This is a genomic window from Micrococcus sp. CS26, assembly GCF_055522295.1.
In genome coordinates this window covers 1-53,700 of sequence record NZ_JBVFVY010000016.1, presented here as the reverse complement: position 1 = coordinate 53,700, position 53,700 = coordinate 1, and the positions used below count along the sequence as shown (strand labels likewise).

Annotated in this window: 51 protein-coding genes, 1 tRNA gene and 1 pseudogene; 11 read left to right on the top strand and 42 right to left on the bottom strand. The window is 73.9% G+C overall.

Features of this window, described 5'->3' with window-relative positions; all coding sequences use genetic code 11:
- Positions 1-914 (bottom strand): AAA family ATPase (locus ACZ1IK_RS08330; RefSeq protein WP_465098459.1); only part of this gene is annotated, 914 nt, incomplete at its 3' end.
- Positions 911-2,134 (bottom strand): exonuclease SbcCD subunit D, encoded by a 1,224-nt coding sequence (locus ACZ1IK_RS08325; RefSeq protein ID WP_069941941.1) that lies wholly within the window; start codon positions 2,132-2,134, stop codon positions 911-913. The genes ACZ1IK_RS08325 and ACZ1IK_RS08330, both read right to left, overlap by 4 nt.
- A 66-nt stretch (positions 2,135-2,200) precedes the next feature.
- Here ACZ1IK_RS08325 and ACZ1IK_RS08320 point away from each other — a divergent pair, with 66 nt between their 5' ends.
- The gene (locus ACZ1IK_RS08320) at positions 2,201-3,355 is read left to right on the top strand and encodes an ADP-ribosylglycohydrolase family protein (RefSeq protein WP_134416605.1); all 1,155 of its coding nucleotides are present in this window, start codon (positions 2,201-2,203) and stop codon (positions 3,353-3,355) included.
- A 5-nt stretch (positions 3,356-3,360) separates the two neighbouring features.
- On the opposite strand, the gene ACZ1IK_RS08315 is transcribed toward ACZ1IK_RS08320, so the two are convergent.
- From ACZ1IK_RS08315 to clpS, 7 genes are read right to left on the bottom strand one after another with little or no spacing between them, the layout of a single operon-like run.
- The gene (locus ACZ1IK_RS08315; protein ID WP_069941943.1) at positions 3,361-4,506 is read right to left on the bottom strand and encodes a 3'-5' exonuclease; all 1,146 of its coding nucleotides are present in this window, start codon (positions 4,504-4,506) and stop codon (positions 3,361-3,363) included.
- Positions 4,503-5,192 carry a non-canonical purine NTP pyrophosphatase gene (locus ACZ1IK_RS08310; RefSeq protein ID WP_044659188.1) on the bottom strand — a complete coding sequence of 230 codons (690 nt, stop codon included), beginning with the start codon at positions 5,190-5,192 and terminating at the stop codon, positions 4,503-4,505. The genes ACZ1IK_RS08315 and ACZ1IK_RS08310 overlap by 4 nt, the downstream gene beginning before the upstream one ends.
- Positions 5,189-5,953, bottom strand: a complete 765-nt coding sequence (gene rph / locus ACZ1IK_RS08305; RefSeq protein WP_036382145.1) for a ribonuclease PH — start codon at positions 5,951-5,953, stop codon at positions 5,189-5,191. Before rph ends, ACZ1IK_RS08310 begins: the two co-directional genes overlap by 4 nt.
- 22 nt (positions 5,954-5,975) lie before the next feature.
- Complete coding sequence (locus tag ACZ1IK_RS08300) at positions 5,976-6,791, bottom strand: MBL fold metallo-hydrolase (protein ID WP_119217400.1); 816 nt, start codon at positions 6,789-6,791, stop codon at positions 5,976-5,978.
- Positions 6,788-7,720, bottom strand: coding sequence for a glutamate racemase (gene murI, locus ACZ1IK_RS08295; protein ID WP_041103213.1), 933 nt, complete (start codon positions 7,718-7,720; stop codon positions 6,788-6,790). Before murI ends, ACZ1IK_RS08300 begins: the two co-directional genes overlap by 4 nt.
- The gene (locus ACZ1IK_RS08290; protein ID WP_044659192.1) at positions 7,717-8,484 is read right to left on the bottom strand and encodes a DUF2017 family protein; all 768 of its coding nucleotides are present in this window, start codon (positions 8,482-8,484) and stop codon (positions 7,717-7,719) included. Before ACZ1IK_RS08290 ends, murI begins: the two co-directional genes overlap by 4 nt.
- Before the next feature lie 8 nt (positions 8,485-8,492).
- Positions 8,493-8,855, bottom strand: a complete 363-nt coding sequence (gene clpS / locus ACZ1IK_RS08285) for an ATP-dependent Clp protease adapter ClpS (protein WP_002857236.1) — start codon at positions 8,853-8,855, stop codon at positions 8,493-8,495.
- A gap of 64 nt (positions 8,856-8,919) precedes the next feature.
- Here clpS and ACZ1IK_RS08280 point away from each other — a divergent pair, with 64 nt between their 5' ends.
- The 3 genes from ACZ1IK_RS08280 (at position 8,920) to ACZ1IK_RS08270 (ending at position 11,570) form a co-directional block, all read left to right on the top strand.
- Positions 8,920-10,272, top strand: a complete 1,353-nt coding sequence (locus ACZ1IK_RS08280) for a nicotinate phosphoribosyltransferase (RefSeq protein WP_036313014.1) — start codon at positions 8,920-8,922, stop codon at positions 10,270-10,272.
- 3 nt (positions 10,273-10,275) lie between these two features.
- Complete coding sequence (locus ACZ1IK_RS08275; RefSeq protein ID WP_036313018.1) at positions 10,276-10,959, top strand: isochorismatase family protein; 684 nt, start codon at positions 10,276-10,278, stop codon at positions 10,957-10,959.
- A gap of 149 nt (positions 10,960-11,108) precedes the next feature.
- Positions 11,109-11,570 (top strand): GNAT family N-acetyltransferase, encoded by a 462-nt coding sequence (locus ACZ1IK_RS08270; RefSeq protein ID WP_134416601.1) that lies wholly within the window; start codon positions 11,109-11,111, stop codon positions 11,568-11,570.
- A 9-nt stretch (positions 11,571-11,579) separates the two neighbouring features.
- Here the strand turns inward: ACZ1IK_RS08270 and ACZ1IK_RS08265 are convergent, their stop codons facing one another.
- The 7 genes from ACZ1IK_RS08265 to ACZ1IK_RS08235 form a co-directional block, all read right to left on the bottom strand.
- Positions 11,580-13,523: a heavy metal translocating P-type ATPase gene (locus ACZ1IK_RS08265; protein WP_134416599.1), complete on the bottom strand. Its 1,944-nt coding sequence runs from the start codon at positions 13,521-13,523 to the stop codon at positions 11,580-11,582.
- Between the two features lie 134 nt (positions 13,524-13,657).
- The gene (locus ACZ1IK_RS08260; protein WP_134416597.1) at positions 13,658-14,098 is read right to left on the bottom strand and encodes a hypothetical protein; all 441 of its coding nucleotides are present in this window, start codon (positions 14,096-14,098) and stop codon (positions 13,658-13,660) included.
- 543 nt (positions 14,099-14,641) lie between these two features.
- Positions 14,642-16,372 carry a DEAD/DEAH box helicase gene (locus ACZ1IK_RS08255; protein ID WP_242821230.1) on the bottom strand — a complete coding sequence of 577 codons (1,731 nt, stop codon included), beginning with the start codon at positions 16,370-16,372 and terminating at the stop codon, positions 14,642-14,644.
- A gap of 82 nt (positions 16,373-16,454) precedes the next feature.
- Positions 16,455-16,793: a DUF3039 domain-containing protein gene (locus tag ACZ1IK_RS08250; RefSeq protein ID WP_044659196.1), complete on the bottom strand. Its 339-nt coding sequence runs from the start codon at positions 16,791-16,793 to the stop codon at positions 16,455-16,457.
- Positions 16,794-16,816: 23 nt separating this feature from the next.
- Positions 16,817-18,418: a Tat (twin-arginine translocation) pathway signal sequence gene (locus ACZ1IK_RS08245; protein WP_036313027.1), complete on the bottom strand. Its 1,602-nt coding sequence runs from the start codon at positions 18,416-18,418 to the stop codon at positions 16,817-16,819.
- The gene (locus ACZ1IK_RS08240; protein ID WP_044659201.1) at positions 18,409-19,233 is read right to left on the bottom strand and encodes an ABC transporter ATP-binding protein; all 825 of its coding nucleotides are present in this window, start codon (positions 19,231-19,233) and stop codon (positions 18,409-18,411) included. Before ACZ1IK_RS08240 ends, ACZ1IK_RS08245 begins: the two co-directional genes overlap by 10 nt.
- Before the next feature lie 64 nt (positions 19,234-19,297).
- Positions 19,298-20,254: a co-chaperone YbbN gene (locus ACZ1IK_RS08235; protein WP_225348405.1), complete on the bottom strand. Its 957-nt coding sequence runs from the start codon at positions 20,252-20,254 to the stop codon at positions 19,298-19,300.
- A gap of 125 nt (positions 20,255-20,379) precedes the next feature.
- Between ACZ1IK_RS08235 and ACZ1IK_RS08230 the strand changes: the two genes are divergently transcribed.
- Entirely contained in the window at positions 20,380-21,702 is a 1,323-nt protein-coding gene (locus ACZ1IK_RS08230; RefSeq protein WP_036382174.1) for an AI-2E family transporter, read from the top strand.
- 34 nt (positions 21,703-21,736) lie between these two features.
- On the opposite strand, the gene ACZ1IK_RS08225 is transcribed toward ACZ1IK_RS08230, so the two are convergent.
- Positions 21,737-22,096: a hypothetical protein gene (locus ACZ1IK_RS08225; RefSeq protein ID WP_036382177.1), complete on the bottom strand. Its 360-nt coding sequence runs from the start codon at positions 22,094-22,096 to the stop codon at positions 21,737-21,739.
- A 52-nt stretch (positions 22,097-22,148) separates the two neighbouring features.
- Between ACZ1IK_RS08225 and nucS the strand changes: the two genes are divergently transcribed.
- Positions 22,149-22,844, top strand: coding sequence for an endonuclease NucS (nucS, locus tag ACZ1IK_RS08220; protein ID WP_002857250.1), 696 nt, complete (start codon positions 22,149-22,151; stop codon positions 22,842-22,844).
- A 14-nt stretch (positions 22,845-22,858) separates the two neighbouring features.
- On the opposite strand, the gene ACZ1IK_RS08215 is transcribed toward nucS, so the two are convergent.
- The 24 genes from ACZ1IK_RS08215 to ACZ1IK_RS08100 all read right to left on the bottom strand — a co-directional run bounded on the left by ACZ1IK_RS08215 (position 22,859) and on the right by ACZ1IK_RS08100 (position 47,704).
- Positions 22,859-23,248 (bottom strand): DUF2550 family protein, encoded by a 390-nt coding sequence (locus ACZ1IK_RS08215; protein ID WP_230259842.1) that lies wholly within the window; start codon positions 23,246-23,248, stop codon positions 22,859-22,861.
- A gap of 34 nt (positions 23,249-23,282) precedes the next feature.
- Complete coding sequence (locus ACZ1IK_RS08210) at positions 23,283-23,558, bottom strand: F0F1 ATP synthase subunit epsilon (RefSeq protein WP_036313044.1); 276 nt, start codon at positions 23,556-23,558, stop codon at positions 23,283-23,285.
- Positions 23,559-23,564: 6 nt separating this feature from the next.
- On the bottom strand, positions 23,565-25,022 hold the full coding sequence (atpD, locus tag ACZ1IK_RS08205) for a F0F1 ATP synthase subunit beta (protein WP_044659202.1): 1,458 nt from the start codon (positions 25,020-25,022) through the stop codon (positions 23,565-23,567).
- A 53-nt stretch (positions 25,023-25,075) separates the two neighbouring features.
- The gene (locus ACZ1IK_RS08200; protein WP_044659203.1) at positions 25,076-25,969 is read right to left on the bottom strand and encodes a F0F1 ATP synthase subunit gamma; all 894 of its coding nucleotides are present in this window, start codon (positions 25,967-25,969) and stop codon (positions 25,076-25,078) included.
- A gap of 83 nt (positions 25,970-26,052) precedes the next feature.
- Positions 26,053-27,687, bottom strand: a complete 1,635-nt coding sequence (gene atpA, locus ACZ1IK_RS08195; protein WP_354403125.1) for a F0F1 ATP synthase subunit alpha — start codon at positions 27,685-27,687, stop codon at positions 26,053-26,055.
- 90 nt (positions 27,688-27,777) lie between these two features.
- Positions 27,778-28,590 carry a F0F1 ATP synthase subunit delta gene (locus ACZ1IK_RS08190; RefSeq protein ID WP_465098458.1) on the bottom strand — a complete coding sequence of 271 codons (813 nt, stop codon included), beginning with the start codon at positions 28,588-28,590 and terminating at the stop codon, positions 27,778-27,780.
- Complete coding sequence (locus tag ACZ1IK_RS08185) at positions 28,590-29,144, bottom strand: F0F1 ATP synthase subunit B (protein ID WP_044659204.1); 555 nt, start codon at positions 29,142-29,144, stop codon at positions 28,590-28,592. The genes ACZ1IK_RS08190 and ACZ1IK_RS08185 overlap by 1 nt, the downstream gene beginning before the upstream one ends.
- An 84-nt stretch (positions 29,145-29,228) precedes the next feature.
- Complete coding sequence (locus ACZ1IK_RS08180) at positions 29,229-29,444, bottom strand: ATP synthase subunit C (protein WP_002857264.1); 216 nt, start codon at positions 29,442-29,444, stop codon at positions 29,229-29,231.
- A gap of 150 nt (positions 29,445-29,594) precedes the next feature.
- The gene (gene atpB, locus ACZ1IK_RS08175; RefSeq protein ID WP_036382182.1) at positions 29,595-30,395 is read right to left on the bottom strand and encodes a F0F1 ATP synthase subunit A; all 801 of its coding nucleotides are present in this window, start codon (positions 30,393-30,395) and stop codon (positions 29,595-29,597) included.
- Positions 30,396-30,626: 231 nt separating this feature from the next.
- On the bottom strand, positions 30,627-31,061 hold the full coding sequence (locus ACZ1IK_RS08170; RefSeq protein ID WP_036341344.1) for a hypothetical protein: 435 nt from the start codon (positions 31,059-31,061) through the stop codon (positions 30,627-30,629).
- A complete protein-coding gene (locus tag ACZ1IK_RS08165) occupies positions 31,058-32,197 on the bottom strand; it encodes an MraY family glycosyltransferase (protein ID WP_203552478.1) in 1,140 nt (379 codons plus the stop codon). The genes ACZ1IK_RS08170 and ACZ1IK_RS08165 overlap by 4 nt, the downstream gene beginning before the upstream one ends.
- A 9-nt stretch (positions 32,198-32,206) precedes the next feature.
- Positions 32,207-32,941, bottom strand: coding sequence for an L-threonylcarbamoyladenylate synthase (locus tag ACZ1IK_RS08160; RefSeq protein ID WP_044659206.1), 735 nt, complete (start codon positions 32,939-32,941; stop codon positions 32,207-32,209).
- Positions 32,938-33,840: a peptide chain release factor N(5)-glutamine methyltransferase gene (prmC, locus tag ACZ1IK_RS08155; RefSeq protein WP_044659207.1), complete on the bottom strand. Its 903-nt coding sequence runs from the start codon at positions 33,838-33,840 to the stop codon at positions 32,938-32,940. The genes ACZ1IK_RS08160 and prmC overlap by 4 nt, the downstream gene beginning before the upstream one ends.
- Positions 33,837-34,946: a peptide chain release factor 1 gene (gene prfA, locus ACZ1IK_RS08150; protein WP_044659208.1), complete on the bottom strand. Its 1,110-nt coding sequence runs from the start codon at positions 34,944-34,946 to the stop codon at positions 33,837-33,839. The genes prmC and prfA overlap by 4 nt, the downstream gene beginning before the upstream one ends.
- Positions 34,947-35,061: 115 nt before the next feature.
- Positions 35,062-37,143 (bottom strand): transcription termination factor Rho, encoded by a 2,082-nt coding sequence (rho, locus tag ACZ1IK_RS08145; RefSeq protein ID WP_206481347.1) that lies wholly within the window; start codon positions 37,141-37,143, stop codon positions 35,062-35,064.
- Between the two features lie 320 nt (positions 37,144-37,463).
- A complete protein-coding gene (gene thrB, locus ACZ1IK_RS08140; protein WP_041103240.1) occupies positions 37,464-38,417 on the bottom strand; it encodes a homoserine kinase in 954 nt (317 codons plus the stop codon).
- Positions 38,418-38,420: 3 nt separating this feature from the next.
- Complete coding sequence (gene thrC, locus ACZ1IK_RS08135; RefSeq protein ID WP_036313078.1) at positions 38,421-39,533, bottom strand: threonine synthase; 1,113 nt, start codon at positions 39,531-39,533, stop codon at positions 38,421-38,423.
- 3 nt (positions 39,534-39,536) lie between these two features.
- On the bottom strand, positions 39,537-40,859 hold the full coding sequence (locus ACZ1IK_RS08130; RefSeq protein WP_049147165.1) for a homoserine dehydrogenase: 1,323 nt from the start codon (positions 40,857-40,859) through the stop codon (positions 39,537-39,539).
- 170 nt (positions 40,860-41,029) lie between these two features.
- Positions 41,030-42,502 carry a diaminopimelate decarboxylase gene (lysA, locus tag ACZ1IK_RS08125; RefSeq protein ID WP_134416587.1) on the bottom strand — a complete coding sequence of 491 codons (1,473 nt, stop codon included), beginning with the start codon at positions 42,500-42,502 and terminating at the stop codon, positions 41,030-41,032.
- A gap of 8 nt (positions 42,503-42,510) precedes the next feature.
- A complete protein-coding gene (gene argS, locus ACZ1IK_RS08120) occupies positions 42,511-44,181 on the bottom strand; it encodes an arginine--tRNA ligase (protein WP_134416585.1) in 1,671 nt (556 codons plus the stop codon).
- Between the two features lie 114 nt (positions 44,182-44,295).
- Positions 44,296-45,477: a molybdopterin-synthase adenylyltransferase MoeB gene (moeB, locus tag ACZ1IK_RS08115; protein WP_134416582.1), complete on the bottom strand. Its 1,182-nt coding sequence runs from the start codon at positions 45,475-45,477 to the stop codon at positions 44,296-44,298.
- Entirely contained in the window at positions 45,474-46,292 is an 819-nt protein-coding gene (locus tag ACZ1IK_RS08110) for a thiazole synthase (RefSeq protein WP_036316581.1), read from the bottom strand. Before ACZ1IK_RS08110 ends, moeB begins: the two co-directional genes overlap by 4 nt.
- Positions 46,293-46,295: 3 nt before the next feature.
- The gene (gene thiS / locus ACZ1IK_RS08105; RefSeq protein ID WP_041105270.1) at positions 46,296-46,538 is read right to left on the bottom strand and encodes a sulfur carrier protein ThiS; all 243 of its coding nucleotides are present in this window, start codon (positions 46,536-46,538) and stop codon (positions 46,296-46,298) included.
- A complete protein-coding gene (locus ACZ1IK_RS08100) occupies positions 46,535-47,704 on the bottom strand; it encodes an FAD-dependent oxidoreductase (RefSeq protein WP_036316589.1) in 1,170 nt (389 codons plus the stop codon). Before ACZ1IK_RS08100 ends, thiS begins: the two co-directional genes overlap by 4 nt.
- A 145-nt stretch (positions 47,705-47,849) precedes the next feature.
- Between ACZ1IK_RS08100 and thiE the strand changes: the two genes are divergently transcribed.
- Both thiE and ACZ1IK_RS08090 read left to right on the top strand, forming a co-directional pair.
- A complete protein-coding gene (thiE, locus tag ACZ1IK_RS08095) occupies positions 47,850-48,593 on the top strand; it encodes a thiamine phosphate synthase (RefSeq protein WP_135019787.1) in 744 nt (247 codons plus the stop codon).
- 86 nt (positions 48,594-48,679) lie between these two features.
- Positions 48,680-48,752 (top strand) — tRNA-Arg (locus tag ACZ1IK_RS08090).
- 196 nt (positions 48,753-48,948) lie between these two features.
- On the opposite strand, the gene thiD is transcribed toward ACZ1IK_RS08090, so the two are convergent.
- Positions 48,949-49,806, bottom strand: a complete 858-nt coding sequence (thiD, locus tag ACZ1IK_RS08085) for a bifunctional hydroxymethylpyrimidine kinase/phosphomethylpyrimidine kinase (protein WP_036341380.1) — start codon at positions 49,804-49,806, stop codon at positions 48,949-48,951.
- A gap of 73 nt (positions 49,807-49,879) precedes the next feature.
- Here thiD and ACZ1IK_RS08080 point away from each other — a divergent pair, with 73 nt between their 5' ends.
- The 3 genes and pseudogenes from ACZ1IK_RS08080 to ACZ1IK_RS08070 all read left to right on the top strand — a co-directional run.
- Positions 49,880-51,037 carry a YkvI family membrane protein gene (locus ACZ1IK_RS08080; RefSeq protein WP_144786182.1) on the top strand — a complete coding sequence of 386 codons (1,158 nt, stop codon included), beginning with the start codon at positions 49,880-49,882 and terminating at the stop codon, positions 51,035-51,037.
- 173 nt (positions 51,038-51,210) lie between these two features.
- Positions 51,211-53,016, top strand: coding sequence for a phosphomethylpyrimidine synthase ThiC (gene thiC, locus ACZ1IK_RS08075; RefSeq protein ID WP_036341386.1), 1,806 nt, complete (start codon positions 51,211-51,213; stop codon positions 53,014-53,016).
- 372 nt (positions 53,017-53,388) lie between these two features.
- A pseudogene (locus tag ACZ1IK_RS08070) lies at positions 53,389-53,700 on the top strand (hypothetical protein); the annotation flags it as partial.

Genomic DNA, 53,700 nt, shown 5'->3' with positions numbered 1-53,700 from the left:
TCGGCGTCGTGGTCGCGTCGACGGCTCGCCCACGCCTCGGCCGCGGCCAGGTCCCGCCCGCGGGTCTCCAGCTCACGCGCCGTCACCCGGGCCCGCTGCTCCGCGGCGCGGGCCGTGGCGAGGTCGGCCCGCGCGTCCTCGTGGGCGCGACCTGCGCGCTCGGCGGCGAGGCCGAGCAGCCGGTCGTCCGTGTCCGGTGACGGCTCCGGCGCATGCCAGTCCGGGCCGAGCGCCTCGTGGAGCGCCTCGGCCAGCTGTGCCCGCGCGGTCCGGGCCACGTCCGCGTCCACGGCCACCGCGGTGTCCAGCCGGGCCGTCTCGACGCGCAGGTGCTCCTCGACGCCGTCGAAGCGCTGCGTGCCGAAGAGCCGCCGCAGCAGGACGCGGCGCTCATCCGACTTCGCGGTGAGGAACTGGGCGAACTGTCCCTGAGGCAGCAGGACCACCTGCATGAACTGCTCGGCGTCCAGGTGCAGGACGGCCGCGATCTGCTGGCCGACCTCGTCCGCCCGGGTGAGCGGCGCCGTCCATTCCCCGTCCACGCGTTCCCGCAGGGAGACCGTGGCCTGCGTGGTGACGGTGGCGCCGCCCGCCGCGCTGCGTCTCCGGCGGGGCCGCTCGTGCTTGGGCGAGCGGACCACCTCGAAGCGCCGGCCCTGCACGGTGAACTCGACCTGCACCTCGGGGATCACCGCGCCGGGCTCGCGCAGCGTGGTCACGAGCGACTCGGCCGACCGTCCGCCCGGCACGGTCCCGTAGAGGGCGAAGCACAGCGCGGCCAGCACCGTGGACTTGCCCGCGCCGGTGGGCCCGTCCAGCAGGAACAGGCCGCCCGCGTTGAGCCGGTCGAAGTCGACGTCCTGCGCCTGGGCGTAGGGCCCGAGCCCCTCCAGGCGCATCCGATGGATCCTCATGCGCGCACCTCCCCCGCGCGAGCGGCCTCGAGGGCGTCCCGCAGCAGGTCCTGCTCGGCCCCGCTGGCCGGCCGCTGCCGGACGTGGTCCACGAAACCGACCGCGAGCGCGTGGTCCGAGGGTGCCTGCCGCAGGACCTGGGCGTAGGTCCGCTCCCGGGCCCGCCTCCCGCCGGCCGGTTCGTGGCGGAAGACGAGCACGGAGGGGAACCGGGTCTTCAGGCGCTCCAGGGCCCGCTCGGGGCGTTCGTCGTCGGTGACGGTGACCTGCACCCAGCACTGCTCCGCCCACGCGAACTCCGGGGACTCCAGCAGGTCCTCGATCGGCCCGGACAGCACCGCCAGGCGCCGTCCGGCGTCCCAGTCCACGGCCTCGACGTCGGTGACGGCCCCGCCCGTGACGTGGACGAGCCAGCCGCCCTTGCGGTGGCCCGCCTCGGAGAAGGAGTACGGCAGCGGTGAGCCGGAGTACCGCACGTGCTCTGCCAGCCGCTGGCGGCCGTGCAGGTGGCCCAGGGCCGCGTAGTCGAGCCCGTCGAACACGGAGACCGGCACCTGCCCCAGCGTGCCCACCAGCATCTCGGGCGGGGCGTCCGGCTCGACGTGCTCGCCCTCGCCGATGTCCCGTTCGGACTCGGAGCCGTGGCCCCCGGCCGCGAACAGGTGGGCCAGCACGACGGCGGCCACCGGCTCCGGCGTCTCGGCGCGGCGGGCGGCCAGATCGGCGTGGACGCGGCGGACCGCCTCCGTCAGCACGGCCGTGTGGTGGGGCTCCACGCCCCAGGCCGGTCCCTGGTGGCGCGGTTCGAGGTAGGGGATGCCGTAGACGGCCACGGTCTGGCCCGCGCCGCCGTCGACCCCGGGCTCGGTGAGCAGCACGGGGCGGTCCAGCTCCGCCGCGTCCGCGCGCACGTGCACGCCCGCGGCCGCCAGGAGTCCGCCGCCGAAGCCGAGGCGCACCGCCGAGTCGTGGTTGCCGCTCGTGAGCACCACCTGGGCGCCGGCCGCGTGCAGCCGGGTGAGCGTCCGGTCCAGCAGCCGGACGGCGTCCGCCGGCGGCAGCGCGCGGTCGTACACGTCCCCGGCCAGCAGGACGGCGTCCACGCCGCGCTCCGTCACGGTCGCGACGAGGGCGTCCAGGACCTCCTCCTGGGCCTCGAGCAGCCCGGTGCCGTGGAACGACCGGCCCAGATGCCAGTCCGAGGTGTGCAGCAGGATCATGCGGCCCACTCTAGGGAGGGTGTGGACGGGATAAGCACGACGCGGTGCAGCTCGTACGATGGCGGCATGTCCGCCACCGCGCCCGAGCCCACCGCCTCCTCGTCCACGCCCCTGCCCGGCCCCGAGCACGCCGACCGGGTCCTGGCCCTCCTCGCGGCCGGTGCCGCCGGGGACGCGCTGGGCGGCGTCGTCGAGTTCACCCCCGCGTCGGGGATCGCGGCGGTGCACGGCCCCGCCGGCGTCACCGACGCCGCGGACCTGCTCGCCCAGGAGGGCGCCCACGCCCTGCCGATCACCGACGACACGCAGCTGACGCTGTACGTGCTCGACGGCCTGCTCGAGTGGATCGAGTGGCAGAACGACGGCGTCCCGGCCGATCCTGCGGCGTGCGTGTGGCTCGCGTGCCTGCGCTGGTTCGCCACGCAGGACGGCGCGCTGCCCGAGGGCGCTCCCCCGGCCCCGCCCCGCTGGATCGACGCGCACGCGGAGCTGAAGGTGCGCCGCGCGCCGGGCACCGCGTGCCTGACCGGGCTCGCCGAACCGGGGATGGGCCTGCCGGGCGACCCGCACAACCCGGGTTCGAAGGGCTGCGGGACGGTCATGCGCTCGGCCCCGTACGGGATGGTGCCGGGGCTCGAGGACCCGCACGTCGTGTCCCTCGCCCGCCAGGGGGCCGTCCTCACGCACGGCCACCCCACCGCGTGGGTCGCGGCGGGCGCGTACGCCCTCGTCATCGCGGCCCTGCTGCGCGGCCTGGACCTGGCCGCCGCGGTCGCGCACGCCCGCGCGTGGCTCGACGGCCTGGGCGAGGAGGCCGCGGAGACCCGCGCCGCCGTGACCGCGGCGGTCGACCTGGCCGGCACCGTCGACGCCGACCCCGGCGCCCCCGGCGCCCTCCCCACCGCGCTCGGCGAGGGCTGGGTCGCGGAGGAGGCCCTGGCGATCGCGCTGTATGCCGCGCTCACCGCGCAGGCGGTGCACCCGGCCGATCCGGCGGCGGCGCTCGCCCTGGCGCTGCGGATCGGCGTGAACCACGACGGCGACTCCGACTCCACGGCCTCGCTGGCCGGGCAGGTGCTCGGCGTGGCGCACGGCACCGCCGTGTTCGGTGCGCACGACCCCGCGGACCGCGCCGCGGCCGAGGCCTCCGTCCCGGGGTGGGTCGCCGAGCGCGAGGTCGTCCTGGAGGCCGCCCGGCGCTGGAGCGCCGCGACCACCTGAGTGGTTCAGCGCGCGGCGTCCGGCCAGTTCCCGTCGAGCATCTGCAGGAACTCCCCCTCGGAGACCAGGGCGATGGCCTGCCCACGGTCCCGCCGGCGCAGGGCGTCCCGCGTCTTGCGGTGCGCCAGCGCCGTGGTCACGGCCTGCGGTGCCCCGTCCTCGGCGCGCGGGCGGTGCAGGTCCGCGGCCTCGAAGCCGTCCCCCACGACGAGCATCGTGGTGGCCGCGCCCACCCGGTTCGCGGTCTGCGCGCCGTGCGCGGCCGCGCGCGTCTTGGCACTCTGACGCGACATGCCGATGCCGCCCGTGAACACCACGGTCTGGCCGAACAGGGGGTGGCCCGGGTCGGCGGCCGGGTTCGGGAGCGGATTGACGCCCTCGTCCGGCCAGCGCATGAAGTCGGGCATGGCGCGTTCGTCCCGCAGCGGGACCCGCGCGTCGAAGACGCCCTCGGTACGCCGGGCCTGGCGGGTGGCCTTCGACTCGGCGCCCGATCCCGCCGCCCGGGGGGCGAGGACGCTGACGCTCAGCCCCTGGGCCCGCATCAGGCGGTCGACGCCGCGGCCGGCCGGCGCGTCGGTCAGCCCGGGCAGAATCTCCGCGTCGGCCGGCGGCGCCCCCAGCACGCGCCGGCCGATGTCCACGAGGATGGCCGCGCAGGCCTCGGCGTCGGCCAGTGCGTCGTGGTGGCGCCCCGGGGTGAACCCGGCCTCGCGCGCCGCGGAGGGCAGGGCGTACGAGGGCAGGTCGTAGACGCGGCGCGCCAGCACCAGGGTGCACACGAACTCCAGGCCCGGCACGTCCCGGCCGGAGACCTCGAGGCCGGACTCGATGACGCCGACGTCGAAGCCCGCGTTGTGCGCCGCGAGCACGTCCGTCCCCACGAAGTCCGCGAGCTCGTCGTACACCTGCGCGAACCGGGGGGCGTCCAGGACGCGGTCCTCGGTGATGCCGTGGATGCGCACGTTGCGGGGATCGAACCGGTCGAAGCCGACGGGCGGACGGATCAGCCACTCGGCACGGTCCACCATGACCCCGTCCCGCACCCGGACGGCGCCCACGGCGCACGGGGAGCCGCGGAAGCCGTTGGCGGTCTCGAAGTCGATCGCGGTGAAGTCCAGCCCCGGCACGGGGACGCGCCCGCCGCTCACGGGCGCGCGTCGAGCGCGTCCACCAGGTAGGGCAGCAGGGCGCGGAAGGCGTGCCCCCGGTGGCTGATCGCGTTCTTGTCCTCGGGGCTCAGCTGCGCGGTGGACACGTCCCGGCCCTCGGGCCGCAGGATCGGGTCGTAGCCGAAGCCGCCGTCCCCCACGGGCTCGCGCAGCAGCGTGCCGGGCAGGCGGCCGTGCTCGACGTGCTCGACGTGGATGGCCCGGGCGCCCGCGGCGTCCGGGCCGCTGGGGACCGCGAGCGCGGCGGCGCACACGAACTGGGCACCCCGATGCTCGTCCGGCACGTCGGCCAGCTGGGCCAGCAGCAGCTCGAGGTTGGCACGGTCGTCCCCGTGGCGCCCGGCCCAGCGGGCCGAGAAGATCCCGGGGGCGCCGTGCAGCACGTCCACGGCCAGACCGGAGTCGTCCGCGACGGCGATCAGCCCGGTGTGCGCGGCCACGGCGCGGGCCTTCTTCAGCGCGTTCTGGGCGAACGTGACGCCGTCCTCGACGACGTCCGGGGCGCCCACGGCGCCCGCGTCCACCACCGCGGCCTCCACGTCGAGGCCGGGCACGGCGCCGGCGAGCAGCTGCCGCAGCTCGCGCACCTTGCCCGCGTTGTGCGTGGCGAGCACGATGCGGGCGCCCTCCGGCAGGCCCGCCGACGAGGAGGCGGGCGCGCTCACGCCCGGTCCTCCGTGGCGGCGGCCAGGGTCTCGGCCTGGATGCGGGCCAGCTCACCCGTGCCGATCAGGGCCAGGTCCAGCAGGGTGTCCAGCTCGGCGCGGGTGAACGGCGCGCCCTCGGCGGTGCCCTGCACCTCCACGAACTCCCCGGCCCCGGTGACGACCACGTTCATGTCCGTCTCCGCCTTCACGTCCTCCACGTACGGCAGGTCGAGGACGGGCACCCCGTCCACGATGCCCACGGACACCGCGGCGACGGAGTCCTTGAGGACGGCAGCGCCCTTGGCGAGGATCCCCTCGCGCCGCGCCCAGGCCACCGCCTCGGCGAGGGCGACGTAGGCGCCCGTGATGGCGGCGGTGCGGGTGCCGCCGTCGGCGTCGAGGACGTCGCAGTCCAGGACGATGGTGTTCTCCCCCAGGGCGGACAGGTCGATGACGGCGCGCAGGGACCGGCCGATCAGGCGGGAGATCTCGTGGGTGCGCCCGCCGATCCGGCCCTTGACGGACTCGCGCTGGCTGCGCTCGTTGGTGGCCCGCGGGAGCATCGCGTACTCGGCGGTGACCCAGCCGGTCCCCTCGCCCTTGAGCCAGCGCGGCACGCCCTCGGTGAAGGAGGCGGTGCACAGCACGCGGGTGTTCCCGAACTCGATCAGGGCCGAGCCCTCCGCCTGCCGGGACCAGCCCCGGGTGATGGTGATGGGGCGCAGCTCGTCGACGGCGCGGCCGTCCGGGCGGGGGGCGGTGGGGGCGGGAGAGCTCATGGCCTCCAGTCTAGGCACGCCCTCAGACGCCGTAGCTCAGCCCCGAGACGGCGACGGCCAGCGGGCCGTCGTACACCTCGCGGGCCTCCTGGACGGCGCGCTGCGGATCGTTCCACACCGGCAGGTGTGTGAGCAGCAGCTTCCGGGCCCCGGCCTGCGCCGCCGTCTCGCCGGCCCGTCGGCCGGTCAGGTGGACGCCGTCGATGCCGTCGTCCCGGCCCTCGTGGAAGGCGGCCTCGCACAGGAACACGTCCGCGTCCCGCGCGGCCTCGACGAGCCCCTCACACGCGTCGGTGTCCCCGGAGTAGGTGAGCACGCGGGTGGTGACGTCGCCGTCGTCGTCGACGCGGTCCACCTCGACCCGGATCGCGTAGGCCTCGTCGATGGGATGGCGCACGGGGACCGGGGTGAACCGGAACGGACCGAGCCGCTCGGGGCGGCCGGCGGCCCAGCACCGGAACTCGAAGTCCTGGTGCATCCCCGGCTCGGGGTCCATCCCGTACGCCTCGGCGATGCGGTCGGCGGTGCCGGCGGGTCCGTAGACGGGCAGCCGGCCGCGTCCCCAGCCGGCCGGGTTCCAGCGGATGGCCACGTGCATCCCGCACAGGTCCATGAAGTGGTCCGGGTGCAGGTGGGAGAGCAGGATGCCGTCCAGGTCCTCGAGCTCGACGTAGCGCTGCAGCACGCCGAGGGCGCCGTTGCCGAGGTCGAGCAGGATCCGCCACGTGCGCGGGGTGACGCCGTCCTCGGCCACGCCCTCGGCGGTGAGGAGGTAGCACGAGGCGGGCGAGCCCGGGCCGGGGAAGGACCCGGAGGCCCCGATGATGGTCAGCTTCACGTCACACCCTCCTGCTCGGGGCCCGGCCGGACGGAGGCCGCCGAGCGCGTCGGGACCGGCGCGGCCGCGGGGCGGGGCGCGCCGATCGTCTCCAGGCGTCGCACGGACTCGACCTCGGGTCCGAGGAAGCGGCGCGCGAGGGCCTGGAAGTGGTCGGGGTCGCCGGTGGCGGCGAAGCGGTGGCGGGTGGCCTGGCCGGAGCCCGCGGCCGAGTGGGGGTGCTCGAGGCCGAGGCGGACCAGCTCCCGGTAGAGGTCCTTGGCGGTCTCCTCCGCGGAGGAGACGAGCGTGACGTCCTCCCCCATCACGAGGGAGAGCGCGCCGGTCAGCAGCGGGTAGTGGGTGCATCCCAGCACGAGGGTGTCCACGCCCGCCGCACGCAGCGGGGCCGTGTACTCCCGGGCGGTCTCCAGCAGTTCGGGGCCGGTGGTGATGCCGGCCTCCACGAACTCCACGAACCGCGGGCACGCGACCGAGGTGATCTCGAGGTGCGGGGCGGCCGAGAACGAGTCCTCGTAGGCGCGGGACCCGACGGTCGCCTCGGTGCCGATCACACCGATCCGGCCCGTGCGGGTGGCTGCCACGGCGCGGCGCACGGCGGGCTGGATCACCTCGATCACGGGGATGCCGTGGCCTCCCGTGTAGCGCTCGCGGGCGTCGCGCAGCACGGCGGCCGACGCGGAGTTGCACGCGATCACGAGCGCCTTGACGCCGCGCGCGACGAGCTCGTCCATGATCGCCAGGGCGAGGGCCCGTACCTCGGCGATGGGCCGCGGGCCGTACGGCGAGTGCTCCGTGTCGCCCACGTAGAGGATGGACTCGTGGGGCAGCTGGTCCATGATCGCCCGGGCCACGGTCAGCCCGCCCACGCCCGAGTCGAACACGCCGATCGGCGCGGCGGCGTCCACGGCGGCGCGCTGGCCGCTCACTGCTCGCCCTCCGCGTCCCCGGCGCCCGGCGCGGACTCGTCCGCGCCCTCGGGCAGCTCGCTGAGCATCTCCGTCATGAGCGTCTCCAGCAGCCACGAGGTGAAGTTGTAGAGCAGGGCCATGGTGGACTCGACGTCCTCCGCGCTGCGCCAGTCGTCCACGGCGTGCACGCGGGCGGCGTCCTCCTCGGTCTCGACGCCCAGGCGGGCCGCGAGGACGAGGCGCACGTCGTTGAGCGCGCGGCCGAAGGCCGGCGCCTGGTCGTGCGGGACCTCCACGCGCGTCGAGCGCAGCAGCTCGAGTGCCAGGCGCGCGTCCGCGAGCTTCCCCTCCGACAGGGCGTCCTCGGTCAGGGCCCGGTGGGCGCCCTGTTCGGCGGCGCCGGCCTGGGGCATCGCATCCGGCAGGAGGCGTGCGACGGCCGGGTCGGTGGGGGCCGAACGCTGCGGCTCCGGGTCCTGGCTCAGGTGCAGCCCGGAGACCAGCCCCCAGAACGCGGCGTCGGACGCGTCCAGCCCGGCCACGGGGCCCGCGTCCTGCGCGGCGGACACGGACGGCGGCGCCGCCGGGGGATCTTCGGGCGTGTCGACGCCGTCCTCGGCGGCCGGGGCCTCGGCGGGGTCCGCCTCGGCGGGGCGCACGTCCGCGCGTCGGCCCTCGAGCAGGGCGACGACGTCCCTGACCAGCCCGCGCAGCAGGCGCACCTCCGGCAGCTCCAGCTGCGCCGTGTACCCCCGCCGCGTCCAGCGGAACCGTTCTGCCATGCCCCTCCTCAGTCCTCCGCCTGCTCCAGCGTGGCCCACAGCCCGTAGCCGTGCATCGCGCCCACGTGCAGCTCGGCCTTCTCCTTGGTGCCCGTCGCCACCACGGACCGGCCCCGCTCGTGGACCTCGAGCATGAGCCGCTGCGCCTTGGCCGCGGAGTAGCCGAAGTGGGTGCGGAACACGTAGGCCACGTAGCTCATCAGGTTCACCGGGTCGTTCCACACCACCACGTTCCACGGCCGGTCCCGGGCTGTGTCCTCGTGAGGCCGCTCCAGCAGGGCGGTGTCGGTGGCGCCGGCGGGGACGGACTCACCCGGCGCCGGACGCACGGCGCGCGGCGCGGACGGATCGTGGCGGGTCAGCACGGACATGCGCCCCAGTGTACGAGGCGGGCGGGCCAGGACCGGCCCCGCCACGGTCCACTAGGGTGGGGGCGTGAGCCAGAACCCCGTGCCCAGCGCCCCGCGGACCGCCGACGACTGGCAGATCCCCACGGCGCTGATGACCGACCACTACGAGCTGACCATGCTCCAGGCCGCGCTGAAGGCCGGCACCGCGCACCGCCGCTCCCGCTTCGAGCTGTTCACCCGACGCCTGCCCAGCGGCCGCCGCTACGGCGTGGTGGCCGGCGTGGGCCGCGCGCTGGAGGGCCTGTCCCGCTTCCGGTTCGACACGCCCGAGCTCGACTTCCTCGCGGACACCACCGCCCTCGACGACGCCACGCTGGCCTGGCTGGCCGACTACGAGTTCACGGGTGACATCGTGGGCTACGCCGAGGGCGAGGCCTACTTCCCGCACTCCCCCCTCCTGCAGGTGGAGTCGACGTTCGCCGAGGCGTGCATCCTGGAGACCTACCTGCTCTCCATCTACAACTACGACTCCGCCGTGGCCTCCGCAGCCTCCCGCATGACGGCCGTCGCGGACGGCCGCCCGTGCGCCGAGATGGGCTCGCGCCGCACGCACGAGGAGTCTGCCGTGGCCGCCGCCCGCGCCGCGGCCATCGCGGGCTTCACCGCCACCTCGAACCTCGAGGCGGGCCGCCGGTACGGCATCCCGACCGTCGGCACCGCCGCCCACTCCTTCACCCTGCTGCACGACTCGGAGCGCGCCGCCTTCGAGGCCCAGGTCGCCGCGCTCGGGGCGGACACCACCCTCCTCGTGGACACGTATGACGTGGAGCAGGGCGTGCGCACCGCGGTCGAGGTTGCCGGCCCGGCCCTGCGGAACGTCCGGGTCGACTCCGGCGACCTCGTGATCCAGGCTCACCGCGTGCGCGAGCTGCTCGACGAGCTGGGCAACACCGAGACCGGGATCATGGTCACCTCGGACCTGGACGAGTACGCGATCGCCGCCCTGCGCTCCGCCCCCGTCAGCTCGTACGGCGTGGGCACGCGCCTGGTCACCGGGTCCGGCGCGCCCACCGCCTCCATGGTCTACAAGCTCGTGGCCCGCCAGGACGACGACGGCACGTGGGTGGACGTGGCCAAGGCCAGTTCCGGCAAGGCCAGCCGGGGCGGCCGCAAGGAGGCCGCGCGCCGCCGCGACCCGCGGGGCCGGGCCACCGCCGAGGTGATCGGCGTCAACCGCGGCGCCGCGCCCGACGCCGACGACCGTCCCCTGCTGCACCGTTTCGTGCACGCCGGCGAGCTGGCCGAGGGCTGGACCGGCCCCGAGGCCGTCACCCGCGCCGCCGAGCGGCACGCCGCCTCCCTGCGCGAGCTGCCCGCCTCGGTGGGCCGCCTGCAGCCGGGCGACCCCGCCATCCCGACCATCTTCCTGGAGGACTGACCCATGGAGAACCTGAACCGCGCCCTGGTGATCGTGGACGTGCAGAACGACTTCTGCGAGGGCGGCGCCCTCGGCGTGACCGGCGGCGCCGCCGTCGCGGCCGGGGTCAGCGAGCACCTGGCCGAGCACGCGGACGCCTACGCGTCCGTGGCCGCCACGCGCGACTGGCACGTCGACCCGGGCACGCACTTCGCCGCGGCCACCGGCGCCGAGCCGGATTTCCGCACCACCTGGCCGGTGCACTGCGTGGCCGGCACCGCCGGCGCCGAGCTGCATCCCGACCTGGACGCCGAGCACCTCGACGCCGAGTTCCTCAAGGGCCTGCACACGGACGCCTACTCCGGCTTCGACGGCGCCCTCGGCGAGCCCGACGCCGTCCCGACCGGGGCCGCGGGCGAGCGCCCCTCCGGGACCGTCGGCCCGTACGGGGCCACCGCCGTGGCCGCGGCCGCCGTCGAGTCCGGCGCCCCCGGCCTCGACGAGTGGCTCCGTGAGCAGGGCGTGGACGCGATCACCGTGGTGGGCATCGCCACGGACCACTGCGTGCGCGCCACCGTGCTCGACGCCCTCGACGCCGGCTACGAGGTCACCGTGCTGACCGACCTGGTGGCCGGCGTCGACGAGGCGGCCGCCCAGGCCGCGCTCCACGAGATGGAGGCCGCCGGGGCCATCCTGGCGACCTCGTGAGCGGGTTCGGCCCCGAGCGGCACCGGCGTCGCCTCTGAGGCGCCGCACGCCGAGACAGTGACGAATGTCACTCGATGCGGCATGATGGAGGCACGCGGCCCCGGCGGGCGTGCCGGAGCCGGTGCCCGACGTCGACGAGGAGAGCAGCCATGACCGACTCCCCCATCGCCGCAGACCGGGACGGCATCCGCTACCTCTCCGGGGCGATCCCGGCCGCCGACGACGTCCGCGCCCTCTACGACGCCGTGGGCTGGTCCGCCTCCACGGCGGACATGGACACGCTCATGGGCGGGCTGCAGGGCTCGGCCACCGTGGTGACCGCCTTCGACGGCGGCCGTCTGGTCGGCCTGGCCCGCGTGGTCTCCGACGGCCACACCATCGCCTACCTGCAGGACATCCTCGTGGATCCGGGGCACCAGCGCCGCGGCATCGCCTCCGAGCTGCTGCGCCGCGTTTTCGCCCGGTTCGGCCAGGTGCGTCAGCACGTGCTGCTCACGGACACCGAGGAGCGCCAGCGCGCCTTCTACGAGGCCCATGGATTCCGCGAGTCCCGTGACGTGGAGGGTGACGAGCTGCGCGCCTTCGTGCGCTTCCAGTCCCGGGACGGCTGAGCCCGGCGCTCAGGCCGACACGGCCTGCCGCTCCCCCCGGGCGGGGGCGGCGGCGAGATCGCCGAGCCGCTCGGCCTCGTGCGGGCCGGGCTTCATGGCGCGCAGCGCGTTGACGATGGCCACGACGTCCACGAGCTCCTGGAACAGCGCGCCGACCAGAGCCGGGATGGCGCCCGTGGCGGCGATGACCATCAGGACCAGGGAGAGCGCGATGCCGACCCAGATCGACTGCGTGGCCACCTGCAGGGTGCGCTGGCCGGCGGCCACGGCGACGGCGACCTTGGAGACGTCGTCGGCGAGCACCACCACGTCGGCGGACTCGGAGGCGGCGGTCGAGCCGCGGGCGCCCATGGCCACGCCCACGTCCGCGGCGGCGAGCACGGGGACGTCGTTGACGCCGTCGCCGACCATCATCACCGGGCGCTCCGGGCGCTCGGAGAGCAGGCGGACCTTGTCCGCGGGCAGCAGGTCCGCGTGGACCTCGTCGATGCCCGCCTCCCTGGCGATGTGCCGTCCGGTGGCCTCGGCGTCGCCGGTGAGCATGAGGACCTGTCGTGCGCCGAGGCGGTGGAGCGCCTGCACGGTGGCGGCGGACTCGGGGCGGATGCGGTCGGCCAGCAGCAGGACGCCGGCGAAGGCGCCGTCCACGGCCACGTAGACGGCGGACTGACCGGGGGCGAGGTCGGCGGTGACGGTGTCCGGGGCGGCCTGCGTGACGTAGGCGCGCTTGCCGACGACGACGCGCCGACCCTCGAGCACCGCCACGACCCCGTGGGTGGCCTCCTCCGTGGCATCCTGCGCGGTCGCCAGGGACAGCCCGCGCTCCTCGGCCGCCGCGCGGATGGCGTCGGCGAGCACGTGCACGGAGTACTGCTCGGCGGAGGCGGCCAGGCGCAGCAGCTCGTCCTGGGCGAAGCCGGCGGCCGGGCGCACGCCGACCAGCTCGGGGCGGCCGGCGGTGAGGGTGCCGGTCTTGTCGAAGCCCACGGTCTGCACGGAGCCGAGGGCCTCGATGGTCCCACCCGACTTCACGATCACCCCGGACGTGGCGGCGCGGGACATGCCGCCGAGGAAGGCCACCGGAGCGGCGATGAGCAGCGGACACGGCGTGGCCACCACGAGCACCTCGGCGAAGCGGACCGGGTCCTGGGACAGCCACCAGGCCAGGCCGGCGATCAGGTAGGCGACGGCGGTGAACGGCACGGCGTAGCGGTCGGCCAGGCGCACCATGGGGGCGCGGGACTCGGCCGCCTGCTGCACGAGGGAGACGATGGCCGCGTACTGCGAGTCGGCCGCGGAGGCGGTCGCCTCGAGCACGAAGGCGCGGGTGCCGTTGAGCGCGCCGGACATCACGGCCGAGCCGGTGCGGCGCGTAACGGGCAGGGACTCGCCGGTCAGGGAGGACTCGTCCAGGTCCACGGCGACCTCCCCGCCGTCCTCGGCGGAAGCCACGGTGCCGTCCACGGGAAGCACCTCGGCGGGACGCACCAGGAGCCGGTCGCCGGCACGCACCTCCTCCACCGGCACGTCCTCCACGGAGCCGTCCGGGCCCAGGCGATGCGCGCGCTGCGGGGCGCGGTCCAGCAGGGCGGACAGATCCCGCCGAGCGCGGCCGGCCGCGTAGTCCTCGAGGGCCTCCCCACCGGTGAGCATCAGGCAGACGAGCACGGCGGCGAGGTGCTCCCCCACCAGCACGGTGGCGACGATCGCGGTGACGGCGAGGATGTCCACACCCCAGTGCCCGCGCATCAGGTCCCTGACCATGCCCACCGAGGTCCACGCGGCCACCACCAGGGCATACGCCGAGGCGATCCAGCGCGCCGGATCCTCCGCCCCCGCCAGGTGCAGGCCGAGGGTGAGGGCGACGACGACCAGCGTCGCGAGCACCCACGGGTACCGCGCGGCGAAGCCGAGGACGGCGGGACGTGACGGGGACGGGGCGGACACGGGCATGGCGACTCCTGACATCGTGCCCCCATTCCAGCCCGTCCCCGTGCCGGGTGCCAGCCAGGGGAGGCGAACCTCAGACCGCCGCGTGCGGGCCTTCAGGCCAAGTCGGCGGAGCGCCTCGCTGACGGGATGGCATGTCACGCATCGCTTTCGGCAACATGCTCAACCATCTTTGCCCTCCTGAATGCAGAGTAAAATCCCCTCGCGCTATCTGCAAATGATTCATCCGAGTTCCATGAATAGATGAAATAGTCAATATCAAGGAAATCATAGACCTCAGCAATGTCGCACTCATGCGGAGTTAAGCCCACAGGCGCCAGCTGCTTAGCGCGGAACTCTATAGACGTTAGATCATCAATTGGCCGTGATGACGGCCATTGGCCGACACCAAAAGTCCCACCGCCGAAGAGTCGCCCCGCCACGCGCTCCGCCTGCCGGATCCACCGAGGCCGCTGCTGCGCTTCGGCAGCAGCAAGGGCCTTAATGAGGCAAGGGTCAATATTTTCACGCATACATATGGAATCGATTTGAGACCACGTCTTCTGTCCGATGTCCTTAATGGAGTAATCGATTTCCATTTGCACATCCGGACCGGACCGGGTGTTGAATCGCTGGAAAGATATCGCCAAAACGGAAGCGAACAGGGCTGTCCAGAGTGCAATAACAAGCTCCCTGACCGACGGAACCAGGACAGAGAAGTGCGGGTATACCAATACTGCGACACTGCAATAAATCGTTGTGACGACTACAGACGCCGAAAGATAGACAGTATTCACTGTAGACAATTGTCTCAATGCGCCCTTTGGGCTGAAAGTAGACCGAATTTCCGCCAAGGTCGAATAGGTCCAAAATACGAATGCTGACGTCCAATACGGGTCCCCTCCCGACTCCACGGCCAAGTTCAGGGCCAGGACAGTCACGGAAAACGTAGGTATTCCCCTGTATATAAGTAGATACTTTACCGAGCTTCTTCTTGGCATTAAATCAAGAGAGTCCCGAGCTGTCGCATAAACTTCGGGCCATCTAGTACCAATAGCCTGGTAAATTAGCCATAAAAATATTCCCCCTAAAGATCCGATTACGATTGACACACCCGCCCCCTAGAGTCTCGAATCTGAACCTCAGGTCCGGCCGACGAACCACCCGCGCAGGGTGCTCAGCCGCTTCTCCAGCTGCTCCCGGGAGGCCTGGGCCACGGCGGGGCCGCCGGAGATCTCCCGCAGGCGGTTGTGGATCACCCCGTGCGGCTGGCCGGACCGGGCCGCCCAGGCGGACACCGTCTTGGACAGCTCCGCGCGCAGCTCCTTCATCCGCCGGTGGTCCACGACGTCGGCGGGCTCGACCGCCTGCGCACGCGGCCGGCGCTGGATCTGCTCGGCCTGCCGCTGCCGCAGCAGGGCGGAGACCTGCTCGGCGTCCAGCAGGCCCGGGATGCCGAGGAAGTCCTGCTCCTCCTCCGAGCCGACCGCGCCGCCGAGACCGAACTCGCCGCCGTCGAAGAGCACCTTGTCGAAGCTCGCCCGGGACTCGAGGGCCTCGAACTTCTCCCGCGTCAGCGCGTCCGAGCCGCTCTCGGCCCGGTTGGCCTCCGCGATGAGGTCCTCCTCGGGGGCGTCCTCGAGGTCCTCGACGTCGACGGCGCCCTCCTTGCGGTCCAGCGCGTGGTCCCGCTCGAGCTCCATCTCGTTGGCCAGCAGCATGAGCGCGGGCACGGACGGCAGGAACACCGAGGCGGTCTCCCCACGCCGGCGGGAGCGCACGAAGCGGCCCACGGCCTGGGCGAAGAACAGGGGCGTGGACGTGGACGTGGCGTACACGCCCACGCACAGGCGGGGCACGTCCACGCCCTCGGACACCATGCGCACCGCCACCATCCACCGCTCGTCCGACGCGGCGAACTCCTCGATGCGATCCGAGGCCCCCTTGTCGTCCGAGAGGATCACGGCCGGCCGCTGGCCGGTCAGCGCCTCGAGCTGCGCGGCGTACGCGCGCGCGTCCTGGTGGTCCGTGGCGATCACGAGGCCGCCGGCGTCGGGCACGTTGCGGCGCACCTCGCTGAGCCGGCGGTCGGCCGCGCGCAGCACGGACGGGATCCACTCGCCCGCCGGGTCCAGCGCGGTGCGCCAGGCGGAGGCGGTGATGTCCTTCGTGGCGGCCTCGCCGAGCTGAGCCTCCATGACCTCGCCGGTGGAGGTCTTCCAGCGCATCTGGCCCGAGTAGGCCATGAAGATCACGGGGCGGACCACGTGGTCGCGCAGCGCCGGCCCGTAGCCGTACGTGTAGTCGGCCTTGGAGCGCTCGATGCCGTCCTGGCCGAGCTCGTAGCGGACGAAGGGGATGGAGGCGGTATCCGAGCGGAAGGGCGTGCCGGTCAGGGACAGCCGCCGCGTGGCCGGCTCGAACGCCTCACGGATGCCCTCGCCCCAGCTCAGGGCGTCGCCGCCGTGGTGGATCTCGTCCAGGATCACCAGCGTCTTGGCGGCCTCGGTGCGGTTCCGGTGCAGGACGGGCTTGTTCGCCACCTGGGCGTACGTCAGCGCCACCCCGCGGTACTCGGCGCCGTGCCGCCCGTCGGCGTTCTTGAAGTTCGGGTCGATCGCGATGCCGACGCGCGCGGCGTTGTCCGCCCACTGGCGCTTGAGGTGGTCCGTGGGCGCGACGACGGTCAGTCGCTGCACGACGCCGGAGTCCATCAGGATCTTGGCCACGCGCAGCGCGAACGTCGTCTTGCCCGCGCCGGGGGTCGCGACCGCCAGGAAGTCCTGCGGCGCGGTCTGGAGGTAGCGCTCCAGCGCCTCCTGCTGCCACTGGCGCAGCTTGGGGGCCGTCCCCCACGCCGCGCGCTCGGGCATGGCGGGGGGAAGGTCCTCGCCGATGTGGAACAGGTCGTGCTGGACGCTGCCGTCCGGGGTGCCGCTCGTCAGGGAGCGGCCGTCAGCCACGGCCGCGGCCTCCGAACCAGCCACCGCGCTTGCCGTCGCCGTCGCCGCCGTCCTGCGGCTCGCGCAGGCCCTCGTAGATCTCCTTGCACGTGGGGCACACGGGGAACTTGTTCGGGTCCCGGCCCGGCACCCACACCTTGCCGCACAGGGCGATCACGGGGGCACCGGTGACGGCGGACTCCGTGATCTTCTCCTTGCGGACGTAGTGGGCGAAGCGCTCGTGGTCGCCCGGCTCGATCTCCTGGCGCAGCTCCTCACGCTCGAGGACGGACGTGCCGCCGCCGGCGGGCGCGAAGGGGTCGTTCAGGTCGGGTTCGCCGGTCACACTCATGCGGGCCAGTCTAGCCGCGCCCCTCAGAAGGCGGCCACGGCCTGGTAGGTCTCGGCCTGCGCGCGGTCGTACCAGCGCGCCCCCAGGCGCACACCCAGCCACAGCGCGACGGCGCCCCACGCGAGCCCGAGCGCCACCGTCACCCACCCCCACACGGCGGCCCCGGTGACGAGCCGGACGACGAAGGGCACCAGGAACGGCACCGCGAGCGCCAGGCTGACCAGCATCGCGGCGCCCTGGACGAGCATCGTGCGCATGGCCGCGCCCTGCGGCGTCGCGAACGGGCTGTCCCCCGGCTTCGGAACCGGGTAGACGAAGCGGGCGGAGACGAACGCGGACAGCCCGGCGGTCGTCCCGAACAGGCCGAGGGCCAGGCCCAGCATCGGCGCCAGCAGGGACCAGTCCCCCGCCGCCGCCACCGTCGCCGTCGTCACGAGCAGGATCATCGGCACGCCCCAGCCCGCCAGGCCCAGGACCCGGCCCCAGCGGTCGTCCACGCCCCGCACGCCCGAGACGACCTGCAGGTGGAACGCCGTGTGGTCGTAGGCGATGTCCGCGGAGATCGAGTAGGCCAGGGACCAGGCGGTGATCGGCCCGAGGATCAGCAGCAGGCCCAGTCCGGGACCCCCCTCCGCGGCCATGCCCCCGGTGAACCACAGCAGGACGGCCATGAGCGGGATGATGATGAGCCCGGCCGCGTACCGCGGATCGGCCAGCCAGTAGCGCTGGGCGCGGGCCGCGATCGCGGTGCGCGGGCCCGTGGCCCGTCGGCCCAGCCAGCGCAGCGGCATCGGGTCCGCTCCCGCGGCGACGCGGCGGGACCGACCGCCGCCCACGGCCACCGGCTCCACGGTGCGGCGCACGGCCAGGTGCCACAGGGCCAGGGCGGCCAGGCACCAGGCCGCCGCCACCGCGAGGTGGAGCGCGACGGCGGCGCCGCGGCCCTCGGCGGCCGCCCACGCCGCGGCGGGGCCCGCCCCGAACGGGGTCCACGCCGCGCCGCGGGCGACCTGGGGCGCGATCGCCAGGAAGTCCTCGAACGACGCGATGGCCTGCGAGAGGGCGACGCCGCCGAGCATGAGCGGGATGAACAGCAGGACGGAGACGACGTCCCGCACCCGACGCCGGCTCGCGTAGGCGGCCAGGAGGCCGGCGAGGCCGGAGCCGATCGCCACGGCGGTCACCGCGGTCAGCGCGCCCCCGGCCAGGCCCGCCGCCAGCGCGGCCGGCCGGTCCCACCAGCTGGCCCCCAGGCCCACCAGCACGGCCAGCGTGGCGAGCCCGACCGGCGTCGTGAAGGCGCTCAGGACCAGCCCGGCGATGAGGGTGCGGGCCGGGACGGGGAAGAGCACGAAGCTGTGCGGGTCGAGGGTGGCGTCCACGCCCGTGACGAACGGCGGGATGACGAGCCAGGCGAGCACCACGACGGCGGCGGCCAGCACGGTCGTGGCGCCGCGGGCCTCGTCCGGCAGGGCGGGCAGGCCCGTGACGAGCAGCGTCACCGCCACGGCGGCCATGCCGAGCACGTACAGCGCGCCGAGCACGCTCATCACCAGGGTGAACGGGGACCGCCGCCACTGGTTCAGGGTCAGCGTCCAGCGCAGTCGGACGAGCGTCAGAGCCATGCCAGCCCCTCCGAGCCGTGGCGGCCGCCGACGAGGTCCACGAAGCGGTCCTCGAGGTCGTGCCCGTCCCGGACCTCCTCGAGCGTGCCGGCGGCCCGCAGCGTCCCGGCCGCGATCACGGCGACGTGGGTGCACATGCGCTGGACGAGGTCCATCACGTGGCTCGAGACGATCACGGTGCCGCCCCGCTCCACGTACGAGTGCAGGATGTCCCGGATGTTCGCGGCGGAGACCGGGTCCACGGCCTCGAACGGCTCGTCCAGGACGAGCAGGTCCGGGGCGTGGACCATGGCGGCCGCCAGGGACACCTTCTTGGTCATGCCGGCGGAGTAGTCGGCCACGAGCTTGCGGCCGGCGTCCTCCAGGTCCATCACCCGCAGCAGGTCCGCGGTCCGCTCGGCCACGGTGTCCGCGTCGAGGCCATGCAGCAGCCCGGCGTAGGTCATGAGCTGCGTGCCCGTGAGGCGGTCGAAGGTGCGCACGCCGTCGGCGAGCACGCCGACCCGTCGCTTGGCCTCGAGGGGCTGCTCCCACACGTCGACGCCGTGGATCCAGGCGCGGCCGTGGTCCGGGCGCAGCAGCCCGGTGGCCATCGACAGGGCCGTGGTCTTGCCCGCCCCGTTGGGCCCGACCACCCCGAAGAACGATCCGGCCGGGACGTCCAGGTCCAGCGCGTCCAGCGCCAGCTTGTCCCCGAACCGCTGGGTCAGCCCGCGCGTGACGAGGGCGAGGTCCGGATCGGGGGCGTCGGCCGCACGCCGACGGGCGGCGGCCGCCAGGTGGGCGGGGGCAGGCTCGGGCGCATGCGGAGACATGCCTGGGACCTTACCCACCGTCAGGCGGACACGGCGTCCTCCTCAGGGATGAACTGAGGGTCCCTCAGAACAGCGCTGCGGCCAGCCGACGCCGCGAGGCCTGCACACGGGGGTCGTCCGTGCCCACCACGGTGTAGAGGTCCACGAGGTGGGCGCGCGCCGTCTCCCGGTCGTCGCCGGGGTGGAGGGCGATGAACCGCACGAGCCGGGCGAAGGCGTCCTCCACGTGGCCGCCGAGCACGTCCAGGTCGGCGACGGCGAGCTGGGCGGCGACGTCGTCCGGGCCGTCCGCGGCGGCCGCGCGCACCGCCGCAGCGTCGGCGTCACGGGTGCGCAGCATGAGGCGGGCCGCGGACAGGCCCTGCTGGGCCACGGCGTCCGCGGGGCTGTCGGCCAGCGCCGCCTCCCACGCCGAGACGGCCCCGGGCAGGTCGTCGGCGGCGAGGGCCTCATGGGCGGCCCGGTGCAGCGGCGGCACGGGCGGAGCCTCCGCGGCCGCGGCGTCGGCGTCCTGGCGCGCCGGGGCGACGGGGGGCACGGTGCCGGCGACGCCGTTCTGACGGGCCACCTCGAGGATCTCCCCCATGAGCTGGCGCAGCGTCTCCTCCGGCACCTCCTGATTGACCAGCGGCACCGGCTGCCCCGCCACCACGGCCATGACCGCGGGGCCGGCCCCCAGGCCGAGCGCCTGCAGCACGGCGGGCTCCTTCGCCACGTCCAGACGCGCGAGCACGAGCCGTCCCGCCTGGGCGTCGACCGCGTCCGCGAACTGCCGGTAGAGCGCCTCGCTCGCCGCGTCCCCGGGCACGTGCAGGTGCAGCAGCACCGGCACCTGGGCGGAGAGCTGGACCAGCTGCTGCAGCAGACCCTGGTCGGCGTCCGCGATCACCCACGAGCCGCCGCCGGCGCCGGCGTCGGCCCCCGGCGCGGTCCGCCCGGCCGGGGCCGGGGTGCCGAGCGAGGACAGGTCGACGGCGCCGCGCAGGTGGGACGGGGCGTCGGAGGGGGGCTGGGCGGTCACGTCGGTCACGATCCTTCCGGTCCGGGTCCGCCCCGTCGCCGGCGCGAGGGGCGTTGTCACTGCGCCCCACGGTAGCCTCCCCGGCGTGGCGCGGTCAGGCCGGGGCCCTGACGTACGCTGAGCGCGTGGAGGAGAAGGAGACCGCATCCGGCCCGGACGCCGCCGGCGTCGCCGACGTCCGCGCCCCGGCCGAGCCCGAGGGCACCGAGCAGCCGCCCGTGGCCGGCATCCCCGTGGAGCCGGTCGGGGTGGCCGCCGCGCCGCCGTCGCACGGGCCGACGCCCGCCGGGCGTCGTCGACTGCCCCGCCTGGGCTCCGTCCTGCGGCGGCGCCGACCCTTCCTCGAGGAGGACCGGGTGGACCCCGAGTCGGTCCCCGTCGACGGCGCCGAGGATCCGGCGGTCGCGGCCGTGGCCGTCGAGTCCCCCGGGCTGACCGGCTTCCTGCTCGCAGTCGGCGTGGCCCTGGCCATCGGCGTCGTCTCGGTGCTGCGCACGAACGGACAGCTCATCGTGTGGATCGCCGCGGCCCTGTTCATCGCCCTGGGCCTGGATCCGCTGGTGCGCCGGGTCGAGTCCTGGGGCGCGCCCCGCTGGGTCGGCGTGCTCACGGCCGCGCTCGGCCTGGCCGCCGTGGCCGGGGCGTTCGTCGCCCTCCTGGTCCCCACGGTGATCGAGCAGTCCACGCAGCTGGTCCAGGACCTGCCGGCCATCATCGACGGGGTGATGACCGCCGAGTGGTTCGTGCAGCTCGACGAGGAGTTCCACCTCCAGGAGGCCGTTCGCGCCCAGACCGAGCGCCTCGCCGCCGACGGCGTCGCCGTCACCGACCTGTTCGGCGGGCTCCTCGGCTTCGGCCAGACCGTGCTGAACGCCGTCTTCTCGGTGCTCGTGGTGGTCGTGCTGACGCTGTACTTCCTCTCCTCCCTGCCGCACATGAAGTACTGGGCCTACCGGCTCGCACCGCGCTCGCGCCGGCCCCGGATCGAGGCGCTGTCCGAGCAGATCACCTCCTCGGTCGGCCACTACGTGATGGGCCAGTCCTTCGTGGCCGCCCTCAACGGCGCGGTGGCGTTCACGGCGCTGGCCATCGCCGGCGCCCCCTTCGCCGTCCTGCTCGCCGCGATCGCCGCCTTCATGGCGTTCATCCCGCTGGTGGGCGCCGCGATCGGCGGCACGCTGCTGACCCTCGTGAGCCTGCTGACGTCGTGGCAGACCGCCGCCGTGTTCGCGGCCATCTACTTCGTCTATCTGCAGATCGAGGCCTACGTCATCTCGCCGCGCGTCATGGCGCGCGCGGTGTCCGTGCCGGCGGCCGTGGCCGTGATCGCGGTGATCGCCGGAGGCGCGCTGCTGGGCGTCCTCGGCGCCCTCATGGCGATCCCGCTCGCCGCCGCGCTGCTGCTGCTGGTCCGCGAGGTCTTCATCCCCCGTCAGGACGCCCGGTAGGCCCACGACGGCGGCGCGGCCCGGACCGTCGCGGTCAGCGGCTCGGGCGGGTGCGCCAGCACACCGGGTGCCAGTGCCGCCGGTCCGCTCCCGCGTCCTCGTCCCCCATGATCCAGTCGGCGCGCCAGGCCACGAGGTGCGCCTGGCCCTGCCGGATCACCCGGCCGCAGCCGGGGCACGTGTAGTCCTTCACCGCGCGCCACGCGGGGATCTGCCGGACGTGCCAGCCGCCGTCGGACCCGGACTGGCGCGAGTAGCCCGCGTCCAGGCCGAGGAGCTCCTCGAGCGGGTCGGACCGCCCCGGCGACGGCCGGGACCGCCGGGAGACGCCGGAGGCCCCGCGCTCGCTCCGCCGAGGCGCGGACGAGCGGCGGGGACGGTTCGAACGGGGCATGTCCCCATGCTGACACACGAGCGGGTGGGCACGGTCCGCCTAGGATGGACCGGTGCGACTCGTCATTGCCCGCTGCTCCGTGACCTATGAGGGCCGCCTGAACGCCCACCTGCCCACCGCCACCCGCCTGCTCATGGTGAAGGCGGACGGCTCGGTGCTGGTGCACTCCGACGGCGGTTCCTACAAGCCCCTCAACTGGATGTCGCCGCCCGCGACCCTGCACGTGGAGGAGCCCTCCCCCGATCAGGCCGACCAGGGGGTGACGCAGGTCTGGCGCGTGCAGGCCAAGAAGTCCGACGACCGACTCATCGTGCTCATCGAGGAGGTCCTGGCGGACGACTCCCACGAGCTCGGCGTGGACCCCGGCCTCGTCAAGGACGGCGTGGAGGCGGATCTGCAGCGTCTGCTGGCCGAGCAGATCAGCCTGCTCGGCGACGGCCACACCCTCGTGCGCCGCGAGTACATGACGGCGATCGGCCCCGTGGACATCCTGGCCCGCGACGCCGACGGCGGCACCGTGGCGGTCGAGCTCAAGCGCCGTGGGGACATCGACGGGGTCGAGCAGCTCACCCGCTACCTCGAGCTGATGAACCGGGACCCGCTCCTGGCGCCCGTGCGCGGCGTGTTCGCGGCCCAGCAGATCAAGCCCCAGGCCCGCACCCTCGCCGAGGACCGCGGCATCCGCTGCGTCACCCTCGACTACGACGCGATGCGCGGCGTGGACGACGCCGAGTCCCGCCTGTTCTGAGGCGCCGGGCGGGCTCAGCGGCGCCAGAAGGACGACGCCGCGGACGGCCCCGCCTCGCTCCAGGCGCGCAGGGCGCCGGCGTCGTCGGGGTCGACGACGACGCGCACCGGACGTGTGCCGGCGCTCAGCTCCAGGACGGCCCGGCCGGCCTCGTCCGCCGGGAGGCGGTCGATCTGCAGGCGGCTCCGGTCCGCGCTCCAGCGCTCTCGCGAGAGGCGCCAGCCCCCGGTGAGGCGCAGGCGGGACTCGTCGTACACGCCGATCACACGCTCACGCCCCGGGCCCTCCCGCTCCAGGACCGCAGGGAAGGCGGCCGTGACACGGGCGAGGGCCCGGCGCCGCATCACCAGGGCGAGTGCCGACAGCACGATGACTGCCACCACGGTCGCCGAGGCGATGAGCACCGGGCCCTCCACCGTCAGGTCCTGCCGCGCCGCGTCAGGCCGCCGCGGCGTCGCCCAGCCGGGCGGACGTCGCGGCGATCACGACACGGTCGTGGTCCACGGAGAAGAAGCCGCCGCGGGCCTGCGCGGTGACGGTGCCGCCGTCCGTGGTCCGCACCACGACCTCGCCGTCGCCGAGGACGGCGAGCATCGGGGTGTGGCCCGGGAGGATGCCGATCTCACCGTTGACGGTGCGCGCCGACACGGCCGACGCGGCGCCCGACCAGATGGACCGCTCCTCGGAGACGATCTCGACGTTGAGCTCAGCCATGATCGATCAGCCCTCGGCCTGGATCTTGGCCCACTCGCGCTCGACGTCGTCCAGGCCGCCCACGTTGTAGAAGGCCTGCTCCGCGACGTGGTCCAGGTCGCCGTCGGCGATGGCCTTGAAGCCCTCGACGGTGTCCTTGACCGGCACGGTGGAGCCCTCGACGCCGGTGAACTGCTTGGCGGTGTAGGTGTTCTGCGAGAGGAACTGCTCGATCTTGCGGGCGCGGCCCACGGTGATCTTGTCCTCCTCGGAGAGCTCGTCCACACCGAGGATCGCGATGATGTCCTGCAGCTCCTTGTTCTTCTGCAGGATCTGCTTCACGCGGATGGCCACGTCGTAGTGGTCCTGGCCCACGTACTGCGGGTCGAGGATGCGCGAGGTCGAGGCCAGCGGGTCCACGGCCGGGTACAGGCCACGGGACGCGAGGTCACGGGTCAGGTTGGTGGTCGCGTCCAGGTGCGCGAACACGTTGGCCGGGGCCGGGTCGGTGTAGTCGTCCGCGGGGACGTACACGGCCTGCATCGAGGTGATGGAGTGGCCGCGGGTCGAGGTGATGCGCTCCTGGAGCACACCCATCTCGTCCGCCAGGTTCGGCTGGTAGCCCACGGCGGAGGGCATGCGGCCCAGCAGCGTGGAGACCTCGGAACCGGCCTGCGAGAAGCGGAAGATGTTGTCGATGAACAGCAGCACGTCCTGGTTCTGCACATCGCGGAAGTACTCCGCCATGGTCAGCGCGGACAGGGCCACACGCAGACGCGTGCCCGGCGGCTCGTCCATCTGGCCGAACACGAGGGCGGTGTCCTTCAGGACGTCCGCCTCGTCCATCTCGACCCAGAGGTCGTTGCCCTCACGGGTGCGCTCGCCGACGCCGGCGAACACGGAGGTGCCGCCGAAGTTGCGGGCCACACGGGTGATCATCTCCTGGATGAGCACGGTCTTGCCCACGCCGGCGCCGCCGAACAGGCCGATCTTGCCGCCCTTGATGTAGGGGGTCAGCAGGTCGATGACCTTGATGCCGGTCTCCAGCATCTCGGTGGAGCCCTCGAGGGACGCGAAGTTCGGGGCCGGGCGGTGGATCGGCCAGCGGTCCTCGGCCTGCAGCTGCGAGGCGGGCATGTCCAGGGTCTCGCCGAGCACGTTGAAGATGTGGCCCTTCACGGCGTCGCCGACCGGCACCGAGATGGGGGCGCCGGTGTCCACGACGTCGGTGCCGCGCACCAGGCCGTCGGTGGACTGCAGGGAGATGGCGCGGACCATGTTGTCGCCGAGGTGCTGGGCGACCTCGAAGGTGACCGTGCGGCGCTGGCCGTTGAGGTCGATCTCGGTGGTCAGCGCGTTGTAGATCTCCGGCATCGCGTTGGCCGGGAACTCGGCGTCGATCACGGGGCCGATGACGCGGGACACGCGTCCGGTGGCACCGCCGGTGGGGGTCCCGGTGCCCTGGTCAGTGATGGTGGCAGTCATCTCTCTCACTTCTATCGTGTGTGGATGGCGAGTCTGGTGAGTCCCGAACGGGCTCAGGAGTTGTTGAGCGCGTCCGCGCCCGCGATGAGCTCGGTGAGCTCCTGGGTGATCTCGGCCTGACGGGCGTTGTTCATCAGGAGCGTGTAGTCCTTGATGAGGCTCGTGGCGTTGTCGCCCGCCGACTTCATGGCGCGCTGACGGTTGGCGAGCTCCGAGGCCGCCGACTGCAGCATCGCGTTGAAGATGCGCGACTCGATGTACTTGGGCAGCAGTGCGTCGAGGACCTCCTCCGCGTCCGGCTCGTACTCGTAGAGCGGCAGCACGTCCTCGGCGGTGGCGGCCTCCTCCTCGACGACCTCGAGGGGCAGCAGGCGCACCACGTGGGGGTTCTGCTTCACGAGCGAGACGAACTCGGTGAACACGACGTGGATCTCGTCCACGCCGCCGTCCGCCGTGTCCGTGAGGAACGCGTCCACGAGCACCTCGCCGATCTCGGCGGCGCGCTCGGCGACGGGGGCGTCCGTCTGACCGGTCCACAGCTTCTTGTAGCCGCGGCCGCGGAAGTCGAAGTACGTCTGCGCCTTGCGGCCGACGACGTACACGTCCACGTCCTTGCCCTCCTCGCCGAGGCGGGAGAGGAGCTGCTCGGCCTTGCGCAGCACGTTCGCGGAGTACGCGCCGGCGAGGCCGCGGTCCGAGGACATGATGAGCACGGCCGCCCGGGTCGGGTTCTCGGGCTCCGTGGTGAGGACATGATCGATATCGTGCTGGCTCGACACGGCCGAGACGGCGCGGGTGATCGCGTTCGCGTAGGGCAGCGACGCGCTGACGCGCTCACGTGCCTTGGTGATGCGAGACGTGGCGATCAGCTCCATCGCCTTGAAGATCTTCTTCATCGACGACGTCGACGCGATCTTCTGACGGTAGACCCGGATCTGGGCTCCCATGGTGGTCCTTTCCCTGGCGGGAGGGCGGTCCGGCGTCGTCCCCGTGGGGTCCGACGCCGGACCGCTCCCTCACCGACCGGCGGTCAGCGCTTCTGCTTGGTGATCTGCTCCTGCGCGACCTGGTCCTGCTCGATCGCGCAGTGCTCCTCGTGGCCGGCCTGCACGCCGCCGTCCTCGGAGGACTGGAAGCCCTTGGAGAACTCGGCGACGGCAGACTCGAGCGCGGACACGGTGCCGTCCTCGAGCTTGCCGGTGGAGGCGATGTCGGTCAGGACGGAGGTGTGGCGACGCAGGTGGTCGATGAACTCGCGCTCGAAGCGCAGCACGTCCTGCACCGGCACCTCGTCGAGGTGGCCCTTGGAGCCGGCCCAGATGGACACGACCTGCTCCTCGACCGGGTAGGGCGAGTACTGCGGCTGCTTGAGCAGCTCCATGAGGCGCTCACCGCGGGCGAGCTGGCGGCGGGTGGCCGGGTCCAGGTCCGAGGCGAACATGGAGAACGCCTGCTGGTCGCGGTACTGCGCCAGGTCCAGCTTCAGCGTGCCGGAGACCTTCTTCATGGCCTTGACCTGGGCGGCGCCGCCCACGCGGGACACCGAGATGCCCACGTCCACGGCGGGACGCTGGTTGGCGTTGAACAGGTCCGACTGCAGGAAGATCTGGCCGTCGGTGATGGAGATGACGTTGGTCGGGATGTAGGCCGAGACGTCGTTCGCCTTGGTCTCGATGATCGGCAGGCCGGTCATCGAGCCCGCGCCCATCTCGTCCGAGAGCTTGGCGCAGCGCTCGAGGAGCCGGGAGTGCAGGTAGAAGACGTCGCCCGGGTAGGCCTCGCGGCCCGGCGGGCGGCGCAGCAGCAGGGAGACGGCGCGGTAGGCCTCGGCCTGCTTCGACAGGTCGTCGAAGATGATCAGCACGTGCTTGCCGCCGTACATCCAGTGCTGGCCGATGGCCGAGCCGGCGTAGGGGGCGAGGTACTTGAAGCCGGCCGGGTCGGACGCCGGGGAGGCCACGATGGTGGTGTACTCCAGGGCGCCGTGCTCCTCCAGCGTCGCGCGGACGCCGGCGATGGTGGAGGCCTTCTGGCCCACGGCCACGTAGACGCAGCGGACCTGCTTCTCGACGTCGCCCGACTCCCAGTTGGCCTTCTGGTTGAGGATCGTGTCGACGGCGATCGCGGTCTTGCCGGTCTGGCGGTCACCGATGATCAGCTGACGCTGGCCACGGCCGATCGGGATCATGGCGTCGATGGCCTTCATGCCGGTCTGCAGCGGTTCGTGGACCGACTTGCGCTCGGTCACGGTCGGCGCCTGCAGCTCGAGGGCACGGCGGCCCTCGGCCTCGATCGGGCCCAGGTCGTCGATGGGCTGGCCCAGCGGGTCCACCACGCGGCCCAGGAAGGCGTCGCCCACCGGGACGGAGAGGATCTCGCCGGTGCGCTGCACCTCCATGCCCTCGCGGATCTCCTGGAACTCGCCGAGGACGACGACACCGATCTCGCGGGTGTCGAGGTTCTGGGCCAGGCCCTGGATGCCGTTCTCGAAGCGCAGCAGCTCGTTCGCCATGACGGAGGGCAGACCCTCCACACGAGCGATGCCGTCCGCCGCGGAGATGACACGGCCGACCTCGGTGCGATCGGTGCCCGACGGTTCGTACGATGCCGCGAAATCGTTCAAGGCATTGCGGACATCGTCAGCGTTGATGGTCAATTCGGCCATCTGCAGTCCCTGCTCTCTGTGCTTGGTGATCATCGACGTGACGATGATGCTTACGTTCGTGGGTGTTCCGGATACGGGCGGGAGCCGGCGTCAGCCGGCCATCCGCCGCTGGAGGTCGTGGAGACGCGAGGCCATGGACCCGTCGACGACGTCGTCGCCGACCTGGACGCGGATGCCGCCCACCACGTGGGGGTCCACCGTCACGTCCATGACGAGATCGCGGCCGAAGGCGCGGCGCAGGCCCAGGGCCAGCCGCTCCTGCTGCTCGGCCTCGAGCGGCCGGGCCACGGTCACCTCGGCGATCCACTGGCGCTGCCGCTCGGCGACGACGTCCGCGGCCTTGCGGACGGCGGCGGACGGCTTCAGGCCGCGCGGGGCCGAGACGGCGCGTTCGACCAGCAGTCGGCCGGCCGGGCTGGCCGACTCACCCAGGAGACGACCGGCCAGAGCGGCCCGTGCCTCGAGGGGTGCGTGCTGATCGGTGAGCGCCCGCTGCACCTCGTGCGAGTCCTCGACCGTGCGGTTGAAGGCCAGCAGCTCGCCCGAGAGGGCAGCCAGGTCCGCGTGTCCGCCGCGTGCGGCCTCCGCGGCGGCCGCGTGCGCGGCCACCGTCTCGAGGGCGTCCCCGAGATCGCGCTCCGCCGACCAGCGGCGGCCGGCCAGGTCCTTGAGGACCTGCAGTGCACCGGGGGTCACCCGGGCGCCGAACAGCGAGTCGACGAGGCCGTGACGGCGCTCGGTGGTCCAGGCGGGGTCGGTCAGGGCGCGGCGCAGGGCGCCGTGCTCGTCCACCACGTCCAGCGCGCCGAACAGCTCGCGTGCCAGGGCCACGCCGCCCTCGTCCAGCACCGGACCGACAGCCTCCAGGGAGGCGGCCAGGGAGTCCCTCGATGCGCCCGTCATCATTCGGCGACACCTGCGCTCTGGTGACGGTCCAGGTCAGCCAGGAAGCGGTCGACCACGCGCTGCGAGCGGGCGTCGTCCTCGAGGGACTCGCCCACGATCTTGCCGGCCAGGGTCGTGGCCAGCGAGCCGACCTCGGCCTTGAGCTGCGCGGCGGCCTGCTGACGCTCGGCGGCGATCTGCGCCTGCGCCTGCTCGGAGATGCGCGTCGCCTCGGCGGTCGCGCGCTCGCGCGCCTCGGCCACGATCTCGGCGGCCTCGGTGCGGGCATCCTCGCGGATGCGATTCGCCTCGGTGCGGGCGTCCGCCAGCTGCGACTCGTAGTCCGCCATCATCGCGTTCGCCTCGGCCTGGGCCTTCTCAGCCTTGGCCAGACCGCCCTCGATCGCCTCGACACGGTCCTGGTAGGACTTCTCGAGGGTCGGGACGATGAACTTGATGACGATGAACATGAGCAGGGCGAAGCCCACCACGACGACGAGGATCTCCCACGGGTTGGGGATCAGGGGGTTGGCCCCCTCAGCCGCCGCGAGGATCAGTCCGTTGCTGATCATGTTTCAACCATCCTTCGGTCAAGAGTCCTGTGGAGAGGGAGCACCGACGGTCACACCGTGCGGGCGCTCCGTGGACGCGGCGCGTCAGGCGCCGATGACGAAGGCGAAGACGAGGCCCAGGATGGCGAGGGCCTCGGCGAGCGCGAAGCCCAGGAGGGCGATCGGCTGCAGGATGCGCTGGGCCTCCGGCTGACGGGCGACGCCGTTGATGTAGGCGGCGAAGATCAGGCCCACGCCGATGGCGGAGCCGATGGCGGCGAGGCCGTAGCCGATCATGTTGAGCGAACCGTGCAGTTCCATGGTGTTCCTTTCACGAGGCCGAGGTGTCCGGCCGGGTTGTGGAGGGTCGGCCTCCCGGGTGGTCCTCCTGCGGAGGGCCGGGAAGACTGGTGGCGGGCTCTCCCGCCGTACCGCGGCCGCCTGGGTCGTGCCCGAGGCGGCCCCGGAAGATCAGTGGTCGTTCGCGTCGATCGCGCCCTGGATGTAGATCGCGGTCAGCAGCGTGAAGACGAAGGCCTGCAGGTACATGATCAGCAGCTCGAGGAAGTACAGGGCCACCGAGCCGAGGATGACCAGGATGCCGGTCCCCTGCAGGGCCAGGCTGCCGGTCTGCGTGATCAGGTAGGCGGCGCCGGCGCCGGCCAGCATCACGATCATGTGGCCGGAGAGCATGGTGGCCATCAGACGCAGGGAGTGGGTCAGCGGGCGCACGATGAAGTTGGAGATGATCTCCAGCGGCACGAGCAGCGGCAGGATCCAGCCGGGCACACCGGAGGGCACGACGGCCAGCTTCAGGTAGCGCACGCCGTGGCGCTTGATGCCGACGCCGATCCAGATCGCGTAGACGATGAGGGCCAGGCCGTAGGCGGCGCCCGCGTGGGAGAAGGTCGGCAGCTGCAGCACCGGGATGGCGCCGAACAGGTTGTTCAGCAGCACGAAGAAGAAGATGGAGAAGAGCAGCGGGACCCACTGCTTGAAGTTCTTCTCGCCCAGGATGTCCTTCGCGATGTCGTTCCGGACGAAGGAGTAGCCGGACTCGGCGAGCCACTGGGCCTTGCCGGGCACGAGCCGGGGACGGCGCATGGCCCACGCGAAGAAGGCGGTGATGAGCACCACGGAGAGCAGGACGAGCAGCATCTGCTTGCCGAAGCCGGTGCCGTACTCCGCACCCCAGGGGAAGATCTCCGGGAGGTGACCATCAGAGATGGTGGGGGGCACGAATGATGCGTTGGCCAGCACGAGGGTCAGCACGCGGTTCCTCTCCGAAGTGATGCAGTCGACGGGACCGCAGCCTCGTCCCCGGACCACAGGCGGGCGCCGCGACATTGCGGGGGTACCGGTGCGATGCGAGACACGGATGGCGGCAGATGGGCGCCGTCGAAGTGTTCGCCGCCAACGATACCAAACGGTGACCCGTGCTCCGTACCGCAGAAGGGACCCACGGCATGGCCCCCGGCTCGGTGTCTTCGCCCCTCGGGCGGGTCAGTCGGCGTAGATCCCGCGGCGGGTCCGGGCGAACACGAGGACCTCCGCGGCCTGCCAGACGAGGATCGTCACGAGGGCGGCGATCGCCGCCGCGTCCGCCCGGACCCAGCCGGGGCGGGGCAGGACCCCCAGCAGCACCGCGAACACCGCGATCTTGAGCACGAACAGCCCCACGCTGACCGGCAGCGCCGCCTCGCGCGCCCGGTCCCAGACGAGTGCCGTCGTCGCCCCGGTGAGCGCCGAGAGCGCAAGCACCGCGCCGCCGCCCAGCAGGGCGCTCCCGGCCGCCTCCCCGCCGGCGGAGAGCAGCCACGCGGCGCACGTGATCGCCAGGGCAGCCCCCGCCGCGGCCAGGGACCACCCGAGGATCCCCCACCAGCCACGGCGGTTCTCCCAGCGGCGCCGGCGTCGGCGGCCGCCCGCCCCGGTCACGCGTCCCCCCGCTCGTCCGGGTGGGCCGCGGCGTCGTTCCGGACCGCGCGACGGCGCTCCACGATCGGATGCAGGGTGAGGTAGCCGGCTCCGGCCAGGGCCACGGCGAGCACGGGCAGGACGATCATGTGGTCCACGAAGTTCAGGGACACAGCGCCCCATGCCACGAGGAACGCCCAGAGCCAGAGCAGCGCGACGGCCTGCGCCTGGGTGTAGCCGCCGTCCACGAGCTTGTGGTGCAGGTGCCCGCGGTCCGCCGAGAAGGGGCTGGTGCCCTTGGCCGTCCGTCGCAGCACGGCCAGGGCGAGGTCCGCGAGCGGCAGGGCGAGGACGGCGACGGGCAGCAGGATCGGCATGTAGGCGGGGACGTTGCGGAAGCGCATCCCGTCCAGGGCGTTCACGTCGGCGGTCACGGCGACCGCGGCCGCGGCCATCAGCAGGCCGATGAGCATGGCCCCCACCTCGCCCATGAAGATGCGGGCCGGGGCAAGGTTCCACGGCAGGAAGCCCACGCACGCGCCGACGAGCAGGGCCATGAGCAGGGTGGCGAGGTTGGCGTAGTCGAACTGGTTGATGGTCCGCGTCAGCAGATATGAGTAGACGAAGAAGGCCGAGCCGCCGATCAGCGCGACGCCCGCCGCCAGGCCGTCCAGACCGTCCACGAAGTTGATCGCGTTCATCGTCAGCACCACGGCGAACACCGTGAGGATGACCTGCGTGGTCTCGTTCCCCACCGGGATCCAGCCCACCGGCATCGCCTCGATGCGGATCCCGCCGAGGGCCACCGCGAGTCCGGCCAGCACCTGGCCGGCCATCTTCACCCACCAGCGCAGGTCCCACATGTCGTCGGCGATGCCCACGACGAGCACGACGGCGACGGCGACCAGGAGCCCGCGCATCGCGGCGTCGTCCGCGTAGATCCCCTGGAGGAACGGCACGATGCCCCCGACGGCGAATCCCACCAGCACGGCCGCGGCCATGGCCACGCCGCCCAGCTTCGGCACGGGGTGCCGGTGCACATCCCGCTGGCGCAGCGGGGTGAACACGCGCGCGCGCAGCCCCAGCCGGCGCATGAGGGGCGTCAGGGCCCCGCAGGCGACGGCCGTGACCATGACCAGGACGAGATACGCGCGCATGGGGGCCGGTCAGGCCTCCCGGTCGGCGGGGCGCGCCGCAGCGGTGTCCTCGGCGGCCGCGATCCGCTCGGCGGCGACCGGCGGCTCCTCGCCCTCGGCGAGCAGGTCCGGCACCACCGCGCGCAGTTCCTCCAGGGGCACGGAGCCCTGCCGGGCGACGCGGAACGGGGTGACGGTGCAGTCCACGATCGTCGAGGGATCCCGGCTCTCGCGGGGGCCGGCGTCGAGGTAGAGGGCCACGGACTCCCCCAGCATCGAGCGGGCGGCGTCGGCGGTGGTGGCGGCGTCCATGCCGGTGCGGTTCGCGCTGGAGACGGCCATGGGGCCGACGGCGTAGAGCAGTTCGCGGGCCACCGCGTCGTCGGGCACGCGCAGGGCGACGGTGCCGCGGGTCTCGCCGAGGTCCCAGGTCAGCGTGGGCTGGGACTTGAGGATGAGCGTGAGGGCGCCGGGCCAGAAGCGCTCGGCGAGGGCCTCGGCCTCCTCCGGCACGTCGTACGCGAGGCCGGCCATGACGCGGCGGTCCGCGATGAGCACGGGCGGCGGCATGGTGCGGCCACGGCCCTTGGCGGCCAGCAGCACGGCCACGGCCAGGGGGGAGAACGCGTCCGCTCCGATGCCGTAGACGGTGTCCGTCGGCAGGACCACGCAGCCGCGGTCCGCGAGGACCTCGCGGGCGCGGGCCACGGCATTCTCGAGGGCGGCCGGATCCGAGACGTCGATGAAGTCACTCACGTAGGTCATTCTTCCACCTCCGCGCCCGCCGCGGCTTCGCAGGACCGGCGCGCCGTCAGGAACCGGTCTCGTCCGGTGAGGTCCGGGTGCACGCGGACGCCCGTGAACCGGGGGTCCGCGCCGAGGGCGGCCAGGAGGGCCGGGCCCTGCGTCTCGTGGTGCTCCATGGCGAAGAGGCCGCCCGGGGCGAGCAGGTCCGCCGCCCGGTGCGCGATGGCCCGCGGGATCCGCAGCCCGGGCGCGTCCCCGCCGTAGAGCGCCCGCGCCGGGTCCAGTCGGGCCTCCGGTTGGACGGGCACCTCGGCCTCGGGCACGTAGGGCGGGTTGCTCACGACGACGTCCACGCGGCCCTCGAGGTCGGGGCATGCGACAAGGGCATCACCTTGTCGCAGGTCGACCCCGCGCGGGGCGAGGTTCCGCCGGGCCCAGTCGGCCGCCGTCGGGTCGAGCTCGACGGCGGTGACGGCGAGCGGGCGGCCCCGCGCCTCGCCCCACGCCGCGACGGCCGCGGCGATCGCACCGGAGCCGGTGCACAGGTCCACCACGACGCCCGCCGCGGGCCGCGCGGCCAGGTCGGCCACGACGGTCTCCACGAGCAGCTCGGTCTCCGGCCGCGGAACGAAGACGCCCGGGCCGACCGCCAGGTCGAGCCCGTGGAAGTGCGCGACACCGGTCAGGTGCTGGACGGGCTCGCGGGCGGCGCGGCGCCCGACGAGCGCCTCGAACGCCGCCGCCTGCGCGGGTTCGGCCACGGCCCCGGCGAACACCCGGGCCAGCAGCGCGCCGCGGTCGAGTCCGAGCACATGGGCCAGCAGCAGCTCGGCGTCCACGCGCGGCGAGTCGGCGCCCGCCGCGGTCAGGCGGGCGGCGGCGTCGCGCAGCAGCGCGGACCAGGCCGGTGCGCTCACGCGTCCCCGCCCAGCGCGGCGAGCCGCCGCTCCTCGTCGAGGGCGAGGCAGGAGGCGATCACGGCCTCGAGGTCGCCGTCGAGGACCGCGTCGAGGTTGTGCGCCTTGTAGCCGGTGCGGTGGTCCGCGATCCGGTTCTCCGGGAAGTTGTAGGTGCGGATGCGTTCCGAGCGGTCCATGGTGCGCACCTGCGCGGCGCGCGCCGCGGAGTCCTCGGCGTCCTGCTCCGCCCGCTGCCGCTCGAGCAGCCGCGACCGCAGCACGCGCAGCGCGGCCTCGCGGTTCTGGATCTGGGACTTCTCGTTCTGCATGGAGACGACGATCCCCGTGGGCAGGTGCGTCAGGCGCACCGCGGAGTCGGTCGTGTTGACGGACTGGCCGCCCGGCCCGGAGGAGCGGAAGACGTCCACCTTGAGGTCGTTCGGATCGAGGTGGACCTCGTCCGGGGCGTCCACCTCGGGCAGCACGAGCACGCCGGCGGCGGAGGTGTGGATGCGGCCCTGGGACTCGGTGACGGGCACGCGTTGCACGCGGTGCACGCCGCCCTCGAACTTGAGCCGGGCGTAGACGCCGTCGGCCGGGTCGGCCGCGCTCCCCCGCACCGCCACATGGACGTCCTTGTAGCCGCCCAGGTCGGAGTGCGTGGCGGAGAGGACCTCCGTCTTCCAGCCCCGGGACTCGGCGTAGCGCAGGTACATGCGCAGCAGGTCGCCGGCGAACAGGGCCGCCTCCTCGCCGCCCTCGCCGCCCTTGATCTCGAGGATCACGTCGCGCGCGTCGTCGGGGTCGCGCGGGATCAGCAGCCGGCGCAGCCGTTCGGCGGCCTCCGCCTCGGCCGCCTCCAGACCGGGCACCTCGGCCGCGAAGGCCGCCGCGTCGTCGTCGCCGGCCGCGGCCAGCTCCCGCGCGTCGGCCAGCTCCTCCGCCGCCGCCGACCAGGCGCGGTGGGCCGTCACCACGGCGCCGAGCTCGGCGAACCGCCGGTTCAGCCGCCGGGCGAGTGCCGGGTCCTGGTGCACCGCCGGGTCGGACAGGCGCGCCGTCAGCTCGCGATGCTCCGCCAGGAGCCGATCCACGGCCTCGCGCCGCTGGTCCGAATCGAACACGTGCGTGCCTCTCCTCCTCCGGCCTCAACGGGCCGGGCTGTCCGACGCGGACGGCCCCGCCCCGTCCGGCGGAGACGAGCTCCCCCGGGCGAGACGGGGCCGTGCGACGGGACGGTCAGTCGTCGCCCTTGGACCCCAGCGTGGTCTTGGAGACCAGCATGAGGAACTCGGCGTTGGACGCGGTGTCCTTGATCTTGTTGGTGAGCAGGTCGAGGGCCTGCTGCTGCTCGAGGCCGGAGAGCACCCGGCGCAGCTTCCACATGATCTTGACCTCCTCCTGCGAGAGCAGGGCCTCCTCGCGGCGGGTGCCGGACGCGTTGACGTCCACCGCCGGGAAGATGCGGCGCTCCGCGAGGTGGCGGGACAGGCGCAGCTCCATGTTGCCGGTGCCCTTGAACTCCTCGAAGATCACCTCGTCCATGCGCGAGCCGGTCTCGACCAGCGCTGTGGCCAGGATGGTCAGCGAGCCGCCGTTCTCGATGTTGCGGGCGGCGCCGAAGAACTTCTTCGGCGGGTACAGCGCCGAGGAGTCCACACCGCCGGAGAGGATGCGGCCCGAGGCCGGGGCGGCCAGGTTGTAGGCGCGGCCCAGGCGGGTCATGGAGTCGAGCAGCACGACGACGTCGCGGCCCATCTCCACGAGGCGCTTGGCGCGCTCGATGGCCAGCTCGGCGAGAGTGGTGTGGTCGTCCGCCGGGCGGTCGAACGTGGAGGCGATGACCTCGCCGTCCACCGACCGCTGCATGTCGGTGACCTCCTCGGGGCGCTCGTCGACGAGCACCATCATGAGGTGGACCTCGGGGTTGTTCGTCTTGATCGCGTTGGCGATCGACTGCAGGATCATCGTCTTGCCGGCCTTGGGCGGGGAGACGATGAGGCCACGCTGGCCCTTGCCGATGGGGCTGACCAGATCGATCACGCGGGGGCCGATCAGCTTGGGATCGGTCTCCAGGCGCAGGCGCTCCTGCGGGTACAGGGGCACGAGCTTGCCGAACTCCACGCGCTGCGGGTGCTCGACGGCGGGCTGACCGTTGACCGAGGAGATCTTCACCAGGGCGTTGAACTTCTGACGGTTGGAGCCGCCACCGTGGTGCTGCTGCTTCTCGCCGTCGCGCGGGGCGCGGATCGCGCCGACGACGGCGTCGCCCTTGCGCAGACCGTACTTCTTCACCATGGCCAGGGAGACGTAGACGTCGTTCGGGCCCGGCAGGTAGCCGGAGGTGCGGACAAACGCGTAGTTGTCCAGCACGTCGAGGATGCCGGCCACGGGCTGCAGGACGTCGTCCTCAGTCAGCTCGGTCTCGTCGACCTCGGGGCCGCCGCGGCCACGGCGGTTGCGGCCGCGCTCGTTGCGGTTGCGGCGGTTGCGACGGTTGCGGCCGCCCTCGTCGTCGCGGTCGTCGCGGCGGCTGCGGTCCCCGCGTCCGCCGTCGCCCCGGCCGCCGTCCTCGGACTTGTCGCCGCGCTGCTCGCGGGAGCCGTCGCGGCCGTTCTCACGGTCCCGATTGTTCTCGCGGCCGTTCTCGCGGTCGCGGCCGTTGTCGCGGTCCCGCCCGTTGCGGCCGTTGCGGCCGCGGCCGTTCTCGCGCCCGTTGTCATCACGGTCCTCCCGGTCGCCGCGGCGGTCCGCGTCGGCGCCGTCCTCGCCCTGGGCGCCGTCGGAGCGACGGTCCTGACCCTGCTGGGCGTCGTCGTCGCCGGCGCGGCGGCGGCCGCGGGAACGGCGCTCGGACTGCGGGCGGTCCTCGCCCTCGTCGCGGGTCTCGGACCCCCCGGACCGATCCTGGTCCGAGGCGGTCTCCCGGGGGCCCTGCTCGGTCTGGGCCTCGCGGGCCTCGGCCTGGGGCTGCCCGTCCTGGGCGACGGCGGCCGGAGCGGAGGTGTCGGCGTCGGCGCGGCGCGAGCGGCGGCGGGCCGGGCGCTCGGCGGCCGGGGCGGCGTCCTGAGAGGACGCGGCCGCCGGGACGGCCTCGGCGGCGGGGGCCGCGGGGGCCTGGGCCGCGCGCTCGGCGGCGTCGCGGTCCGCCACGGAGCCGCCGCGCTGGTGGTCGGAGATCGCGGTCACCAGGTCGGCCTTGCGCATGCGCGAGCCGCCGGCGATGCCGAGCTGGGAGGCCAGGGCCTGGAGCTGGGCGAGCTTGAGCGAGGCCAGGCCACCGCCGTTCGTCGGCGTGGTCTGTTCCGTGGATTCGGTCACGAAGGTTCCTTCTCCCTCGAATGCGGCCCGGCGGCGCGTGGCGCGTCGGGCTGCGGTGTGCATCCGGTCGGGCCGCGCAGCGGCGCCCCAGAAAACCGGGTTTCATGGTGTGAACTCAGCAGTGGCGCCTCCCCTGATCGTGCGCAGTCGCTGCGTGACGGGGCGGAGGCGTCCGGACTCGACCGAGCCGGAGCGGATCCCGCACGCCGGCCGTGCGCAGCACGGGATGGATCGCGGCGGGGTTCCGGCCGACGGCGCACGGTGCGTCCGGCCGTCACAGGCCCGGGCACCGGAGACCCGGGCCGCGCGAGGCGGTGGGGTCAGCCGTGGTGGAGTGATTCCACCCTAACACCGTCCACGGCCACGCACGGCACCAGCACGCGCCAGGCGGCCGCCCCGTCCGCCGTCAGAGCACGCGCCGCCTCCGTGGCGTGCTCGGCCGCCTGGACGCCGTCGCACAGCGCGAGCACCGTGGGACCCGCGCCGGAGACGACGGCGGCGTGGCCGCGCTCGCGCAGCCCCGCGACCAGTGCGGCGCTGGCCGGCATGGTCACGGCGCGCGGCTCCTGGTGCAGCCAGTCGCGCGTGGCGGCCGGCAGCAGCGCGGGGTCCTCCGCCAGCGCGTGGACGAGCAGCGCGGCACGGCCGGCCTGGGCCGCCGCCACGGCGTGGGGCACCTCGGCGGGCAGCACGCCCCGGGCGACGTGGGTGGACAGCTCGGTGTCCGGGATCGCGACCACCGGCACCACGCGCTCGTGCAGCCGCAGCCGCGCCGTGGCCGGGCCGGGGACGTCGTCACGGGTCCAGGAGACGGTGGCCCCGCCCACGAGCGCGGGGGCGACGTTGTCCGGGTGCCCCTCGAAGCGGGTGGCCGCCTCGAGCAGGTCCGCGGGCGCCCGGCGCAGCGCGGCCGGCAGCAGGGCCTCGGCCGCGGCGTAGGCCGCGACGACGGCGGCCGCGGACGAGCCGAGTCCGCGGGCGTGCGGGATCCGGTTCACGGCGCGCAGGTGCAGCCCCGGCGCGGTGAACCCGCGGTCCCGCAGGTGCTCGTGCGCCAGGCGCAGGATCAGGTGCGCGCCGTCCCGCGGCAGGGTGGCCGCGCCCTCCCCCTCGACCTCCGCGACGTCGGGGCCCGCCACGACCGTGAGCGTCACCTCGTCGCGCAGCTCCAGGGCCAGGCCCATCGAGTCGAAGCCGGGGCCGAGGTTGGCGGAGGTGGCGGGGACGGAGACGGACGCGGCGGTCCCGGGCGCCAGCGGCTGCGGTGCGGCCATGGCTCAGCTCAGGCCGAGGGCCTGGGCGACGGTGACCACGTCGAACGGCACCGAGCGCGGGGTCACGTCGGCGCCGTCGGCGCCGCGCAGGGCCCACTGCGGGTCCTTGAGGCCGTGGCCGGTGACGGTGATGACCCAGCTCTTGCCGGCCGGCACGTTCCCGGCGGCGTGGTGCTTGAGCAGCCCGGCGACGCCGGCGGCGGAGGCGGGCTCGACGAACACGCCCTCCTTCGCGGAGAGCCAGCGATGGGCCTCGAGGATCTCCTCGTCCGTGACGGAGTCGATCATCCCGCCGGACTCGTCGCGGGCGGCCTCGGCCTGCTCCCACGAGGCCGGGTTGCCGATCCGGATGGCGGTGGCGATCGTGTCCGGGTCGGTCACGGGGTGGCCCTGGACGATCGGGGCGGCGCCCGCGGCCTGGAAGCCCCACATCACGGGGGTCTTCGTGGCCACCGCGGGCAGCTCGGCGTCCGAGGCGCCCTCGTGCGGGTTCACGTAGGGGGCGGCGTACTCGCGGTAGCCCTTCCAGTACGCGGTGATGTTGCCCGCGTTGCCCACGGGCAGCAGGTGGTAGTCCGGGGCGTCGCCGAGGGTGTCCACGACCTCGAACGCGCCGGTCTTCTGCCCCTCGATGCGGGCCGGGTTGACGGAGTTCACGAGGAACACGGGGTAGTTCTCGGCCAGCTTGCGGGCCACCTCGAGGCAGTCGTCGAAGTTGCCCTGCACCTGGAGGATCTCCGCGCCGTGGGCCACGGCCTGGGACATCTTGCCCATCGAGATCTTCCCCTCGGGCACGAGCACGGCGCACGTGATCCCGGCCTGCGCGGCGTAGGCCGCCGCCGAGGCGGACGTGTTGCCGGTGGACGCGCAGACGACGGCCTTCGCGCCGTCAGCGACGGCGGCGGTGATCGCCATGGTCATGCCGCGGTCCTTGAAGGAGCCGGTCGGGTTCATGCCCTCGAACTTCACGTGCACGGTGCCCTGCACCAGCTCGGAGAGGTGGGGGGCGTGGATGAGCGGGGTGCCGCCCTCGCCGAGGGTGATCACGCGCGTGTCCTCGGTGACGGGCAGGCGGTCGGCGTACTCGCGGACGACGCCGCGCCACTGGTGGGCCATGGGTCAGTTCCCTTCGACTCGGAGGACGGACGCCACCTCGTGGACGACGTCCAGGGCGGCGAGCGCCCCGACGGTGGCGTCGAGGTCGCGCTGCCGCGCACGGTGGGTGATCAGCCGCAGGGACGCGCCGGGGGCGTCCTCGCGCTCAGATGGGACCTGACGCAACGTCTCGATGGAGACGCCGTGCTCCTCGAACACCCCGGCGACGCGGCGCAGCACACCGGGCTGGTCCGCCGCGCGCAGCACGACCATGAAGGAGGTGTGGGCCTCGGCCGGGTCCAGGGCGGGCAGGGCGGTGACGGGGGTGCGCAGGCGCGCCGGGCCGCCGCGCACGATGCGCTGGGCGATCGAGACGACGTCGCCCATCACCGCGGAGGCGGTGGGGGCGCCGCCGGCGCCGGGACCGTAGAACATGAGCTCGCCGGCGTTGTCGGCCTCCACGAAGACGGCGTTGAACGCCCCGCGCACGGAGGCCAGCGGGTGCTCCCGCGGCAGCAGGGTGGGGTGCACGCGCAGGACCGCGCCCTCGGCGCCGTCGGCGGCGCGGCCGCGCTCGGCGATCGCCAGCAGCTTGATGACGTAGCCCGCCTCCGCGGCGGCGGCGTTGTCCTCGGCCGTGATCGCGGTGATGCCCGCGACGGCCACCTGGTCCAGTGTGTACGGCGCCCCGAACGCGATGGTCGCCAGGATCGCGGCCTTCGCGGCGGCGTCGTGGCCCTCGACGTCGGCGGTCGGGTCGGCCTCGGCGTAGCCGAGCCGCTGGGCCTCGGCGAGGGCGTCGTCGAAGTCCGCCCCCTCGGAGTCCATCCGGTCGAGGATGAAGTTGGTGGTGCCGTTGGCGATGCCCATCACGCGGGTGACGCGGTCGCCGCCCAGGGAGTCGCGCAGCGGGCGCAGGATCGGGATGGCGCCGGCGACGGCGGCCTCGAAGCTGAGCTGCGCGCCGGTGGCGGCGGCCGCGGCGTACAGCTCCTCGCCGTGCTGGGCCAGCAGTGCCTTGTTGCCGGTCACCACGGACGTGCCGGCGGCCAGGGCGCGCAGGATCAGGGTGCGGGCCGGCTCGATGCCGCCCATCAGCTCGATGACGACGTCCGCGCCGTCCACGAGCGCCTCGGCGTCGGTCGTGTAGAGCGCCGGGTCCGCCTGCCAGTCGCGCGTCGCGCCCGTGTCCCGCACCGCGATGCCCGTGAGCTCGAGGTCGGCGCCCACGCGGTCCCGCAGGATGTCGGCGTCCTCGGTGAGGATCCGGGCGGTCTGGGACCCCACGGTCCCGCCGCCCAGCAGGGCGACCTTGAGTGCGGTGGGGGCGTCGGTGTGCTGGGGCATGGTCCTCCGTGATCCAGGGTGGGTCGGGCCCGCGCGACCGCGCGGCCCGGCTGGCCTCGAATCTAGCGCGGCGCCCCGGCCCGTCCCACCGCGCGACACTCGGTGTCCGCAGAGCGGGACGGACCCACCCGGGCCCGAGGCCGACGGCCGGGTGCGCCTCGCCCGCGTCCTCAGCGGGCGAGGCGCGGATCGGCCTCGCGGGCGAACAGGTCCTCCTGCGTCTCGCGGCGGATGATCACCCGCGCCTGCCCGCCGGAGACCGCGACGACGGCCGGGCGGGCCAGCGCGTTGTAGTTCGAGGACATCACGTGCGTGTACGCGCCCGTGGCCGGCACGGCCAGCAGGTCGCCGCGGCCCAGGTCGGCCGGCAGGTACACGTCGCGGACCAGGATGTCGCCGGACTCACAGTGCTTGCCCACCACACGGGAGAGCGCCGGCTCGGCCTCCGAGGTGCGGCGCGCGGAGACGGCGGTGTAGTCGGCGTCGTAGAGCACGGGACGCGGGTTGTCGGACATGCCGCCGTCCACGGCGACGTAGCGGCGGGCCGCGGTGCCGCCGTCGGGGGCGTCCGCGTCCACGGTCTTGGTCACCCCGACCGTGTAGAGGGTCAGCCCCGCGGGGCCCGAGATGGCCCGCCCCGGCTCGAGCGAGACCCGCGGGCACCTCAGGCCGAGGCGCTCGACGGTCTTCTGGACGTCGTCGGCGAGGGCGTCGGCGATCTCCGCGGCCGGGCGCGGCTCGTCCACGGCCGTGTAGGCGATGCCGTGGCCGCCGCCGAGGTCGAGCTCGGCCAGCTCCACCCCGTGCTCGGCCTTGATCTCGGCGAGGAACTCGAGCACGCGTCCGGCCGCCAGCCCGAAGCCCTCGGCCTCGAAGATCTGGGACCCGATGTGGCAGTGCACGCCCAGCAGGTCGATCGACTCGGCCGCCAGGGCCGCGGCCACGGCGACGGCGGCCGGCGAGCGGCCGGCCACGTTGCCGTCCCGGTCGGTGGACGCCGGGGCCAGGGAGAGCCCGAACTTCTGGTCCTCGTGCGCGGTGGCGATGAAGTCGTGGGTGTGCGCGTGCACGCCCGGGGTCAGCCGGAGCATCACGGGGGCGCGGCGGCCGGCCTCGGCCGCGAGCGCGGCCAGGTGGGTGAGCTCGTCGAGCGAGTCCACGATGATCCGGCCCACGCCCGCCTCGAGGGCGGTGCGCAGCTCGGCGTCCGACTTGTTGTTGCCGTGCAGGCCGATGTGGGCCGGGTCGACGCCGGCGGCCAGCGCGATCGCCAGCTCACCGCCGGAGGCGGTGTCCACGCGCAGGCCCTCCTCGGCCGCCCAGCGGGCGGTGGAGAGGGTGAGCATGGACTTGCCGGCGTAGTAGACGTCCGCTCCCCCGCACAGGTCGGCGAACGCGGTGTCGAAGCCCTCGCGGAACGCGCGGGCGCGGGCGCGGAAGTCGTCCTCGTCCACCACGAGCAGCGGCGTGCCGAACTCCGCGGCGAGCGCGCTCGCGCGCAGGCCCTGGACGGTGAGCTCGCCGTCGGCGGCGCGGTCCACGCCGGCGGCCCACAGGCCGGGCACGAGCGCGTCCGGGTCCCCCGGCGCGGGGAGCCAGGCGGGGGCGAGCGGGGAGGCGGGGGCGGGCTGCGGCGTCGTCATCCGGGCGCTCACATCTTCTCCGGGGCGGTCACGCCGAGCAGGCCGAGGCCGTTGGCCAGCACCTGGGCGGTGGCGTCGTTGAGCCACAGGCGGGTGCGGTTGAGGGTCTCGACGGGACGCGGCGTCCCGTCGTCGGTGGGCAGGGGCACGATGCGGCAGGCTGCGTACCACGAGTGGTAGGCCCCGGCGATCACCTCGAGGTGTCGGGCCACGCGGTGGGGCTCGCGCAGGCGCGCCGCCGCGCCGACGACGGCCGGGAACTCCGCCAGCTGGGCCAGCAGCTCCGACTCGGTGGCGTGGGTGAGCAGGGCGGCGTCGAACTCGGAGCGGTCCACGCCGTGGGCCTGCGCGGTGCGCGCCGCGCCCGAGGCGCGGGCGTGGGCGTACTGCACGTAGTAGACGGGGTTGTCGTTCGTGGCGGAGCGCAGCAGCTCGGGGTCGATCGTCAGGGGCGAGTCCGCGGGGTAGCGGGCCAGGTCGTAGCGCAGGGCGTCGCGGCCGAGCCACTCCACGAGGTCCTTGAGCTCGATGATGTTGCCGGCGCGCTTGGAGAGCTTCGCGCCGTTGACCGAGATGAGCTGGCCGATGAGGATCTCGATGTTCGTCGCGGGGTCGTCGCCGGCGGCGGCGGCGATCGCCTTGAGGCGGTTCACGTAGCCGTGGTGGTCGGCGCCGAGCAGGTACACCTTCTCCTCGAAGCCGCGGTCGCGCTTGTGGAGGTAGTAGGCGGCGTCGGCGGCGAAGTAGGTGGGCTCGCCGTTGGCGCGGATGAGCACGCGGTCCTTGTCGTCGCCGAAGTCGGTGGTCTTGAGCCACACGGCGCCCTCGCGGTCCTCGATGTGGCCCTGCTCGCGCAGCCGCTGCACGGCCTGGTCGATCGCGCCGGAGTCGTGGAGCGTCTGCTCCGAGGTGAACACGTCGAAGTGCACGTCGAAGGCGGCGAGCGTGTCCTTGATGTCCTGCATCTGGAGCCGGTACGCGGCCTCGCGGACCACCGGGCGGGCGGCCTCGTCCGTCAGCTCACGCACGTCCGGGTGCTCGAGGGCGACGGCGTCGGCCAGCTCCTGCACGTACGCGCCCGGGTAGCCGCCCGCGGGGACGTCGCGGCCGTGCAGGCGGGCGAGGACCGAGTCGGCGAACACGTTCATCTGGTTGCCGGCGTCGTTGACGTAGTACTCGGCGGTGACGTCCGCGCCCGAGGCGCGCAGCAGGCGGGCGATCGCGTCGCCCAGCGCGGCCCAGCGGGTGTGGCCGATGTGCAGCGGGCCGGTGGGGTTGGCGGAGACGAACTCCATGTTCACGGTGTGCCCGGCCAGGGCGTCGTTGCGGCCGTACTCCGGGCCGGCCTCGACGATCTCGCGGGCCAGGGCACCGGCCGAGGCCGCGTCCAGGGTGACGTTGAGGAAGCCGGGGCCGGCGACGTCGACGGCGGCGATGCCCGGCTTCCCGGTCAGGCGCTCGGCCACGAGCCCGGCGAGGTCGCGCGGGGCCATCCCGGCCTTCTTGCCCAGCTGGAGGGCGACGTTGGTGGCCCAGTCGCCGTGCTCGCGGCTGCGGGGTCGCTCCACCTTCACGCGCGCGGGGGTGATCTCCTCCCGCAGCGCGGCGGGGAGGTCACCGGCATCGACGGCGTCGGTGAGGACAGCGGACAGCAGGGCGGAGAGGTCTTCGGGCTTCACCCGCGCAAGTCTACGGAAGGGCCGCCGCGCCCGTGCGCGTGCGAACGAACCCTGCGAGATGGCCCCCTCCGGCCCGCGGTGGGGGCCATCTCGCAGGGTTCGTCGGGATGGGGGTCAGGCGGGCCAGGCGGCGAGGCCGCCGGCGAGGGACAGGACGCGCCCGCCGGCGCTCGGGTCGGCCCCGACGACGGCGTCCCGCGCCCGGGCCGAGCGGGCTCCGGCGGCGCAGTAGACCACCAGGACGCGGTCCTGCCCGGGCGCGAGGGCCGCCGGCTCCGCGAGGACGGCCTCGAGCGGGACGTGCCGATCGGCCACCGTCGCGGGGGCCTCGACCCGGCGCAGGCGGCGCTCCCAGTCCTCGCGGACGTCGAGCAGGGTGAGGGACGCGGCCCGGGCGGGGTCGGCGAGCAGGGCGGCCAGCGCGGCGGGGGCGATCTCCCCGCCCGCGGCGCCGCACGCCTCCGCCGAGCCGGGGGCGCCGGCGTCGTCCGGGCGGGGGGCCTGGTCCGCGTGGGCGGACAGGTCCGTCACGGGGGTCCGCTCGGGGTCGGGCACGAGCCGCAGCTCACGGAAGCGCATCGTCAGGGCGTCCACGGAGAGCAGCCGCCCGACCAGGGGCTCACCCACCCCGGAGAGCAGCTTGATCGCCTCGGCCGCCATGAGGGAGCCGATGATCCCGGGCAGCACCCCGAGCACTCCGGCCTGCGCGCACGAGGGCGCCTCGCCGGGTTCGGGCCGCTCCGGGAACACGTCCCGGTACAGCGGCCCGCCCGGGGCGAACACGCTCACCTGCCCCGCGAACCGCAGGATCGCGCCCCACACCACGGGCACGCCCGCGATCTCGCACGCGTCGGCCACGAGGTAGCGGGTCGCGTAGTTGTCCGTGCCGTCGAGCACGAGGTCCACGGCGCCGACCCGTTCGAGCGCGTTGGCCGCGGTCAGGCGTTCGCGGTGCTCGACCACGCGCACCTCGGGGTGCAGGCCGCGCATCGTCGCGGCGGCGGAGGCGGTCTTGGGGCGGCCGAGGTCCGCCTCGGCGTGGATCACCTGGCGGTGCAGGTTGGAGCGGTCCACCATGTCGTCGTCGATCACGTGGACCTCCCCCACGCCCGCGGCGGCGAGGTAGGTCAGCACGGGCGCCCCGAGGCCGCCGGCGCCGACCACGAGGACGCGGGAGCGCAGCAGCGCCAGCTGGGCCTCGGGGCCGAAGCCGTCCAGGCTCAGGTGGCGGGCGAAGCGCTCCAGCTGGGTGTCGGACAGCGCGGTGAGGTCGCGGGGCTCGCGGGCGGCGGTCACCGCTCGTCCTCCTCGGCCGTGACCCGCCCGGCCATCGGCGAGGAGGCCAGGGCGTGCTCGCGGCGCGGGATGCGCCCGGCACGGCGGGCGTGGAAGCCCGCCTCGAGCGCGAGCCGGCACGCGTGGGCCATGCGGGCGGGCTCGGCGGCGCGCGTGATCGCCGAGGCGGCGAGCACGGCGTCGCAGCCGGCCTCCATCGCCAGGGCGACGTCCGAGGCGGTGCCCACGCCGGCGTCGAGCACGATCGGCACGGAGGCGCGGGAGACGATCAGCTCCAGGTGTGCGCGGTTGAGGATGCCCAGCCCCGAGCCGATCGGCGAGCCCAGCGGCATGACGGCGGCGGCGCCGGCCTGCTCGAGGCGCAGCGCCATGGCGGGGTCGTCCGAGGTGTAGGCCAGGACGGTGAAGCCGTCGGCGGCGAGCCGCTCGGTGGCCTCGAGGGTCTCGACGACGTCGGGCAGCAGGGTGCGCTCATCGGCGATGACCTCGACCTTCACGAGGTCGGTCTCGAGCGCCTCCCGGCCGAGCCGGGCGGTGAGCACGGCGTCCCGGGCGGTGTAGCAGCCGGCGGTGTTGGGCAGCACGTCGATGCCGAGGCGGTCCAGCAGCGCGACCAGGCCGTCACGGGTGTCCGCGGACCAGCGGCGCAGCGCCACGGTGGTGAGCGTGGTGCCGGAGGCGACGAGGGCGCCCTCGAGGGCGGTCAGGTCGGTGATGCCGCCCGTGCCCATGATGAGCCGGGAGGCCAGGTCGTAGCCGCCGATCCGCAGCGGCGGGATCGCGGGGGCGGCGGGCGGGGTGCGGTGCTCGGCCATCGCTCAGCCCCCCTGCACCGCGGTGACGACGTCGACCTCGTCCCCGGCGGCCAGCTCCCGGGTGGCCCAGGCCGACCGGGGCACGACCTCGCCGCCGACCGCCACGGCCACGCCGAGCCGCCGCCCGTCCGCGGCGGCGCCGTCCTCGCCGATCGCGCGCCCGGTGACGTGCGCGACGACGTCGCGGACGGTGGCCACGGCCAGCTCGGCGGGCTCTCCGTTGAGGGTCAGGGGGAGGGTGCTCATGCGATCTCCTTCAGGCGGGCGTGCAGCAGCTCGAGGATCCGCCCGGCCGCCCAGGGGGCGAGCAGGATCCCGTGACGGTGGAAGCCGGTGGCGACGACGGCGCCCGGAGCCTCGGGCACGGCGAGCACGCGCGGGGCGTCGTCGGGGGTGCCGGGGCGGGCGGCGGTGGTGATCTCGACCAGCTCGCACTCGCGGACGGCGGGCAGGATCGCGGCGGCGTCGGCGAGCAGGTCCAGCACGGCCCCGGCGGAGGTGCCGGCCAGGCCGTCCTCGCGGGCCGAGGCGCCGACCACGAGGGTGCCGTCCGCGCGGGGCACGAGGTAGACCTGGCGCCCGTGGACGAGGCCGCGGACGGTGCGGGTGATCAGGTGCGACTCCCCCGGCAGCAGCTGCTCGGGGCGCACCCGCAGACGCAGCACGTCGCCGTGGACGGGGCGCAGCGGGACCTCGACGGCGGTGGCCGCGCCGCCGATCCCGCGGTGGCCCAGGCCCGCGGCGAGGACCGCGCCGTCGGCGGTGAGGACGCCCCCGTCGGCCAGCGTGAGGCGCACCCCCTCGCCCTCCGGGCCGGCGGCGGTGACGCGTCCGGCCACGAACCGGGCGGCGGGTCCGGCGCCGACCGGGAGCGGGCCGCCGTCGGGTCCGGTCTCGGCGCGCAGGGCGGCGACGCAGGCGGCGGCGAGCCGTCGCGGGTCCACCTGATGGTCGTCCGGGGCGTCGAAGCCGGCGGCCAGGCCCGGGGCCAGGGCGGGCTCGGCGCGGCGCAGCGCGCGGACGGAGACGGGCTCGACCCGGCGACCGAGGATCGAGGCGTGCTCGAGCACGTGGTCCCAGGCGCGGGCGTCCGAGGGGTCCGCGGCCACGATCCAGGCGCCCTGTGCGAGGAAGCCCGTCTCCACATCGGTGAAGGCGGCGAGCAGGTCCACGAGGGCCGGGTAGGCCTCCCAGCCGGCCTGCAGCAGCGGGGCGAGGTCGTCCTGGCTGAACTGGGTCTCGGCGAGCGGCGCGAGCATCCCCGCCGCGGCGTGGGTGGCCCCGGCCACGGCGTGCGGGCGCCCGGCGGCGTCCAGCTCGGGGGCGATCAGGGTGACGGCGTGGCCTGCGGCACGCAGACGCACGGCGGCGGTGAGGCCGATGATCCCGGCCCCGACGACGGCCACGTGCACGGACCGGTCCTCCTCACGGCGGCATGACCCGCATCGAGTGGTGATGGTCGGCCGCGCCGGCGCGGTGCGCCCCTGCGGCCCTCTCAGCCCGGCGTGTGCGGCCCGGGCTCCCATGGAACAGCGGCCAGTCTGCCACAGTGGGCGCATGCACTCCCCCGATCCGCTCCTGATGACCGCGGCCGGCCGCGACGACGGCGGCACCGGCCCCGGCGCGCGCCGCCGCGCCCGCCTCGCCGCCTCCCGGCTGTACGTCTGCACCGACCTGCAGCGGTTCCTGCGCCCGGACGGCACGCTCGACACGGCCGCGTTCGCCGACTTCTGCGCGGCGGCGTTCCGCGGCGGAGTAGACGTGATCCAGGTGCGGGACAAGGCCGTGGACGTGGCGGTCGAGCTGGCCGCGTTCGCCACGCTCGTCCCGCTGGCCCGGGAGCACGGGGCGCTCTCGGCCGCCAACGACCGCGCCGACGTCGCCGCCCTGGCCGGGGTGGACGTGTTCCACACGGGCCAGACCGACCTGACCACCGCGCAGTGCCGCGCCCTGCTGGGCCCGGACGTGGTGCTCGGCCGCTCGTGCCACACCGGGGCGCAGGTGCGCACCGCCCGCGCGGAGGACGGCCTGGACTACTTCTGCACGGGGCCGGTGTGGGCGACGCCCACGAAGCCGGGCCGGGCCGCCGTCGGACTGGGGCTGCCGGCCCTCGCCGCGCGCCTGGACGTCGAGGACCTGGCGGGGGCGCGGCCGTGGTTCGCCATCGGCGGCGTCGACGCGGACCGGCTGCCCGAGGTCCGCGCGGCCGGGGCGGAGCGGATCGTGGTGGTCCGCGCCGTGACGCAGGCCGAGGACCCCGAGGCCGCGGCCCGGACGCTGCGCGCGGGCCTGCGCGACTGACGCGCCCCGCGGGGAGGTCACGGACGGGCCGTCCTGATGGTGTAGAGTCGTCGAGTCCGCAACGCGCTCGACGCGCTGCGACCCCCGCCTCCGTAGCTCAGGGGATAGAGCGTCTGCCTCCGGAGCAGAAGGCCGCAGGTTCGAATCCTGCCGGGGGCACGAGCGAACAGAGCCGGACCCCCGTGGCGACACGGTGGTCCGGCTCTTCTGCGTTCTGCGGACCCGGACGCTCGAGCGGAGCGGGAGGTCCGGGTCACCGGCATTCGAGGCGGGAAATCGACCTCATGGGACGTCCCGAGGTGCGTATTCGCCGGATTTCCCGCCTCGAACGTGTCGAAGCCCGGAGGTCCCGCCCTCAGCCCCGCTGCGCATGACCGTGGTCGACGGGCCCGTGCCACGTCGGCCGCGAGGCGTCCCCGACCGCGAGCGCCTCCCCCGCCCGCATCGCGTCGGCCAGCCACGGCTTGGCTCGCTCGAGTGCGTCCTCCCAGCTCAGGCCCGCCCCGGCCAGCGTGGCCAGGGCCGAGGAGAGGGTGCAGCCGGTGCCGTGCGAGGCGCGGGTCGTCACGCGCGGGCCGCGCACCTCGTGCACGGCTCCGTCCACGCGCACGACGGCGTCCGGCACCTCCGCCGCTGCGGCCTCGGGCGCCTCGGTCTCGTCCAGGTGCCCGCCCTTGAGCAGCACCGTCACCCCGTGCTCGGCGGCCAGGCCCCGCGCCGCGTCGAGGGCGGCGTCCCAGCCCGTCGCGTCCCGCCCGGTCAGCCGGGCCAGCTCGGGCAGGTTGGGGGTCACCAGGTGCGCCGCCCGCAGCAGCCGGGACCACGCGGCGCGCCCGTCGTCGTCGCCCACCGCGGTGAGAGCGTCACCGCTCGAGGCCACCATGACCGGGTCCAGCACGACGACGACGGCGGGCAGGGTCTCCTCGAGCCAGCCGGCGACGGCCCGCATGAGCTCCACCGTGCCGAGCATGCCGATCTTCACGGCGTCCACGGCGATGTCGGCGGCGACCGAGTCGAGCTGGGCGCGCACCACGTCCACCGGCAGCGGGTGGACGGCCTGCACGCCCTGCGTGTTCTGGGCGGTGATCGCGGTGATCGCGGTCATCCCGTAGCCGCCCCACGCGGCGATGGTCTTCAAGTCGGCCTGGACACCGGCGCCGCCGCCGGAGTCGGAGCCGGCGATGCTGAGCACGCGGGGGACGGCGGGGGTCATGCGGGGGCTCCTTCGGGTCGGGGCGGATCGGCCGTCCGGGCCGGGCCGATCCCGCCCATGAGAATGTAGTCGCATGTCCCACGTCACAGAGAGCTCTCCCGCGCACCCCGGCCAAGCCGAGGAGTCGGCGCCGCTGCGGCCGACCTCCCCGCTCGGGATCGCCGCCACGTTCATCGGCACCACCATCGGCGCCGGGTACGCCTCGGGCAACGAGATCCTGCAGTACTTCGTGAGCTTCGGCCTCTGGGGCGGCACGGGGGCGCTCGTGATCGCCGGCGCGCTGTTCTTCCTGCTCGCGGTGATCGTGCTGCGGCTGGCGCAGAAGCTGCGGACCACGGACATCCACCGGATCGTGAACCCCACGACGTCGCGCGTGCCCACCTGGTTCGCGGACCTGTGCATCACCACGTCCCTGCTGGGGACGCTGGTGATCATGCTGGCCGGGGCCGGGGCGGCGGTGCACACCGCGTTCGGGCTGCCCTCGCTCGTGGGCTCGCTGGTGATGGCCGCCGTCTGCGTGGTCTCGGTGCTGGCCGGCATCACGGGCCTCGTGCGCGTCCAGGCCGTGGTGGTCCCCCTGATCATCGTGGTCGCCGTCGGCGTCGCGGTGTGGGGGTTGGCGAACCCGGGGGCCGCGGTGGACGACGTCGCCGCGCTCGTGACCTCGTCCCCGCTGATCAACCAGTGGTGGCTCTCGGGCGTGCTGTACGTGGCCTTCAACATCCAGCTGGCCTACGCGGTGCTCGCCCCGATCGGCGAGGAGAGCTCCTCGTCGGGCCGCTCCCTCGTCGCCGGGGCCGGGCTCGGGGCACTGGGCCTCGTGGTGATGGCCGGCGCGGTGATGGCCGCGCTGACCGTCCACGCCCAGCTCATCGGCCGTGCCGAGCTGCCCATGGTCGAGCTGGCCGCGATGATCGGCGGCTGGGCCGCCCTGCTGTACACGGTCGTCCTGCTGCTGGCGCAGTTCACGACGGCGGTCTCGTGCCTGTACGGCGGGGTGGAGCGCATCGCCCTGCTGTCCTCGATGCGCCGCGTGCCGGGCTGGGTCATCGCCGTCGTCACGGCCCTGGCCGCCACCCTGCTCTCGAGCGTCGGCTTCTCCGACCTCGTGGGCACCGTCTACCCCGTCCTCGGCTACGCCGGCATCGTCATCATCGTGATGCTGGTCGTGACGTGGATCGTCGAGCGCACCACGGTACGCCGGCGGGCGGCCCGCGCGGCGCGCGCCTGAGCGGCCCGCCGCATGGCCGCTGCCGACGGCGGTGAGGCCCCGCAGGGGACGTGCTAGGGTCGTTCGCATCCCACGGGAGCCCCACGGCACGGGGCTGAGACCGGGCTGACGCCGCCCGGAGACCGTCTGAACCTGTCCGGGTCATTCCGGCGAAGGAAGAAGGAGCCGCGGCCATGTCCGTTTCCGAGCGCACCCCCCTGCCCGCAGCCGAGTCGACGGCCGAGGTCGTCGCCGAGGAGAACTACCCCACGCACCGTCTGGGCTGGCTCGAGGACGCCGAGCACGGCATCCGCGTGCCCGTCACCGAGGTCCACCAGGACGACTCCCCCGACGGCACGCCCAATGCGCCCCTGACCGTCTACCGCACCATGGGCCCGGGCTCCGTGCCCGAGCGCGGCCTGCCCGCCCAGCGCGCCGAGTGGATCCGCGCCCGCGGCGACGTCGAGGAGTACGAGGGCCGCGAGCGCGACCTGCTCGACGACGGCCGCTCGGCCGTGCGCCGCGGCGCCGCCTCACAGGAGTGGGCCGGCGAGCGCCGCCCCCCGCTGCGCGCCAAGGAGGGCGCGCGCGTCACCCAGATGCACTACGCCCGGCGCGGCGAGATCACCCCGGAGATGCGCTACGTCGCCCTGCGCGAGGGCGTGGACGTGGAGCTGGTGCGCTCCGAGGTCGCGGCCGGCCGCGCCATCATTCCGGCGAACGTGAACCACCCCGAGTCGGAGCCGATGATCATCGGCAAGGCGTTCGCCGTGAAGGTCAACGCGAACATCGGCAACTCGGCGGTGACGTCGTCGATCGCCGAGGAGGTCTCGAAGCTGCAGTGGGCCACCCGCTGGGGCGCGGACACCGTGATGGACCTGTCCACGGGCGACGACATCCACACCACCCGCGAGTGGATCCTGCGCAACTCCCCGGTGCCGATCGGCACCGTGCCGATCTACCAGGCCCTCGAGAAGGTCGGCGGCGACCACCAGGCCCTGACCTGGGAGATCTTCCGCGACACCGTGATCGAGCAGTGCGAGCAGGGCGTGGACTACATGACCGTGCACGCCGGCGTGCTGCTGCGCCACGTGCCGCTGTCCGCGGACCGCGTGACCGGCATCGTCTCCCGCGGCGGCTCGATCATGGCCGGCTGGTGCCTGGGCCACCACAAGGAGAACTTCCTCTACGAGAACTACGACGAGCTCTGCGAGATCTTCGCGCGCTACGACGTCGCGTTCTCCCTGGGCGACGGCCTGCGGCCGGGCTCCGTGGCGGACGCCAACGACGCCGCCCAGTTCGCCGAGCTCGACACGCTCGCCGAGCTGACGGAGCGGGCGTGGGCGTACGACGTCCAGGTCATGGTGGAGGGCCCCGGCCACATCCCGCTGCACCTGGTGCGGGAGAACGTGGAGCGCCAGCAGGAGCTGTGCAAGGGCGCCCCGTTCTACACGCTCGGCCCCCTCGTCACGGACATCGCCCCGGCGTACGACCACATCACCTCGGCCATCGGCGCCACCGAGATCGCCCGCTACGGCACCGCGATGCTCTGCTATGTCACGCCCAAGGAGCACCTGGGCCTGCCGGACCGGGACGACGTGAAGACGGGCGTGATCACCTACAAGATCGCCGCGCACGCCGCCGACGTCGCCAAGGGCCACCCCGGCGCCCGCGACCGCGATGACGCGCTGTCCAAGGCGCGCTTCGAGTTCCGCTGGCGCGACCAGTTCGGCCTCGGCCTGGATCCGCAGCTCGCCGAGGAGTACCACGACGAGACGCTGCCGGCCGAGCCCGCCAAGACCGCCCACTTCTGCTCGATGTGCGGGCCGAAGTTCTGCTCCATGCGCATCAGCCAGGACATCCGCAGCGAGTTCGGCGGCGCGTCCGAGCAGGCGCGGATCGCCGAGGCCGGCATGGCCGCGAAGTCCGCGGAGTTCCGGGCCGCCGGCGGGTCCGTGTACCTGCCCGAGCCGACGATCCGCACCGCCTCGGACGCCTGAGGCCGGACGCGGGGTGAGGTGGGGCGGGATGGCCCGCCCCTGCGCCACCTGACGATCGCGTCATGACCTGAGGGCCGCCACCAGGTCATGACGCGATCGCCAGGACAAGGCCCTCCGGGACGGCGAAGGCGCGGCCCCACGGACGGGGCAGTGCGCTCGGTGGTCGATCGAGTGGTGATGCCTCTTGACTCACACACACACACTGGGCTCACTATTCCGTCAGGCCCCTGTGATGCGTGTCCCATTCGCCCACAGGAATTGAGTGGATGGAATATGACGTGAAAGTCGACATGACCCCGCCGGTCCGCACCCCAGGGGCGCTTCCCAGGTGAGGCATCATCCAGCCGCTCAGCTCTCCTCGGGCCAGCCGTGATGACCCGGATGCTCGTCTCGAGATTCCTCCTTCTCCTGATCACGCTCGGAACAGCAGCGCTCCTCGCGTCCTACGTCGGGGTGGAGAAGGAGGAACGCTGGCGCATGGACGGCACGGTGTACGAGATCTCGGCATTCCCCGCTGGCGAGGCCTGGCCCATGATCCGGACGTCGCTGACGGGACCGGACTCCGGCTCTGCGGCCACGTCCACGAGCCCCCACGTGACTGCCCTCGCCGGCCGACCTGCTCTGGACGTGCTCCCGGATGGCGTCGCCCCGACCGCGGTCGTCCCCAGCACCTCCCCCTTTGCC

Bases quoted from the DNA above. Each gene is read 5' to 3' on its own strand.
- ACZ1IK_RS08265 (WP_134416599.1), bottom strand. From the start codon at position 13,523: ATGCCCGTGTCCGCCCCGTCCCCGTCACGTCCCGCCGTCCTCGGCTTC.
- rph (WP_036382145.1), bottom strand. From the start codon at position 5,953: ATGAGCTCTCCCGCCCCCACCGCCCCCCGCCCGGACGGCCGCGCCGTC.
- ACZ1IK_RS08180 (WP_002857264.1), bottom strand. From the start codon at position 29,444: ATGGAACTGCACGGTTCGCTCAACATGATCGGCTACGGCCTCGCCGCC.
- ACZ1IK_RS08185 (WP_044659204.1), bottom strand. From the start codon at position 29,144: ATGATCAGCAACGGACTGATCCTCGCGGCGGCTGAGGGGGCCAACCCC.
- ACZ1IK_RS08110 (WP_036316581.1), bottom strand. From the start codon at position 46,292: ATGGCCGAGCACCGCACCCCGCCCGCCGCCCCCGCGATCCCGCCGCTG.
- atpD (WP_044659202.1), bottom strand. From the start codon at position 25,022: ATGACTGCCACCATCACTGACCAGGGCACCGGGACCCCCACCGGCGGT.
- ACZ1IK_RS08225 (WP_036382177.1), bottom strand. From the start codon at position 22,096: ATGCCCCGTTCGAACCGTCCCCGCCGCTCGTCCGCGCCTCGGCGGAGC.
- thiC (WP_036341386.1), top strand. From the start codon at position 51,211: ATGTCCGTTTCCGAGCGCACCCCCCTGCCCGCAGCCGAGTCGACGGCC.
- ACZ1IK_RS08290 (WP_044659192.1), bottom strand. From the start codon at position 8,484: ATGGCAGAACGGTTCCGCTGGACGCGGCGGGGGTACACGGCGCAGCTG.
- ACZ1IK_RS08200 (WP_044659203.1), bottom strand. From the start codon at position 25,969: ATGGGAGCCCAGATCCGGGTCTACCGTCAGAAGATCGCGTCGACGTCG.
- ACZ1IK_RS08260 (WP_134416597.1), bottom strand. From the start codon at position 14,098: ATGGAAATCGATTACTCCATTAAGGACATCGGACAGAAGACGTGGTCT.
- ACZ1IK_RS08190 (WP_465098458.1), bottom strand. From the start codon at position 28,590: ATGACGGGCGCATCGAGGGACTCCCTGGCCGCCTCCCTGGAGGCTGTC.
- ACZ1IK_RS08165 (WP_203552478.1), bottom strand. From the start codon at position 32,197: ATGCGCGCGTATCTCGTCCTGGTCATGGTCACGGCCGTCGCCTGCGGG.
- clpS (WP_002857236.1), bottom strand. From the start codon at position 8,855: ATGTCCGTGCTGACCCGCCACGATCCGTCCGCGCCGCGCGCCGTGCGT.
- ACZ1IK_RS08255 (WP_242821230.1), bottom strand. From the start codon at position 16,372: ATGCCCGAGCGCGCGGCGTGGGGGACGGCCCCCAAGCTGCGCCAGTGG.
- ACZ1IK_RS08275 (WP_036313018.1), top strand. From the start codon at position 10,276: ATGGAGAACCTGAACCGCGCCCTGGTGATCGTGGACGTGCAGAACGAC.
- ACZ1IK_RS08250 (WP_044659196.1), bottom strand. From the start codon at position 16,793: ATGAGTGTGACCGGCGAACCCGACCTGAACGACCCCTTCGCGCCCGCC.
- lysA (WP_134416587.1), bottom strand. From the start codon at position 42,502: ATGACGACGCCGCAGCCCGCCCCCGCCTCCCCGCTCGCCCCCGCCTGG.
- ACZ1IK_RS08210 (WP_036313044.1), bottom strand. From the start codon at position 23,558: ATGGCTGAGCTCAACGTCGAGATCGTCTCCGAGGAGCGGTCCATCTGG.
- thrC (WP_036313078.1), bottom strand. From the start codon at position 39,533: ATGGCCCACCAGTGGCGCGGCGTCGTCCGCGAGTACGCCGACCGCCTG.
- thiS (WP_041105270.1), bottom strand. From the start codon at position 46,538: ATGAGCACCCTCCCCCTGACCCTCAACGGAGAGCCCGCCGAGCTGGCC.
- ACZ1IK_RS08245 (WP_036313027.1), bottom strand. From the start codon at position 18,418: ATGGCTCTGACGCTCGTCCGACTGCGCTGGACGCTGACCCTGAACCAG.
- atpA (WP_354403125.1), bottom strand. From the start codon at position 27,687: ATGGCCGAATTGACCATCAACGCTGACGATGTCCGCAATGCCTTGAAC.
- ACZ1IK_RS08130 (WP_049147165.1), bottom strand. From the start codon at position 40,859: ATGCCCCAGCACACCGACGCCCCCACCGCACTCAAGGTCGCCCTGCTG.
- ACZ1IK_RS08320 (WP_134416605.1), top strand. From the start codon at position 2,201: ATGTCCGCCACCGCGCCCGAGCCCACCGCCTCCTCGTCCACGCCCCTG.
- ACZ1IK_RS08160 (WP_044659206.1), bottom strand. From the start codon at position 32,941: ATGACCTACGTGAGTGACTTCATCGACGTCTCGGATCCGGCCGCCCTC.
- thiE (WP_135019787.1), top strand. From the start codon at position 47,850: ATGCACTCCCCCGATCCGCTCCTGATGACCGCGGCCGGCCGCGACGAC.
- ACZ1IK_RS08240 (WP_044659201.1), bottom strand. From the start codon at position 19,233: ATGTCTCCGCATGCGCCCGAGCCTGCCCCCGCCCACCTGGCGGCCGCC.
- ACZ1IK_RS08080 (WP_144786182.1), top strand. From the start codon at position 49,880: ATGTCCCACGTCACAGAGAGCTCTCCCGCGCACCCCGGCCAAGCCGAG.
- ACZ1IK_RS08270 (WP_134416601.1), top strand. From the start codon at position 11,109: ATGACCGACTCCCCCATCGCCGCAGACCGGGACGGCATCCGCTACCTC.
- thrB (WP_041103240.1), bottom strand. From the start codon at position 38,417: ATGGCCGCACCGCAGCCGCTGGCGCCCGGGACCGCCGCGTCCGTCTCC.
- ACZ1IK_RS08325 (WP_069941941.1), bottom strand. From the start codon at position 2,134: ATGATCCTGCTGCACACCTCGGACTGGCATCTGGGCCGGTCGTTCCAC.
- thiD (WP_036341380.1), bottom strand. From the start codon at position 49,806: ATGACCCCCGCCGTCCCCCGCGTGCTCAGCATCGCCGGCTCCGACTCC.